Source organism: Porphyrobacter sp. THAI-01a, from assembly GCF_056868655.1.
The window spans coordinates 3,152,984-3,206,203 of sequence record NZ_CP180579.1 but is presented as its reverse complement, the minus strand read 5'-3'; the positions used below and the strand labels follow the sequence as shown (position 1 = coordinate 3,206,203).

General features: G+C 67.8%; 61 protein-coding genes and 1 pseudogene (1 of these 62 running past the window's edge). 38 read left to right on the top strand and 24 right to left on the bottom strand.

The window, feature by feature from the left end; translation table 11 throughout:
* The first annotated feature begins 38 nt into the window (after window positions 1-38).
* The 4 genes from ACMX37_RS15500 (at window position 39) to ACMX37_RS15485 (ending at window position 3,677) form a co-directional block, all read left to right on the top strand.
* On the top strand, window positions 39-1,466 hold the full coding sequence (locus ACMX37_RS15500) for an aromatic ring-hydroxylating oxygenase subunit alpha (RefSeq protein WP_483146788.1): 1,428 nt from the start codon (window positions 39-41) through the stop codon (window positions 1,464-1,466).
* Between the two features lie 125 nt (window positions 1,467-1,591).
* Window positions 1,592-2,347 (top strand): SDR family NAD(P)-dependent oxidoreductase, encoded by a 756-nt coding sequence (locus ACMX37_RS15495; RefSeq protein ID WP_483146787.1) that lies wholly within the window; start codon window positions 1,592-1,594, stop codon window positions 2,345-2,347.
* Window positions 2,347-3,144, top strand: a complete 798-nt coding sequence (locus ACMX37_RS15490) for a sugar phosphate isomerase/epimerase family protein (protein ID WP_483146786.1) — start codon at window positions 2,347-2,349, stop codon at window positions 3,142-3,144. Before ACMX37_RS15495 ends, ACMX37_RS15490 begins: the two co-directional genes overlap by 1 nt.
* Window positions 3,141-3,677, top strand: coding sequence for a VOC family protein (locus ACMX37_RS15485; protein ID WP_483146785.1), 537 nt, complete (start codon window positions 3,141-3,143; stop codon window positions 3,675-3,677). The genes ACMX37_RS15490 and ACMX37_RS15485 overlap by 4 nt, the downstream gene beginning before the upstream one ends.
* A 4-nt stretch (window positions 3,678-3,681) precedes the next feature.
* Here ACMX37_RS15485 and ACMX37_RS15480 read toward each other — a convergent pair whose 3' ends face one another.
* From ACMX37_RS15480 to nadB, 3 genes are all read right to left on the bottom strand, one after another.
* Window positions 3,682-4,581, bottom strand: a complete 900-nt coding sequence (locus ACMX37_RS15480) for an alpha/beta fold hydrolase (RefSeq protein ID WP_483146784.1) — start codon at window positions 4,579-4,581, stop codon at window positions 3,682-3,684.
* A 34-nt stretch (window positions 4,582-4,615) separates the two neighbouring features.
* Window positions 4,616-5,539, bottom strand: coding sequence for a TraB/GumN family protein (locus ACMX37_RS15475; RefSeq protein ID WP_483146783.1), 924 nt, complete (start codon window positions 5,537-5,539; stop codon window positions 4,616-4,618).
* Between the two features lie 181 nt (window positions 5,540-5,720).
* Entirely contained in the window at window positions 5,721-7,337 is a 1,617-nt protein-coding gene (gene nadB, locus ACMX37_RS15470) for an L-aspartate oxidase (RefSeq protein ID WP_483146782.1), read from the bottom strand.
* A gap of 211 nt (window positions 7,338-7,548) precedes the next feature.
* Between nadB and ACMX37_RS15465 the strand changes: the two genes are divergently transcribed.
* A complete protein-coding gene (locus ACMX37_RS15465) occupies window positions 7,549-7,728 on the top strand; it encodes a hypothetical protein (protein ID WP_483146781.1) in 180 nt (59 codons plus the stop codon).
* Between the two features lie 2 nt (window positions 7,729-7,730).
* On the opposite strand, the gene ACMX37_RS15460 is transcribed toward ACMX37_RS15465, so the two are convergent.
* Entirely contained in the window at window positions 7,731-8,684 is a 954-nt protein-coding gene (locus ACMX37_RS15460; RefSeq protein ID WP_483146780.1) for an ABC transporter ATP-binding protein, read from the bottom strand.
* 72 nt (window positions 8,685-8,756) lie between these two features.
* Between ACMX37_RS15460 and ACMX37_RS15455 the strand changes: the two genes are divergently transcribed.
* Window positions 8,757-9,017, top strand: coding sequence for a zinc-finger domain-containing protein (locus ACMX37_RS15455; protein ID WP_483146779.1), 261 nt, complete (start codon window positions 8,757-8,759; stop codon window positions 9,015-9,017).
* A gap of 77 nt (window positions 9,018-9,094) precedes the next feature.
* On the top strand, window positions 9,095-9,565 hold the full coding sequence (locus ACMX37_RS15450; protein WP_483146778.1) for a hypothetical protein: 471 nt from the start codon (window positions 9,095-9,097) through the stop codon (window positions 9,563-9,565).
* Here the strand turns inward: ACMX37_RS15450 and ACMX37_RS15445 are convergent.
* The 3 genes from ACMX37_RS15445 to ACMX37_RS15435 all read right to left on the bottom strand — a co-directional run bounded on the left by ACMX37_RS15445 (window position 9,526) and on the right by ACMX37_RS15435 (window position 12,055).
* Window positions 9,526-10,032, bottom strand: a complete 507-nt coding sequence (locus ACMX37_RS15445; RefSeq protein WP_483146777.1) for a hypothetical protein — start codon at window positions 10,030-10,032, stop codon at window positions 9,526-9,528. The two genes, ACMX37_RS15450 and ACMX37_RS15445, sit on opposite strands and share 40 nt — an antisense overlap.
* 164 nt (window positions 10,033-10,196) lie before the next feature.
* Window positions 10,197-11,171, bottom strand: a complete 975-nt coding sequence (locus ACMX37_RS15440) for an NAD(P)H-dependent flavin oxidoreductase (protein ID WP_088913020.1) — start codon at window positions 11,169-11,171, stop codon at window positions 10,197-10,199.
* Window positions 11,172-11,416: 245 nt separating this feature from the next.
* Complete coding sequence (locus ACMX37_RS15435) at window positions 11,417-12,055, bottom strand: YceI family protein (protein ID WP_483148427.1); 639 nt, start codon at window positions 12,053-12,055, stop codon at window positions 11,417-11,419.
* Window positions 12,056-12,229: 174 nt separating this feature from the next.
* Between ACMX37_RS15435 and ACMX37_RS15430 the strand changes: the two genes are divergently transcribed.
* Window positions 12,230-13,231, top strand: coding sequence for a DUF3047 domain-containing protein (locus ACMX37_RS15430; protein WP_483146776.1), 1,002 nt, complete (start codon window positions 12,230-12,232; stop codon window positions 13,229-13,231).
* Window positions 13,232-13,305: 74 nt separating this feature from the next.
* Here ACMX37_RS15430 and guaA read toward each other — a convergent pair whose 3' ends face one another.
* Window positions 13,306-14,898, bottom strand: a complete 1,593-nt coding sequence (gene guaA, locus ACMX37_RS15425; protein ID WP_483146775.1) for a glutamine-hydrolyzing GMP synthase — start codon at window positions 14,896-14,898, stop codon at window positions 13,306-13,308.
* Window positions 14,899-15,169: 271 nt separating this feature from the next.
* Between guaA and ACMX37_RS15420 the strand changes: the two genes are divergently transcribed.
* Entirely contained in the window at window positions 15,170-15,487 is a 318-nt protein-coding gene (locus tag ACMX37_RS15420) for a UrcA family protein (protein ID WP_483146774.1), read from the top strand.
* A gap of 736 nt (window positions 15,488-16,223) precedes the next feature.
* Here the strand turns inward: ACMX37_RS15420 and ACMX37_RS15415 are convergent.
* On the bottom strand, window positions 16,224-17,774 hold the full coding sequence (locus tag ACMX37_RS15415) for a class I adenylate-forming enzyme family protein (RefSeq protein ID WP_483146773.1): 1,551 nt from the start codon (window positions 17,772-17,774) through the stop codon (window positions 16,224-16,226).
* Window positions 17,775-17,865: 91 nt separating this feature from the next.
* Between ACMX37_RS15415 and ACMX37_RS15410 the strand changes: the two genes are divergently transcribed.
* The 5 genes from ACMX37_RS15410 to ACMX37_RS15390 all read left to right on the top strand — a co-directional run bounded on the left by ACMX37_RS15410 (window position 17,866) and on the right by ACMX37_RS15390 (window position 23,758).
* Window positions 17,866-18,627 (top strand): PIG-L family deacetylase, encoded by a 762-nt coding sequence (locus ACMX37_RS15410; RefSeq protein WP_483146772.1) that lies wholly within the window; start codon window positions 17,866-17,868, stop codon window positions 18,625-18,627.
* A 96-nt stretch (window positions 18,628-18,723) separates the two neighbouring features.
* Window positions 18,724-21,255 (top strand): DNA topoisomerase (ATP-hydrolyzing) subunit B, encoded by a 2,532-nt coding sequence (gene gyrB / locus ACMX37_RS15405; RefSeq protein WP_483146771.1) that lies wholly within the window; start codon window positions 18,724-18,726, stop codon window positions 21,253-21,255.
* 15 nt (window positions 21,256-21,270) lie between these two features.
* Entirely contained in the window at window positions 21,271-22,410 is a 1,140-nt protein-coding gene (locus ACMX37_RS15400) for an AI-2E family transporter (protein WP_483146770.1), read from the top strand.
* 4 nt (window positions 22,411-22,414) lie between these two features.
* Window positions 22,415-23,200, top strand: a complete 786-nt coding sequence (locus ACMX37_RS15395) for a M50 family metallopeptidase (protein WP_483146769.1) — start codon at window positions 22,415-22,417, stop codon at window positions 23,198-23,200.
* A gap of 48 nt (window positions 23,201-23,248) precedes the next feature.
* The gene (locus tag ACMX37_RS15390) at window positions 23,249-23,758 is read left to right on the top strand and encodes a nuclear transport factor 2 family protein (RefSeq protein ID WP_483146768.1); all 510 of its coding nucleotides are present in this window, start codon (window positions 23,249-23,251) and stop codon (window positions 23,756-23,758) included.
* Here ACMX37_RS15390 and ACMX37_RS15385 read toward each other — a convergent pair.
* From ACMX37_RS15385 to ACMX37_RS15355, 7 genes are all read right to left on the bottom strand, one after another.
* The gene (locus ACMX37_RS15385; RefSeq protein ID WP_483146767.1) at window positions 23,755-24,393 is read right to left on the bottom strand and encodes a hypothetical protein; all 639 of its coding nucleotides are present in this window, start codon (window positions 24,391-24,393) and stop codon (window positions 23,755-23,757) included. The genes ACMX37_RS15390 and ACMX37_RS15385 overlap by 4 nt on opposite strands.
* Window positions 24,394-24,510: 117 nt before the next feature.
* Entirely contained in the window at window positions 24,511-25,308 is a 798-nt protein-coding gene (locus ACMX37_RS15380; RefSeq protein ID WP_483146766.1) for a DUF1295 domain-containing protein, read from the bottom strand.
* A complete protein-coding gene (locus ACMX37_RS15375) occupies window positions 25,301-25,942 on the bottom strand; it encodes a lysophospholipid acyltransferase family protein (protein ID WP_483146765.1) in 642 nt (213 codons plus the stop codon). The genes ACMX37_RS15380 and ACMX37_RS15375 overlap by 8 nt, the downstream gene beginning before the upstream one ends.
* A 95-nt stretch (window positions 25,943-26,037) precedes the next feature.
* Window positions 26,038-26,781, bottom strand: a complete 744-nt coding sequence (locus ACMX37_RS15370; RefSeq protein WP_483146764.1) for a S1 family peptidase — start codon at window positions 26,779-26,781, stop codon at window positions 26,038-26,040.
* An 11-nt stretch (window positions 26,782-26,792) separates the two neighbouring features.
* Window positions 26,793-28,400 (bottom strand): carboxyl transferase domain-containing protein, encoded by a 1,608-nt coding sequence (locus ACMX37_RS15365; RefSeq protein ID WP_483146763.1) that lies wholly within the window; start codon window positions 28,398-28,400, stop codon window positions 26,793-26,795.
* Window positions 28,397-28,606 (bottom strand): hypothetical protein, encoded by a 210-nt coding sequence (locus ACMX37_RS15360; RefSeq protein WP_483146762.1) that lies wholly within the window; start codon window positions 28,604-28,606, stop codon window positions 28,397-28,399. Before ACMX37_RS15360 ends, ACMX37_RS15365 begins: the two co-directional genes overlap by 4 nt.
* Window positions 28,603-29,769, bottom strand: coding sequence for an isovaleryl-CoA dehydrogenase (locus tag ACMX37_RS15355; protein ID WP_483146761.1), 1,167 nt, complete (start codon window positions 29,767-29,769; stop codon window positions 28,603-28,605). The genes ACMX37_RS15360 and ACMX37_RS15355 overlap by 4 nt, the downstream gene beginning before the upstream one ends.
* Window positions 29,770-29,884: 115 nt before the next feature.
* Between ACMX37_RS15355 and ACMX37_RS15350 the strand changes: the two genes are divergently transcribed.
* Entirely contained in the window at window positions 29,885-30,667 is a 783-nt protein-coding gene (locus ACMX37_RS15350) for an ATP-binding cassette domain-containing protein (RefSeq protein ID WP_483146760.1), read from the top strand.
* A complete protein-coding gene (locus tag ACMX37_RS15345; protein WP_483146759.1) occupies window positions 30,667-32,205 on the top strand; it encodes an ABC transporter permease/substrate-binding protein in 1,539 nt (512 codons plus the stop codon). The genes ACMX37_RS15350 and ACMX37_RS15345 overlap by 1 nt, the downstream gene beginning before the upstream one ends.
* Before the next feature lie 120 nt (window positions 32,206-32,325).
* Here the strand turns inward: ACMX37_RS15345 and ACMX37_RS15340 are convergent, their stop codons facing one another.
* The 3 genes from ACMX37_RS15340 to lgt are packed head-to-tail and all read right to left on the bottom strand — an operon-like array spanning window position 32,326 to window position 35,644.
* Window positions 32,326-32,754, bottom strand: coding sequence for a DUF2147 domain-containing protein (locus ACMX37_RS15340; protein WP_483146758.1), 429 nt, complete (start codon window positions 32,752-32,754; stop codon window positions 32,326-32,328).
* Between the two features lie 11 nt (window positions 32,755-32,765).
* Window positions 32,766-34,835 carry a class I SAM-dependent methyltransferase gene (locus ACMX37_RS15335; RefSeq protein ID WP_483146757.1) on the bottom strand — a complete coding sequence of 690 codons (2,070 nt, stop codon included), beginning with the start codon at window positions 34,833-34,835 and terminating at the stop codon, window positions 32,766-32,768.
* Window positions 34,739-35,644: a prolipoprotein diacylglyceryl transferase gene (lgt, locus tag ACMX37_RS15330; protein ID WP_483146756.1), complete on the bottom strand. Its 906-nt coding sequence runs from the start codon at window positions 35,642-35,644 to the stop codon at window positions 34,739-34,741. Before lgt ends, ACMX37_RS15335 begins: the two co-directional genes overlap by 97 nt.
* Window positions 35,645-35,836: 192 nt before the next feature.
* On the opposite strand from lgt, the gene ACMX37_RS15325 reads away from it, so the two are divergent.
* The 3 genes from ACMX37_RS15325 to ACMX37_RS15315 all read left to right on the top strand — a co-directional run bounded on the left by ACMX37_RS15325 (window position 35,837) and on the right by ACMX37_RS15315 (window position 42,779).
* A complete protein-coding gene (locus ACMX37_RS15325; protein WP_483146755.1) occupies window positions 35,837-37,552 on the top strand; it encodes a class I adenylate-forming enzyme family protein in 1,716 nt (571 codons plus the stop codon).
* 21 nt (window positions 37,553-37,573) lie between these two features.
* Window positions 37,574-40,333 carry a [protein-PII] uridylyltransferase gene (locus ACMX37_RS15320; RefSeq protein ID WP_483146754.1) on the top strand — a complete coding sequence of 920 codons (2,760 nt, stop codon included), beginning with the start codon at window positions 37,574-37,576 and terminating at the stop codon, window positions 40,331-40,333.
* 112 nt (window positions 40,334-40,445) lie between these two features.
* The gene (locus ACMX37_RS15315; protein ID WP_483146753.1) at window positions 40,446-42,779 is read left to right on the top strand and encodes a TonB-dependent receptor; all 2,334 of its coding nucleotides are present in this window, start codon (window positions 40,446-40,448) and stop codon (window positions 42,777-42,779) included.
* 70 nt (window positions 42,780-42,849) lie between these two features.
* Here ACMX37_RS15315 and ACMX37_RS15310 read toward each other — a convergent pair whose 3' ends face one another.
* Entirely contained in the window at window positions 42,850-43,515 is a 666-nt protein-coding gene (locus ACMX37_RS15310) for a YggS family pyridoxal phosphate-dependent enzyme (protein ID WP_483146752.1), read from the bottom strand.
* Between the two features lie 22 nt (window positions 43,516-43,537).
* Here ACMX37_RS15310 and ACMX37_RS15305 point away from each other — a divergent pair, with 22 nt between their 5' ends.
* Window positions 43,538-44,074: a thiamine phosphate synthase gene (locus ACMX37_RS15305; protein WP_483146751.1), complete on the top strand. Its 537-nt coding sequence runs from the start codon at window positions 43,538-43,540 to the stop codon at window positions 44,072-44,074.
* A 583-nt stretch (window positions 44,075-44,657) separates the two neighbouring features.
* Here the strand turns inward: ACMX37_RS15305 and ACMX37_RS15300 are convergent.
* Genes ACMX37_RS15300 through ACMX37_RS15290 form a run of 3 tightly spaced genes read right to left on the bottom strand, consistent with a single transcriptional unit; the run spans window position 44,658 to window position 46,056 of the window.
* Entirely contained in the window at window positions 44,658-45,002 is a 345-nt protein-coding gene (locus ACMX37_RS15300; RefSeq protein WP_483146750.1) for a hypothetical protein, read from the bottom strand.
* 2 nt (window positions 45,003-45,004) lie between these two features.
* Window positions 45,005-45,397, bottom strand: a complete 393-nt coding sequence (locus ACMX37_RS15295; RefSeq protein ID WP_483146749.1) for a hypothetical protein — start codon at window positions 45,395-45,397, stop codon at window positions 45,005-45,007.
* Window positions 45,397-46,056: a LexA family transcriptional regulator gene (locus ACMX37_RS15290; protein WP_483146748.1), complete on the bottom strand. Its 660-nt coding sequence runs from the start codon at window positions 46,054-46,056 to the stop codon at window positions 45,397-45,399. Before ACMX37_RS15290 ends, ACMX37_RS15295 begins: the two co-directional genes overlap by 1 nt.
* A gap of 107 nt (window positions 46,057-46,163) precedes the next feature.
* Between ACMX37_RS15290 and ACMX37_RS15285 the strand changes: the two genes are divergently transcribed.
* The gene (locus tag ACMX37_RS15285) at window positions 46,164-46,412 is read left to right on the top strand and encodes a transposase (protein WP_483146747.1); all 249 of its coding nucleotides are present in this window, start codon (window positions 46,164-46,166) and stop codon (window positions 46,410-46,412) included.
* A gap of 86 nt (window positions 46,413-46,498) precedes the next feature.
* Here ACMX37_RS15285 and ACMX37_RS15280 read toward each other — a convergent pair whose 3' ends face one another.
* Complete coding sequence (locus ACMX37_RS15280; RefSeq protein ID WP_483146746.1) at window positions 46,499-46,729, bottom strand: hypothetical protein; 231 nt, start codon at window positions 46,727-46,729, stop codon at window positions 46,499-46,501.
* Window positions 46,730-46,806: 77 nt separating this feature from the next.
* Between ACMX37_RS15280 and ACMX37_RS15275 the strand changes: the two genes are divergently transcribed.
* From ACMX37_RS15275 to ACMX37_RS15195, 17 genes and pseudogenes are all read left to right on the top strand, one after another.
* The gene (locus ACMX37_RS15275; RefSeq protein ID WP_483146745.1) at window positions 46,807-47,388 is read left to right on the top strand and encodes a hypothetical protein; all 582 of its coding nucleotides are present in this window, start codon (window positions 46,807-46,809) and stop codon (window positions 47,386-47,388) included.
* Window positions 47,385-47,612 (top strand): hypothetical protein, encoded by a 228-nt coding sequence (locus ACMX37_RS15270; protein WP_483146744.1) that lies wholly within the window; start codon window positions 47,385-47,387, stop codon window positions 47,610-47,612. Before ACMX37_RS15275 ends, ACMX37_RS15270 begins: the two co-directional genes overlap by 4 nt.
* Window positions 47,609-47,887: a LexA family protein gene (locus tag ACMX37_RS15265; protein WP_483146743.1), complete on the top strand. Its 279-nt coding sequence runs from the start codon at window positions 47,609-47,611 to the stop codon at window positions 47,885-47,887. The genes ACMX37_RS15270 and ACMX37_RS15265 overlap by 4 nt, the downstream gene beginning before the upstream one ends.
* Window positions 47,887-48,192: a hypothetical protein gene (locus ACMX37_RS15260; protein WP_483146742.1), complete on the top strand. Its 306-nt coding sequence runs from the start codon at window positions 47,887-47,889 to the stop codon at window positions 48,190-48,192. Before ACMX37_RS15265 ends, ACMX37_RS15260 begins: the two co-directional genes overlap by 1 nt.
* On the top strand, window positions 48,153-48,335 hold the full coding sequence (locus ACMX37_RS15255; protein WP_483146741.1) for a hypothetical protein: 183 nt from the start codon (window positions 48,153-48,155) through the stop codon (window positions 48,333-48,335). Before ACMX37_RS15260 ends, ACMX37_RS15255 begins: the two co-directional genes overlap by 40 nt.
* Window positions 48,332-48,526 (top strand): hypothetical protein, encoded by a 195-nt coding sequence (locus ACMX37_RS15250; RefSeq protein WP_483146740.1) that lies wholly within the window; start codon window positions 48,332-48,334, stop codon window positions 48,524-48,526. Before ACMX37_RS15255 ends, ACMX37_RS15250 begins: the two co-directional genes overlap by 4 nt.
* Complete coding sequence (locus tag ACMX37_RS15245) at window positions 48,523-48,681, top strand: hypothetical protein (RefSeq protein ID WP_483146739.1); 159 nt, start codon at window positions 48,523-48,525, stop codon at window positions 48,679-48,681. The genes ACMX37_RS15250 and ACMX37_RS15245 overlap by 4 nt, the downstream gene beginning before the upstream one ends.
* Window positions 48,681-49,388 (top strand): gp16 family protein, encoded by a 708-nt coding sequence (locus ACMX37_RS15240; protein ID WP_483146738.1) that lies wholly within the window; start codon window positions 48,681-48,683, stop codon window positions 49,386-49,388. Before ACMX37_RS15245 ends, ACMX37_RS15240 begins: the two co-directional genes overlap by 1 nt.
* Window positions 49,385-49,576 (top strand): hypothetical protein, encoded by a 192-nt coding sequence (locus ACMX37_RS15235; RefSeq protein WP_483146737.1) that lies wholly within the window; start codon window positions 49,385-49,387, stop codon window positions 49,574-49,576. Before ACMX37_RS15240 ends, ACMX37_RS15235 begins: the two co-directional genes overlap by 4 nt.
* Entirely contained in the window at window positions 49,573-49,767 is a 195-nt protein-coding gene (locus ACMX37_RS15230) for a hypothetical protein (protein ID WP_483146736.1), read from the top strand. Before ACMX37_RS15235 ends, ACMX37_RS15230 begins: the two co-directional genes overlap by 4 nt.
* Window positions 49,767-50,174: a hypothetical protein gene (locus tag ACMX37_RS15225; RefSeq protein WP_483146735.1), complete on the top strand. Its 408-nt coding sequence runs from the start codon at window positions 49,767-49,769 to the stop codon at window positions 50,172-50,174. The genes ACMX37_RS15230 and ACMX37_RS15225 overlap by 1 nt, the downstream gene beginning before the upstream one ends.
* 69 nt (window positions 50,175-50,243) lie before the next feature.
* Window positions 50,244-50,567: pseudogene (locus ACMX37_RS15220) on the top strand (lysozyme); the annotation flags it as partial.
* A 94-nt stretch (window positions 50,568-50,661) separates the two neighbouring features.
* Window positions 50,662-50,862 carry a hypothetical protein gene (locus ACMX37_RS15215; RefSeq protein WP_483148444.1) on the top strand — a complete coding sequence of 67 codons (201 nt, stop codon included), beginning with the start codon at window positions 50,662-50,664 and terminating at the stop codon, window positions 50,860-50,862.
* Window positions 50,859-51,275 carry a hypothetical protein gene (locus ACMX37_RS15210; RefSeq protein WP_483148443.1) on the top strand — a complete coding sequence of 139 codons (417 nt, stop codon included), beginning with the start codon at window positions 50,859-50,861 and terminating at the stop codon, window positions 51,273-51,275. Before ACMX37_RS15215 ends, ACMX37_RS15210 begins: the two co-directional genes overlap by 4 nt.
* Window positions 51,272-51,580: a VpaChn25_0724 family phage protein gene (locus tag ACMX37_RS15205; protein WP_483146734.1), complete on the top strand. Its 309-nt coding sequence runs from the start codon at window positions 51,272-51,274 to the stop codon at window positions 51,578-51,580. Before ACMX37_RS15210 ends, ACMX37_RS15205 begins: the two co-directional genes overlap by 4 nt.
* A gap of 1 nt (window position 51,581) precedes the next feature.
* A complete protein-coding gene (locus ACMX37_RS15200; protein ID WP_483146733.1) occupies window positions 51,582-52,157 on the top strand; it encodes a phage protein Gp27 family protein in 576 nt (191 codons plus the stop codon).
* Window positions 52,157-53,220, top strand: the 5' portion of a protein-coding gene (locus ACMX37_RS15195; RefSeq protein ID WP_483146732.1) for a phage terminase large subunit family protein. Its footprint extends 349 nt past the window's final position; 1,064 of the gene's 1,413 nt are visible here — the first part of the coding sequence; the start codon lies at window positions 52,157-52,159; the stop codon falls past the right edge of the window. The genes ACMX37_RS15200 and ACMX37_RS15195 overlap by 1 nt, the downstream gene beginning before the upstream one ends.

Below are 53,220 nucleotides of genomic sequence, written 5' to 3'. Positions count from 1 at the left end.
GACGGGGGCAAACCCCGGCAAGAGGACGCTTCAGGCTCATGAACGAAATCAAGGACATCGCCCGCGCTGACCGCTGCCCGGGGATCAGCTACACCGACATGCTGAACGGCGACACCCGCCGCCCGCCCGACTACCTCTTCGAGGAATCGCATATCGAGATGGGCGACGATCCGCTCCCCGTGGCGCCTTACATTTCCGAGGACTTCGCCCGCCTGGAGCGCGAGAAGATGTGGCCCAACGTCTGGCTCTTCGCCGCGCGCGAGGACGAGATGCCGGACCCGGGCGACACGGTCGTCTTCGACATCGCCGGCAAGAGCTTCCTGCTGATCCGCCAGAAGGACGGCAGCGTGAAGGCCTTTTACAACGCCTGCCTCCATCGCGGCCGCAAGCTGCGCACCGAGGGCGGCCAGTCGGTCCAGCTGCGCTGCCCCTTCCACGGCTTCACCTGGCGCAATGACGGGTCCTTGAAGGAAATCCCCTGTTCGTGGGACTTCAAGCACCTCGAAGGCAAGGACATGGACCTGCCGCAGGCCCGCGTCGAGCTGTGGCAGGGCTTCGTGATGCTGACCGAGAACCACGCCCTGCCCGATTTCAAGACCTGGCTTGGTCCGGCCGCATCGCATTACGAGCGATATGATTTCGCAAACCGCTACACCGGCATGTGGGTGCAGAAGAAGATCCCGGCCAACTGGAAGGCCACCGCCGAGGCCTTCATGGAGGCCTGGCACTCGATCACCACCCACCCGCAGCTGCTCGCCTTCCTCGGCGATGCTAACACCCGCTACGACCTGATCGGCGACCACTTCAACCGCGCGATCACGCCCTCGGGGGTGCTCAGCCCGCACGTGAAGGGCAAGAACTCGGACTACGTGCTCGAGAAGATGAACGAGTTCTCGGGCGGGCAGGACGCGCGCACCAACCGCCGTTTCTCGGCGACCGAAAGCCCGGCCGAGGGCTACGACGCCGACGATCCGCTCGGCGCGCGCAAGATCCTCGCCGAGGCAGGCCGCAAGGGGTTCGCGGAGCAGTACGGCTACGATTATTCGGACGCCGCCGACACCGAGATCCTCGACAACTTCACCTACAACATCTTCCCCAATTTCGCGCCGTGGATCGGCTTCCTGCCGACGCTGGTCTACCGCTGGCTGCCCGGCGACACGCCCGACTGGTGCATCATGGAGATTCGCCTGCTGTTCCCCACCCCCAAGGGACAGCCGCGGCCGCGCGCGGTGGAAATGACCTACATTCCCGACGACGAGCCCTTCGCATGGGCGGCCGACAAGATGGGCCCGCAGCTCGCCAACGTTTTCGATCAGGACATGGCGAACCTGCCCTATGTGCAGGAAGGCATGAAGGCGATGAAGGACGGGCTGATGGAGCTCGGCCACTACCAGGACAGCCGCGTGCGGCATTTCCAGACGACGCTGATGAAATACGTGAACGGGGAGCTGCCTGCTGCCTCCTGACACCCTTCGTCATTGCGAGCGCAGCGAAGCAATCCATGAGCCAAGGGTTCCGCACGCGGGACGGTCAGACGATGGATTGCTTCGTCGCCTCCGGCTCCTCGCAATGACGAAAGCATGAGAGACCCATGAGCTTCTCCTTCGACCTCACCGGGCGCACGGCGCTCGTCACCGGCGCGTCCTCGGGCCTCGGCACCCGCTTCGGGCGTATCCTTGCGGCAAGTGGCGCGCGGGTGGCGCTGGGCGCGCGGCGGGCGGACCGGCTGGCGGCGCTCGCTGCCGAGATCGGGCCCCCCGCCGCCGCGGTCACGATGGACGTGGCGCGCGAGGCCGACATCGTCGCGGGCTTCGATGCCGCCGAGGCCGCGTTCGGCGGCCCCGTCGATACCGTCATCGCCAATGCCGGGGTCGACGGTGCCGGCATGGCGACCACCATTGCCGAGGAGGAGATCGAGGCCACGCTCGCGATCAACCTCAAGGGCGCGATCCTCACCGCCCGCGAAGGCGCGAAGCGGATGATGGCGCAGGGTGTCACCGGCGGGCGGATCGTCCTGATCGCCTCGATCACCGCCTTCGAGCCCTCCCCCGGCCTCGTCGCCTATGCTGCCAGCAAGGCCGGCGTGGTGCAGGCGGGCCGCACCCTGGCGCGCGAATGGGCGCGGGCGGGGATCAACGTCAACACCGTCTCCCCCGGCTACATCCGCACCGCGATCAACGATGCGTGGTTCGACACCGACGGCGGCCGGAAGCAGATCGCCCGTTTCCCCAAGCGCCGGCTGATGGGCGAGGAGGGGCTGGACGCCATGATCCTGTTCCTGTGCTCGGACGCGAGCGAGTTCGTGACGGGGACGGACTTCGTGCTCGACGACGGCCAGACGTTGTGATGGGCCGCCGCCTGATCTCGCTCGCCGCCGGGATCATGCCGGAAGCGACCCCTTCGCAACTCGTCGAATGCGCCGCCGCTGCCGATTTCGACTTCGGCGGGATGTGGGTGGAGCAGGACAGCTGGACCCCCGCCACCACCCGCGCCATCCGCCAGCAGGCGCGAGATGCGGGCGTCAACCTGCTCGATGTCGAGGTCGCCTGGATCAAGCCCGGCGCGCCCGACCCGTGGCTCGCCGAACTGGTCGACATCGCGGCGGAGCTGGGCGCAAGAAACCTCCTCTGCGTATCGAGCGACCCCGACATGGCCGCCACCACCGCCAAGTTCCAGACGCTCGTCACCCGCGCGGCGGGCACCGGGGTCAGGGTCAATCTCGAATTCGGCATCTTCACCGAGGTGAAGACCATCCACATGGCTCGCGCCGTGCTGGAGGCGGTCGAGGGCGAGGCCAAGGCGCTGCTGGTCGACACGCTGCACTGGGCGCGCTCCGGGGGGACCGCCGAAGACCTGAAGGCGATCCCGCGCGAATGGCTCAGCTACTGCCAGCCCTGCGACGCGCCCGCCGAGGGGCCGGACACGAGCGACTTCGACGCGATCATCGACGATGCGATCAACCGCCGCCTGCCCCTGGGGCAGGGCGGGCTTGCGCTTGCGGCAATGCTGGACGCGCTCCCCGATCACCTGCCGCTGGCAATCGAGGAACGCAGCGCCGCGCTGCGCGACGCCTTCCCCGATCTCGCCGAACGCGCCCGCGAATGCGCCCGCACCTCGCTCCTGTGGCTGGACGGTCAAGGGTGAGCAACCTTCCCGTCACGCTCGTCCAGACGGCCTATCTGGTGCGCGATCTCGAGGAAGGCTGCGCCGCGCTTAACCGCGCCTATGGCTGGGGGCCGTTCCTCGGCGGGACCGAAGGCGTGCTGGCCGACCACACCTATCGCGGGGAGCCTGCCGCCCCGATCCGCATCCGAGGCGTCTTCGTCCAGACCGGCGCCATCAACGTGGAGGTGATCGAGGTTGTCTCCGGCGCGCCGAGCGCCTTCCACGAGATGCTGCGCGCCGACGGCCAGCCGGTGCTGCACCACTGCGCGACCTTCGCCGCCGACTACGAGGGCACGCGCGACCATCTGGTGGCGCAGGGCTATCCGGTGGTCAGCGAGTTCGGCTTCGCCGGGCGGCGCATCTGCTATGTCGACACGCGCCCGCTGCTCGGCTTCATGACCGAGGTCTATCCCGAACTGCCGGTAATCCGCGCGATGTATGCCGAGACGGTCGAGGCTGCCGCGGCGCGGCCAGGCGATCCGGCGATCACCCCCTTCACCACCCCGCGCTGACGCCTCAGCCGCCGCGCGCGTGGCCTGCGATCTCGGCGGCGAGGCGCGGGACGAGCGGGATCGGCAGGTCGTGTCCCCAGCCGGGGATCGTCACCAGCCGGCTACCGGAAATGTGCCGCGCGGTGTCCTCGCCGGCAGCGAGCCTGACCAGCGGATCGGCCTCGCCGTGCAGCACCAGCGTCGGCGTGCGCACCTCGGCGAGGCGGGTGCGGCGGCAGCCGTCGTCGATGATCGCGGCGAGCTGGCGCGGCAGGCCGGGCGGATAGACCGAGCGCCGCACGCCCCGCAGCACGCGCTCGCGCTGGCGGGCCTCGTCAAAGGGGAATTCGGGGCTGTCGGGCGTGCCGATGTTGCGGATGATGTTGAGGCCGTGCGCGACCAGCGTGTCCTCGTCCATGCCCTTGAGCGGCGCGGTCAGCGCATTGATCGCGGCAGGCTCGGCCTGGGGGAGCTTGCCGTTGCCAGTGGTCGACATGATCGAGGTCAGCGTCATCAGCCGGTCGGGGTGATGCACCGCCATCAGCTGCGCGATCATCCCGCCCATCGAGGCGCCGACCACGTGGGCGCGTGCGATCCCCAGCGCGTCGAGCAGGCCGATCCCGTCGTCGGCCATGTCCTTCAGGGTGTAGGGGACCTTCGCCGGGAAGCCGATCTTCTTGCGCAGGACCTGGATGGCGGGGGAGGGCGCGCGGGCGCCTTCCATCTTCTGGCTGAGGCCGATGTCGCGGTTGTCGTAGCGGATGACGCGGAAGCCCTCGCCGACCAGCGCCTCGACCAGCTCGTCGGGCCACAGGGTCATCTGCGCGCCGAGGCCCATGACCAGCAGGATCACCTCGGCCTGGCGGTCGCCCTGCTCCTCGTAGAAAAGTTCGATGCCGGTGTTGGGGGTGATGACGGTGGGCATGGGGCGGCTTGGTCCTCTCGCGCGGCCCCGGCGGTCACTTCCACGGGGGTCCGGCGATATCGAAGCCGCGCGCGTCCAATTGGTCAAGCACCCCGCCTCCTTCCGCCAACACCCTGAGCGGCACGACGGCCAGCGTGGTGCCCTTGGCGGCGCTCGCCTCGGCGATCCGGTCGACCCAGATGGTCCTGAGTTCGCTGCCCAAAGTCTCGTCCGCCCAGGGCCAGCACTGGCCAAGCGCGCTTTCGAGCGGGTTGCCCATCACGGCCGGGATCTTGAAGCGCCGCCAGTTCGCGGCGCGCTCCTCGACGATCTGCGGCCCCGCCTCGACCGCGTCCATCGCCGCGACGAGGCAGGGGACGTGCGCTTGCGGGGACGCCTCGAACAGGTTGTCGATCACGTCCTCGCCCCTGAGGGTCGCGGCGCGGGTGATGGTGACATCGGCCTTCTCGGCGGCGTCCTTCACGACGTCCGAGGCGTCGCGCGCGGTGTCGCGGTTGAAGCGCAGCTCCTCGCGCAGCATTCGGAAGGAGGTGAGGAGGAAGGACTGGCGCGTATAATCCTTCCTGTGCGCGGCGGCGAGGGTTTCGAGCCGCTGGAGCTGGGCTGCGTCGAGGTAATCGGAGGCCACGGTCCTGTCGGGCAGCTTGGTGAGCTTGCCGCCGGAGAACATGAGCCGGAAGACGTCGCCCGGGGAGATTCTGGGCCGCGCGCCGAGGATCACGCGGTCGGCGGCCTTGGTGGCCTCCTCGAGCCGCGCGGGCTCCCACGGGGTGGTCTTCGGGATCGCCCGGATCTCGCCGACGAGGATGACGGTGCCGGTGGGCGTCTCGACAATCCACATCGGCGCGCCCGAGCGCTGGGCGGTGACGACGATGGCGTTTTCCTCGGAAGGCTGCTGCGCGGCGAGCGGGGCGGTAGCGAGAGCCCCAAGGGACAAGGAAATCAGCAGCTTCTTCATCGTGCGCCCCTTCGATGCGAAATTTGGCACATCGCTAGAGCGCCGAGCCTGAACGCTGGCCGAACTTGCCTCCCCCGTTCGTGCTGAGCCTGTCGAAGCACTGCCTTTTTCTTCAGTGGCCGCTGAAGCCAAAGTGGAGGACGGCCCTTCGACAAGCTCAGGGCGAACGGAAACAGGTTGCCTAAGGCACCAGCACCGTATCCTTTGCCTCGTCCGCAAGCTCGGGGTAGTCAAGCGTGTAGTGCAGCCCCCGGCTCTCTTTCCGCCGGAGCGCGGACTGCACGATCAGCTCGGCCGATTGCAGCAGATTGCGCAGTTCAATCAGGTCGGTCGTCACCCGGAAGGCGCCGTAGTAATCCTCGACCTCGCGCTTCAGCAGCTCGATGCGGCTCGCGGCGCGCTCCAGCCGCTTGGTGGTGCGCACGATGCCGACGTAGTTCCACATGAAGCGGCGGATTTCGGTCCAGTTCTGCTTGATGACGACTTCCTCGTCGGAGTCGGTCACGCGGCTTTCGTCCCACGGGAGGATCGCGGGCGGCGCCTCCAGGGTGTCCCACAGCGCGAGTATGTCCCGCGCCGCCGCCTCGCCGAAGACGAAGCATTCGAGGAGAGAGTTGGACGCGAGCCGGTTTGCGCCGTGCAGGCCGCTCTCGGTGCACTCGCCCGCCGCCCACAGGCCCGGAATGTCGGTGCGGGCGTTGAGATCCACCACCACGCCCCCGCAGGTGTAGTGCTGCGCGGGGACGACCGGGATCGGCTGCTTCGTCATGTCGATCCCGAGGCCCATCAGCTTGTCGTGGATGGTCGGGAAATGCCCGCGCACGAAACCCGGGTCTTCATGGCTGATGTCGAGATGGACGTAGTCGAGGCCGAAGCGCTTGATCTCGGCATCGATCGCGCGGGCCACCACGTCGCGGGGGGCCAGCTCCATCCGCTCCGGATCGTAGAAGGTCATGAACCGCTTGCCGGTGCGCGGGTTGACCAGCCGGCCGCCCTCGCCGCGCACGGCCTCGGTGATGAGGAAGTTCTTGGTCTCGAGGTGGTAGAGGCAGGTCGGGTGGAACTGCATCATCTCCATGTTGGAGACCCGCGCCCCCGCGCGCCAGGCCATCGCGATGCCGTCACCGGTCGCGCCACGCGGGGCGGTGGAGAACTGGTAGACGCGCCCGGCCCCGCCGCTGGCGAGGATCGTGGCGCGGGCGAGGTGGCGCTCGACATGCCCGGTCGCCTCGTCGAGGGCATAGACGCCCCATACGCGGCCCGCGGCCGAGAAGTGCTCGCGGTGGCGGTCGGTGATGAAGTCGATGCAGGTCCGCCCGGGCAGCAGGGTGATGTTGGGATTGGCCTCCGCCGCGCGCAGCAGCGCCGCCTGCACCGCCCAGCCGGTTGCGTCGTCGACATGGACGATGCGACGGTGCGAATGGCCGCCTTCGCGGGTGAGGTGCAGGGCTTCGGCCTCGCGGTTGAAGGGCACGCCCAGTTCGCACAGCCGGTCGATGGAGCGCGGCGCGCGCTCGATCACGAATTCCACGGTCGCAAGGTCGTTCAATCCGGCACCCGCCACCATCGTGTCGCGGATGTGATCCTCGAAGGTGTCGCCCGCATCGAGCACCGCGGCAATGCCGCCCTGCGCCCAGGCGGTCGAGCCGCCGGTGAGCGAGCCCTTGGCCAGCACCAGCACCCGGCACTTCTCCGCCAGCGCCAGCGCCGCCGTCAGCCCCGCTGCTCCCGAACCGATCACCAGCACGTCGTGCGCGGGGGTGTCGCCGGGTGATCGCAATGCCTTGTCCATCGCCATGACCGCGCCATGGCGCGGAAGCGGAAAACGGGCAAGGGTGATCAAAAAATGTCGTTTGATTTACTTCAAAACGAGATAAGTATTTCCACGGGTCGCCGGGCTCCTGCCCGACCGTTTGGCGCACCTGTATCCAGAGTGTCCAAAGGACGCATGGACGCGGGCGCGCATGATGTCTTCAGGTGCAAACCGGCATTAAAGGCGACCTCTCCGCATGGCCTACCTCTGGTTCTTCGGTTGTCTCATCAACCAGCACGAGCCCCGCCGCCGCGATATCACGTGGGACGGGCTCACCTTCGTCGGGAACTGCCGTCACTGCGGCAGGCCTATCGCGCGCAACGGCCAGCGCGACTGGCGCCTGCGCAAGACGGATGTCGAGACCGACGGGGCCTGAATTCAGGCGGCGCCCGCGGTCAGCTGGACGAACACGTCCTCCAGATCGGCTTCGCGCGTGGTCACATCCTCGATGGTGAGGCCCTGTGCCTGCAGGATCGCGAGCACCTGCCCGGCGTTGAGGCGGTCCTTGTCATAGGCCACCTCGACCGCCCGCGCACCGTCCCATTCGACCCGGGCGAAGGCCTCGTGCACGGGGGCAGCGGCGAGATCGGCGGCGGCGGTGACCGCGACGATCTTCTCGCGCGCCATCTCGACCAGTTCGCGGGTGGGCTTGTTGGCGATCAGCCTGCCGTGGTTGATGATCGCGATGCGGTCGCACAGCTCCTCGGCTTCCTCGAGATAGTGGGTGGTCAGCACAACCGTCACGCCTTCGCGATTCAATTCGGTGACGAGCTCCCACAGCTGGCGCCTGAGATCGACGTCGACCCCGGCGGTCGGCTCGTCGAGCACCAGGATGGGCGGCGAGTGCACCATCGCCTTGGCCACCAGCAGCCGCCGCTTCATCCCGCCCGACAGGGTGCGGGCATAGGCATCGCGCTTGTCGGCGAGGCGGACGGCGTCGAGCAGCGCCTCGCTGCGGCGCAGGGCGGCGGGGATGCCGTAGAAGCCGGCCTGGTTCTCCAGCACCTCGAAGGGGGTGAAGAAGGGATCGAAGACGATCTCCTGCGGCACGATGCCGATCGAGCGGCTGGCGTTGCGGCGGTGCGCGTCGATATCGAAGCCCCAGATGTCGACGGTGCCGGAGGTCTTGTTGACCAGCCCGGCGAGGATGTTGATCAGCGTCGACTTGCCCGCGCCGTTGGGGCCGAGCAGGCCGAAGATCGCGCCCTGCGGCACGTCGAAGCTGACCCCGTCGAGCGCGAGCTTGCCGTCGCTCACCGTGCCCTTGGCGCCCTTCGCCGGGGCATAGCGCTTGACGAGGTTGTCGATGCGGATGGCGGGTTCGGCTGACATGCGCGAAGCCCTAGGGCGCAGGCGCGGCAAAGGCAATTGCGCGGCGCGGCGCGGGGCTGTATCGGCAGCGCCATGAGCATTCCTCCTCCCGAAGTGCTGGTGGTCGACACGCATCGCGTGGCGTGCGACGGGGCCAGCGGCATCCGCGGCGGCGTAGGCTATCGCCCCGCCGCGCTCGGCCACCCGCGCGTGTTCCTCGAGATCGACGAGCGCGGCTATGTCGACTGCGGCTATTGCGACCGCCGCTTCGTGCTGCGCGGCGGCCCGGCGGACGGCGCGGACCAGGCTGCCCTGCCCGACGTGTCCTCGGGCGCGAGCCCGGCGCACCGGTGATCCGGGGCCGGGCGCTCAGCGCGGGTTAAGGCGCTGTGTGCAACGAGGCGCGCATGACGATTCGAAAGGATCCCGCGATGACCCGTTTTCGCTCCGCCCTCATTGCCGCGCTCCCGCTGGCGCTGGCCGGTGGCTTGCTCGCCGCCCCCGCGAATGCCGATACGGCGCCGGAGACCCCTATCGCCACCGACGTTCCCGTGCCCCCGACCAAGGGCGAACTGCGCCTCGCCAAGCTGCTCGAGGGCCGCGTGGCCGGCGAGCCGCAGGCTTGCATCCGCTCGCTCGGCAACCAGCGCGTGCAGACCATCCCCGGCACCGCCTTCGTCTACGGCGCGGGCGACACGATCTGGGTGCAGCGCACCGCCAATCCCGAACAGATCGACGACACCGACACGCTCGTCACCAACCGCTTCAACGCCTCGCAGCTGTGCCGGTTCGACGTGATGACGACGATCGACCGGTTCAACGGCTTCTTCACCGGCGCGGTGTTCTTCGAGGACTTCGTTCCCTATACCCGCAAGGGGTCTAAGGACGCGGGCGAGGGCTGACCGCCGCATCGGCTGCCTGCCCGGAGGGCGGTGGCGCCCGTCTTGCAGGCGCGCCGTGCCGTCTCGGAAAGATCGCAGATCGGTTCTCCGGTGAGGCCGATATGGCGGCACGCACGGCCCGTGTCGTCGCAGCGGTGCCGCATCACGAGTTCGTCCGGCCTGGCACCCGACAGCACCTGCTCGGCGCGCCGGTAGGCGCTGACCTCGGCGTGCAGCTCGACGAGCGAATCCGCCACCGCCAGCACCGCCCGGCGTGCGGCGAGCGCGTCCTGCTGGCACGGCTTGGCCGGACGCTCGGCCAAGGCCTTGCGCAGCACCGGCGCGGCGTCTGCCGCATCGCCCGGCACCCGCCCGGCTCCGTCGTCGGGCACGGCGAGACCGCCCTGCCACCGGCCCAGCGTCCAGGCGCCCAGCGCCACGCACATCATGATCCCGCCCAGCGCCGCCGGGCCGTCCGAAAGATCCATCGCCACCTCCCCGTCCCGATCCTCCGCACGGCCTCCCGAAGCCGGACGGAGGCACACAGCCTCGCGCGCGGCGCCGATCCCCTCCAGAATCGGTGCCGCACGCGCAGCATGGTGCCGCAGCGCGGCACGGCAGAGAATGCGGGGTGTTACCTAGGGATCAGCCCTTAGGCGCGGGCCATGGCCTGCATCCGGGCGATGATCTCCTCGGCCTGGAGCATGATCCGGTCGATCAGCTCCTTGCAGGTCGGGATGTCGTGGATCAGCCCTGCGACCATGCCGCAGCTCCACGCCCCCTTGTCCATCTCGCCCTCCATCATGATCGAGGGATAGACGCCCGCGACCTCCTCCATGATGTCCTGGAAGGTGACGGCATCGCCGAGTTCCTTTTCCTTCTGGATCAGGCGTTCGACGGCGGCATTGTTGAGCACCCTTTCGGTGTTGCGCAGCGGGCGCATCACGAGACGGGTGTCGAGTTCGCTCGCGGCGAGGATCGCCTGCTTCACGTTCTCGTGCACCGGCGCTTCCTTGGTAGCAATGAAGCGGGTGCCCATGTTCATCCCCTGCGCGCCCATCGCGAGGCTGGCGACAAGGCTGCGCCCGTCGGCCATGCCGCCGCTCGAGACGAAGGGGATTTCCAGTTCATCGGCGGCGCGCGGCAGCAGGATGAAGTTGGGCACGTCGTCCTCGCCCGGATGGCCGCCGCATTCGAACCCGTCGACGCTCACCGCGTCGCAGCCGATCTCCTGCGCCTTCAGCGAATGGCGCACCGAGGTGCACTTGTGGATCACCTTGATCCCGGCGTCCTTCAGCGGCGGGAGCAGCTCGACCGGGTTGCGCCCGGCGGTCTCGACCACCTTCACCCCGCCCTCGATCACCGCCTTCACGAGGCCCGGATAGTCGGGCGGGGTCAGGGTCGGCAGGATGGTGAGATTCACGCCGAAGGGCTTGTCGGTCATGTCCTTGCAGCGCGCGATCTCGTTGGCGAGCTTTTCGGGCGTGCCCTGCGTCAGGCCGGTGATGATGCCGAGGCCCCCGGCGTTCGACACCGCCGCAGCCATCTCGGCGAACCCGACATAGTGCATCCCGCCCTGGATAATCGGGTGCTCGATGCCGAACATTTCGGTGATCGCGGTCTTCATGGCCTGTGTTCTCCCGTGCAAAGCCGTGTTTGCGCGGGAGACAAGCCGAGTTGGGCGCGGCTTTCAAGCCTGCTTTTGAGAGGCCCGCGCCCCGCGCACGCGCGCCGTAGCGTCTGGCGCTCTCGGGAAATCGGCGGGGGATGCCGGGCGGCTGGGACGCGGTGGGATCGGTTCGCGTGCCGCCGCCCGGCCCTGCCGATCTGCCCGTGTCCGCCCCGCAGGGCATTGATTTAGCGCAAGGTCTTTCAGTCCCGCTTGAAGGCGAGCGCGAAGGTGACCGGCACCGCGGGCGTGATCGAGGGCAGCTGCGCCAGCGCACGCAGCTCGCCCAGCTCGTCGGTCAGGCCGAACATGTCGGTCGACAAGATCACCGGCGCGGTCGGCACCACCGTCACGCGGTCGGCGCTGACGCGGGTGACGAGCACCTCGGTTTCAACGTCGGCCGAGGCGCCCTTGATCGTGACGCTGGCGGTCAGCGGGCGGGTGAGCGACTGCCCCACCGCCAGCCCTGCGAAGGCTGCGGGATCGAGCTTGGCCGTTACCGTCGCCTTGGGGTTCTCGGCCACGCCGAAGAAGATCTCGCGCATGCGTTCGTTGCGGATGTCGACCCCGGTGTTGACCGAGGCGAGGTCGATGTCGAGGCTCGCGGTGCCATCGGCCGCGACGCTGCCCGCAAGCGTGTCGAAGCGGTTCGCCTCGGCCACTTCGCCGGCCTTGATGCTGACATAGGCGAGGCGCGAGCCTGCCGGATCGAGCGTCCATGCGCCCTCGGTCACCGGCGCGGTGGCAGCGGCATCGTCGCCGGGCGCGGCGGCGGGCTGGGCGCAGGCGGACAGGCCGGCCGCGAGGGCGGCGGCAAAGGCAAACGGGCGAAGCAGCGGCATCACGATTGACGACCTCTTGTGGTATCCATTCGGGCGGCAGCGATATGCGATTTGGCGGGCGGCGGGAAGGGGCGGACCAACTTATTCGCGCAGCTTCGGGACGTTCCAAAGTACGCTTGCGCGGCGCGCCCGATGCGTCACACTTCGCCGCGCGGGCCAAAGGCGGGGGATGTCATGCGCGAGACCAGGCGATCGATGGTGGCGAGGGCCGGGACCCTTGCGGGGTTCCTGCGCAAGCAGGTCGGCAGCGCCCGGGCGATTGCGCACGGGCTGACGCTGCCCGATCCGGCCGCCCCCGTCCGGCTCGACGGTTCGGAAAGCGGCTGGACCGCCAGCGGTCATGTCCTTGCCGCCGGGGAGCGGTTCCGGGTGGTCGCCACCGGTCACCAGTGGCTGGCAAAGCCGATCGGCCTCGTGATCGAGCCGCACGCGACGGTGTTCATGCGGATCGGCGGTGGGGCGATCCGCAAGCTCGTCGCCGATGATGCGGTCTACGAGGCGTGGGAGGAGGGCGAGCTGGCTTTCCTCACCAAGGCGCTCTCCGAATTCGCCGACGAGCGGGGCAATCTGCTGCCCGGCAAGCGGCGCGCACAGGGACCGGGAATCGCGCTCAGGGTGGAACGCGCGGACGCCCCGCCGGACACCACCGGTCAGCCCGATGGCTGGCACTATCTCTGGCGGCTCGGCGACGGGCGCATCTACACCGGCGGCCCCGATGACATCGCGGTCTCCACCCACGGCGATGTCGGCATCCTCCAGCGCCCGCTCGACCTGCCGCTGACCCGCGAGACCGTGCTCTCGTGGGACTGGCTGATCGAGCGGCTGCCCTCGGACCTCCCCGAGGATCTCGCCTTCACCCACGATTACCTCAGCATAGCGGTGGAGTTCGATAACGGCCGCGACCTCACCTACATGTGGAGCGCAGGGCTCCCCGAGGGCCACGTGTTCCGCTGCCCGCTCGAATGGTGGTGCGAGCGCGAGACGCACTGGGTGCTGCGCAGCGGCGCTGGCGGGCTCGGGCAATGGCATTCGGAACGCCGGATGGTCGCGGCCGACTATGCCGAGGCGCTCGGCGAGCCGCTGCCGCAGCGGATCGTGAGGGTGTGGCTGATCGCCAACAGCATTTTCCAGCGCGGCCACGGCAAGGCGCGGTTCGCCCGGATCGCGGTCGGCTAGGGGAAGGGCTGCGGCACGATGCGGCGCCAAGTGATCCGGCCGCAATGATCCCCCGGATCATTGCGTGTCGCGGATCACTCCCATTCGATCGTCCCGGGCGGCTTGCTGGTGTAGTCGTAGACCACCCGGTTGATGCCCTTGACCTCGTTGACGATGCGGGTCGCCACGCGGGTCAGGAAGCCTGCGTCGTAGGGGTAGACATCCGCCGTCATCCCGTCGGTTGAGGTCACGGCGCGCAGGGCGCAGACGGAATCATAGGTGCGCCCGTCGCCCATCACGCCCACGGTCTTGACCGGCAGCAGCACTGCGAAGGCCTGCCAGATCGCGTCATAGAGGCCCGCATTGCGGATCTCCTCGAGATAGATCGCGTCGGCCTTCCTGAGGATGTCGCAGCGTTCCTTGGTGACCTCGCCCGGGATTCGGATCGCGAGGCCGGGGCCGGGGAAGGGGTGGCGGCCGACGAAGGCCTCGGGCAGGCCCAGTTCGCGGCCCAGATCGCGCACCTCGTCCTTGAACAGCTCGCGCAGCGGCTCGACCAGCGCCATGTTCATGCGCTCCGGCAGGCCGCCGACATTGTGGTGGCTCTTGATCGTCACCGAGGGCCCGCCCGTGAAGGACACCGATTCGATCACGTCGGGATAGAGCGTGCCCTGCGCGAGGAAATCGGCGCCGCCGATCTTCTTGGCCTCGGCCTCGAACACGTCGATGAAGGTCTTGCCGATGAACTTGCGCTTGGCCTCGGGGTCGGTGAGGCCCTTGAGGCCCCCGAGGAACAGCTCCTCGGCCTCCACGTGGACGAGCGGGATGTTGTAGTGGTTCTTGAACAGGCTGACGACCTGCTCGGCCTCGCCCAGCCGCATCAGCCCGTGATCGACGAAGACGCAGGTCAGCTGGTCGCCGATCGCCTCGTGGATCAGCACCGCGGCGACGGCGGAATCGACGCCGCCCGAAAGGCCGCAGATCACCCGCTTGTCGCCCACCTGCTGGCGGATCTCGGCGATCTTGGTCTGGCGGAACTCGGCCATGGTCCAGTCGCCGGCCAGGCCGCAGACGTGGCGCACGAAGTTGGCGATCAGCCGCGCGCCGTCGGGGGTGTGGACCACCTCGGGGTGGAACTGGGTGCCGTAGAACCTGCGCGCCTCGTCGGCGATCACCGCGAAGGGCGCGCCGTCGGAGGTGGCGACGATCTCGAAGCCCTGGGCGAACTGCGTCACCTTGTCGCCGTGGCTCATCCACACCTGGTGCCGCTCGCCGACCTCCCAGAGGCCGTTGAACAGGGTGCATTCGGCGGTGACGGTGAGGAAGGCGCGGCCGAACTCGCCGCCCTCTCCGGTCTCGTGCCCGGGGCGGACCTCGCCGCCCAATTGGTGCGTCATCACCTGCTGGCCGTAGCAGATGCCGAGGATCGGCACCCCGGCCTCGAACAGCATCTGCGGCGCGCGCGGGGAGCCTTCCTCGGGCACGCTGGCGGGCGAGCCGGAGAGGATGATGCCCCTGGGCTTCAGGCGCGCGAAGGCGGCCTCGGCCTGAGTGAAGGGCGCGATCTCGGAATAGACCCCCGCCTCGCGCACGCGGCGCGCGATCAGCTGGGTCACCTGCGACCCGAAGTCGACGATCAGGATGGAATCGGGGACAGCGGACTCGCCGCTCGATCGGTGCGCGCTCATGGCGGCGGATTAAGGAGCGCGCCCCCGCCTGTCCAGCATCGCCGCATCGCCAGCAGGTGATTTTGCGGTGCAGCGCGAATTCGCCGAAGCGATTTCAACAGGTTCCCGCGATTCCGCTCGGAAAAGGTTGCAATCTTTGGAACCATCCTGCCGCATTTCGCATTTGCACAAGTCTCTTGTGCGCTGCACCAGAGTTTCAAACAGCAACCGAATGTCGGCCAACGGCATCGCTTCTCCCGAAACCCTCTCTCAACCTTTCGGAGTATTCCCCATGCGTTTCACTCTCCCCCTGATCGCTCTTGCCCTCGCCGCCCCCGCGCTGGCCGCGCCCGCCGAGGAAGTCGTGACTGTCCGCATCGCCTATGGCGATGTCGACGTGACCACCACCGAAGGTCGTGCCGCGCTCGAGACCCGCATCGCCGCCAAGCTACGCAAGGCCTGCACCGTCGAGGCCGCCTCGCGCTACAGCTATGGCCGCCCCGCGGTTGACGACAAGTGCGTCGCCGAGGCCCGCACTGCCGCGCTCGCCGAAGTCGACCGCGTCGTCGCCATGCAGGCCCGCAGCGGTCGCACCGTCGCCGCCAACTGAGCGCAAGCATCTGAAATTGCAGCGGCCGCTGGAGCGATCCGGCGGCCGCTTTGCGTCGGATGCATGATTACCTGTTGCATTCGGCGCAACCCGGATTGGTGTTTTCGCATTTGAATTGTGCGCCTGCGAACACCACTTGCCGCCCAGGCGATGCAGTGCGGGGCCTCCTCTCCAACCCCGCCGTCAGTCCGCAAGGATGCATTGCCCGGTAATCGAGGCCGAATCCGGCCCTATTGCCCGCCTGCCGGACGGCAGGACCGCCTGGCTCTCCCCCCCCCTCGCCAGGCCGTCATGATCCGTCATCGCCCGGCGCTCGCGCCAGGCCTGCAGCGAAAGAGACGCGGCCGCCAACCTCCCCCCCCTGAACAGGCGGCCGCGTCTCGAGCCGCAGCCCGCTGCGACGCCTCCGGATATCGCCTTTTTCGATTGCGCTGATGAATTATTTTCAATCTCGACAGAGATTGAAAGTTGCGCGCAGATGAATATATGCTGCTCTGGCCCGGGTGATCCCCTCTCTCCCCCCTAAGGGTCGCCCGGGCTCCCAACCACAACAAAACAGGGAACCAGAACCATGCGCATGATCAGCGAAAAGGCCGTCGCCTTCCTGCTCGCCGTTGTCGTCAGCGGCACCGCGTTCAACACCTTCATCGTGTAACGATCGCCCGAGCGGAGCGACAGCATCCGGCGGCCCGGTTCCTCGCCAGAGGAGCCGGGCCGTGCCGTATCCGGGGACCTGTCAGTCGATCCCGCCGAGCCGCTCCGCCTCGGCGCGCAGATCGGTCTTGAGCAGCTTGCCAATGTGGCTGCGCGGCATTTCGGCAATCGGATGAAGCGCAGCGAGACGCTGGGTCTTGCCGAGCCGGGCGTTGACCGCCGCGAGGATGGCCGCGGTGTCCCCGCCCTCGCGCAGCACCACGAAGCCCACCGGCGTCTCGCCCCAGGCGCGCGAGGGCACGCCGACCACCGCGGCCTCGACCACCCCCGGTTCCTTCGCCAGTTCGGCCTCGAGGTCCGAGGGGTAGATGTTGAACCCGCCGGAGATGATCATGTCCTTGGCGCGGCCGACCAGCTCGACGAAGCCTTCCGCATCGACGCGCCCGATATCGCCCATCCGCATCCACACCTCGCCCGTGGCGGGGTCGGTCCACTGGGCCTCGGCGGTCTTGTCGGGCCGGTTCTTGTAGCCGCTCATCATGGTGAGGCTGCGGCCGACGAGATTGCCGGGGGTGCCGGGCGGCACCTCGCGGTCCTCGTCGTCGAGCACCTTCAGCTCGCTCCCCGGTGCGGGGCGGCCGACGGTGTGGAGCTTGTCGGGGAATTCGTGGCACGCCAGCAGGCACACGACGCCGCCTTCGGTCATCGAATAGATCTCGATCAGCCCGCCGGGCATCCGCCGCAGCACCTCGCGCTTGAGGTCGGCCGAGAAGGGGGCCGAGGTGCAGTATTTGAGCTTGAGGCTGGAGAGATCGAAGTCGCCAAACCCGGCGAAATCCATCAGCCGCTGGTATTGCACTGGAACGAGCATGGTGATGGTGGTGCGATCGGCCTCGGCGTGCGCCAGCCACTTGCCGCAATCGAACTTGCCCATCACCCGCGCGCAGCCCCCCGCCAGCAGAACGGGGAGGAAGGCGACCATCGTGGTGTTCGAATAGAGCGGGGTCGAGGCGAGCGAGCGCACCTCCAGCCCCGCGCCGAGGTAACTCAGCGCCGTCGCCGCGAACTGCCGCCAGCGCATCTGGTGGGAATGGACGATGCCCTTTGGGATGCCGGTCGTGCCGCTGGAATAGATGATGTTGAACGGGTCTTTCGGCTCCGGGGTGAAGGCGGGCGCACGGCTCCCCGGAGGCGCCATCCACTGGTCGATGCTCTCCAGCGGCACGCGGATCAGGTGGGCCATGAAGTCCGGCCCCAGCTCCGCCGCCTTGGCCGCATCGATGAACAGGTGGATCGCGCCCGAATCCTTCGCCATGCCTTCGAGCTGCTCGGGCGAGGCGCTGGTGGTCAGCGGCGCGGCGACGCCGCCGGCGCGCACCGCGGCAAGGAACGCCAGCGCATATTCCACGGTGGAGGTGCCGAGGATCGCCACCGATTGCCCGCGCCGGAGCCCCGTCTCCACCAGCCGCGCCGCCAGCCGCTCGACGAGGCCGACCAGCTCGGCCCAGTAGACGTCGCGCCTGTCGTCCCTCAGGGCCAGATCGTCGCCCTTGATGCGCGACCATTCCATCAGGATCTCGGGGAAGCTGCCAAAGGGCTCGGCCAGGCGGGCCATGATCGCGTCGTTGCTCATGGCGGCCATGCATAATCGGCACGGGAGCGCGTGCAAGCCATTGCACGGCGGCTGGCAGAAGTGGCAGGACGGCGGCAAAGGAGGGGGATTGATGAACCGGACCATCGCCGCGATCGCGCTCGCCATCACCGCTATGCCGCTTGGTGCACAGGATGCGGCAGAGATCGGGGAAGAGAGCCTCGAGCCACCGCTGGTGGTGGCCGTGCTCGCCCACCCCGACGACGAGCTGTTCATGGCCCCCGCGCTCGCGGCATTGGCGCGCGAGGGGCTTTTCGTGCGGATCGTCCATGCGACGCCGGGCGATGCGGGGCCGGGGGTCTCGAACCTGCCCAAGGGCGCGGCCCTTGCCGAGACGCGCCGCGCCGAGGCGGACTGCGCGGGCAAGGCGCTGGGCGTGTCGGAGGTGGTGAACCTCGGCCTTCCCGACGGCAGGCTCGCCGATCACGTGCGCGACGGCGCGCTGGCGAAGGCGCTGCACGATCATCTCGCCTGGGCCGACATGGTCCTGACCTGGGGCCCGGACGGCGGCTATGGCCACGCCGATCACCGCCTCGTCAGCGCGATCGCCACCCAGATCGTGCAGGCCCAGCCCGAGCCCGACCGCGCGGCCCTGTTCTATGTCGCCATTCCCGCAGGGCAGCTCCCGCCGGTTGCCGAGATGCAGGACTGGGCCATGACCGACCCGAAGCTGCTGGCGGAGGGCATCGCCTACACCCCCGCCGATCTCGCCGCCGCAAAGGCCGCCGCGCTGTGCCACGTGACCCAGTTCCCGGAGGCCTCGCGCGAGGGGATGATGGGCCTGTTCGATGCGACCATGTGGCGCGGGCGCGTGCATTTCCGCAAGGCCTTCTGAGCCGCCCGCCAGTCGCCTCCGCACACTCGTGGAAAAGCGCCCCTTGCGGCCCTCCCGCAGTTGGGTTTCCGCGCCTTAGCCCCTATATGATGGGCCATGGACGACACCACCAACCAGACCCCCGCAAAGCAGCCCAACGCCAACGAATACGGCGCCGATTCCATCAAGGTTCTGAAGGGCCTCGATGCCGTGCGCAAGCGGCCGGGGATGTATATCGGCGACACTGACGACGGGTCGGGCCTGCATCACATGGTCTTTGAAGTTTCGGACAATGCCATTGACGAGGCGTTGGCAGGTCATTGCGACCTCGTTCTGATCGAATTGAACCCCGATGGCTCGGTTTCGGTGGAGGACAACGGGCGCGGCATTCCCACCGGCATGCACCCCGAAGAGGGCGTTTCGGCGGCCGAGGTCATCATGACCCAGCTCCACGCGGGCGGGAAGTTCGAGAACACCTCGGACGACAACGCCTACAAGGTCTCCGGCGGTCTCCACGGCGTGGGCGTCTCGGTGGTGAACGCGCTGTCCGAGTGGCTGGAGCTCACCATCTGGCGCGAGGGCAAGGAGCACTGGATGCGCTTCGAGCACGGCGATGCCGTCGCCCCGCTCGAAGTGAAGGGCGACGCGCCGGCCGGCAAGAAGGGCACCCGTGTCACTTTCAAGGCGAGCCACGACACCTTCAAGAACGTCACGGAGTTCGATTTCGAGAAGCTCGAGCACCGCTACCGCGAACTGGCCTTCCTCAACTCCGGCGTGCGCATCAAGCTGCGCGACCTGCGTCACGAAGAGAAGCTCGAGCACGATCTCTACTACGAGGGGGGGATCGCGGCCTTCGTGAAGTATCTCGACCGCAACAAGCAGCCGCTCATCCCCGCGCCGATTGCGGTCAGCGCGGAGAAGGACGGCATCGGCATCGACGTTGCGCTGGAGTGGAACGATTCCTACTACGAGAACGTCCTCGCCTTCACCAACAACATCCCGCAGCGCGACGGGGGCACGCACCTGTCGGCTTTCCGCGCGGCGCTCACCCGCACGCTCAACAACTATGCCGAGCGGTCGGGGATGCTGAAGAAGGAGAAGGTCAGCCTCTCGGGCGAGGACATGCGCGAGGGCCTCACCGCGATCGTTTCGGTGAAGCTGCCCGATCCGAAGTTCTCCAGCCAGACCAAGGACAAGCTGGTCAGCTCCGAGGTCCGCTCGCCGCTCGAAACCCTGATGGGCGAGAAGATGACCGAGTGGCTGGAGGAGAACCCCAATGATGCCCGCGCGATCATCCAGAAGGTGATTGACGCCGCCGCCGCGCGCGAGGCTGCCCGCCGGGCGCGCGAGATGAGCCGCAAGGGCGCGATGAGCGTCGCCAGCCTGCCCGGCAAGCTCGCCGACTGCCAGGAGCGCGATCCCGCCAAGTCCGAACTGTTCCTCGTCGAGGGCGATTCCGCAGGCGGCTCGGCGAAGCAGGGGCGTGACCGCAAGACCCAGGCGATCCTGCCGCTCAAGGGCAAGATCCTCAACGTCGAGCGCGCGCGCTTCGACCGGATCATCTCCTCCAAGGAAGTCGGCACCCTCATCCAGGCGATGGGCACCGGCATCCGCGACGAGTTCAATCTCGAAAAGCTGCGCTACCACAAGATCGTCATCATGACCGACGCCGACGTGGACGGCGCGCATATCCGCACGCTGCTGCTCACCTTCTTCCACCGCCAGATGCCCGAGATCATCAAGGCCGGGCACCTGTTCATCGCCCAGCCGCCGCTGTTCAAGGTCGCGAAGGGGCGCAGCGAGGTCTACCTCAAGGACCAGGCGGCGCTCGACCGCTATCTGGTCGATGCAGGGCTTCAGGGGCGCGTGCTGGAGACGCAGGGCGGGACCCGCGGGGCCGAGGATCTGCGCGCGCTGGTCGACGGGGCGCTGCGGCTCAAGAACCTCCTCGCCTTCGTCCCGCGCCGCTACGACAGCGGGATCGTCGAGCAGATGGCGCTGGTGGGCGCGCTGGAGCCGGGCCTTTCCGGCGAGGCGCTTGCCGCTGCGCTGAACCGCGCCGCCGGACGGCTGGGCGCGGGCGACCGCGAGGCGCGCTGGTCGGCATCGCAGCGTGAAGACGGCACCGTGGTGTTCGAGCGCCTGTGGCGCGGCGTCACCGACGTGCACGAGATCGACGCGCGCTTCCTCGCCAGCACCGAGGCGCACAAGCTCCACGGCCTCGCCGCAGCCCAGGCCGAGGCCTATGCCGCCCCCGTCAAGCTGGTGCGCGCCGGGGCCGAGGCCGAGGAGCCCGAGGCCGAGATCCCCGCCCCCAGCGATCCGCTGGCAGGCGAGGCCGAGGAAGCGCCCGCCGCGCCGATCATATCGGACGCCACCATCAGCCGCCCCAGCCAGCTGCTCGAGGCGATCTTCGCCGCCGGGCGCAAGGGTCTCTCGATCCAGCGTTACAAGGGCCTCGGCGAAATGAACGCGGAACAATTGTGGGAGACCACCCTCGATCCGGAGAACCGCGCGCTGCTGCAGGTGAAGGTCGAGGATGCCGACGTGACCGACGAGATCTTCACCCGTCTGATGGGCGACATCGTCGAGCCGCGCCGCGAGTTCATCCAGGACAATGCCTTGAACGTAGCCAACCTCGACGTCTAGCCACCGAAGGACTGCATGGCCGCCCACCCCCACCGCACCGAGGACCTGCAACAGGCAAGCTTCCTGATCATCCTCACGGTGGTCAGCCTGCTGATGGCGGTGATCGTCTATCCCTTCGCCCAGCCGCTGCTGTGGGCGGCGCTGGCGGCGATCATGTTCCAGCCGCTCTACCGCACTATCCTGCGGCGGCTGCGCGGGCGGCGCAATCCGGCCGCGGGCCTTTCGCTGCTGGTTATCTTCATCCTCGTGCTGGTCCCCTTCGGCTGGATCGCGACGATGGTGGTCGAGCAGGCGATCATGCTGGTGGCGACGCTGCAAAAGCAGCCGCTCGATCTCGCCGCGTGGTTCGACACCTTCTACACCGCGCTCCCCGAAATCGCGCGCGATGCGGTCGACCGCAGCGGGTGGGCGGACATCACCATGATCCAGACTTGCCTTCAGGAATTCCTCACCCAGAGCGCCGGGATGATCGCCACCCAGGCAGTGACGATCGGCAGCGAGGCTCTGGGCTTCATCCTGTCCTTCGGCGTCGCGCTCTACGTGATGTTCTTCCTCCTGCGCGACGGCGAGCGGATCGGCCGCACGGTGCTCTGCGCCGTCCCGGTCGAGCGCAGCATTGCCGACCGTCTGGCCGAGCGTTTCCTCGGCATCGTGCGTGCGACGATCAAGGGCACGGGCGTGGTGGCGCTGGTGCAGGGCACGCTCGGCTGGATCACGCTGATGATCGCGGGCGTGCCTTCCGCGCTGCTGTTCGGGGTGGTGATGGCGATCTTCGCGCTGGTGCCGGTGATCGGATCGGGCGCGGTGTGGGTGCCGGCGGGGATCTGGCTGCTGATCTCGGGCGCGACGTGGCAGGGTCTGTTCGTGCTGCTGACCGGCTTCTTCATCATCTCCTCGGCGGACAATGTCCTGCGCCCAATCCTCGTCGGGCGCGACACCGGCATTCCCGACTGGATCATCCTCATCACCACTCTGGGCGGCATCAGCCTCGTCGGCTTTTCGGGCATCGTGCTGGGGCCGCTGGTGGCGGGGCTGTTCCTCGCCAGCTGGTCGATCCTGCGCGAACAGCGCGAGGAGGACGAGGAGGCGTCGCGCCAGGACGATATACGGGTCGACGCCTCGGGACACACCCCCGATGCCGTGACCGTGGGCTGAGCCGATGCAGCCGCTGGTGACCCCGGGCTCGCAGGGCGAGGCGATCGGGCGGCTGGTGGTCGCCGGGCTGGTGGTGACGATGCTCCCCGCCCTGCCTTTCGGCGCCTACCTGATCTATCCCTTCGCGATCCTGACGACGTGGTTCCACGAGATGGGCCACGGCCTGACCGCGCTGGCGCTCGGCCAGCACTTCGAGCAGCTGCTGATCTTCGCCAACGGCTCGGGCGTGGCCGAGAGCCGGGTCGACGGCGATGCCTCGCGCTTCGTCCATGCCGCGATCGCCGCGGGTGGCCCGCTGGCGCCGAGCGCAGCGGGCGCGGGCCTGATCGTCGCCAGCGCCCACCCGCTCGCATGGCGGCCGGTGCTGTGGCTGGTGGCGGCGGCGATCCTTGCCAGCACCGGCATCTGGGTGCGCTCGGCGACGGGCTGGTGGACCCTGCCGCTGGTGGCGGGGATCATCGGCCTCGTCGCCTGGCGCGGCTCGCCCGCATGGACCCGTTTCAGCCTCCAGTTCCTCGGCGTGCTCGGGGCGATGAGCGCCCTGCGCGACTGGGGCTACCTGTTCACCGAACAGGTCGAGATCGGCGGGCAGGCGATGCTGTCCGACACCGGCTCTATCGCCGCGGTGCTGGGCCTGCCGCACTGGTTCTGGGCGGGGGTGATCCTCGTCGTCTCGGGCACGATGACCGGCGCGGCGCTCAAGTATGCGCTGGCCGAAAAGCGCCTGCGACCGCCGCCGCGCAAGCTCCCCGCCAACGTGTTGCAGTTCAAGCGCGATCCGCGCCGCTGACGCTTTCGGCAGTCCCCCGCCGCGCCGCCGCGGGGTAATCTGCGGTGCATGAACACGACCGAAATCGCCGACCGGCTGGCGATCGCCGAGACCCTCGCGCTCTATTGCCGCGGGATCGACCGCTGCGACCCCGAACAGCTCGCCGCCGCCTTCACCCCCGATGCGATGATCGACTACGGGGACGGGGCAAGGCCGGTCACGGAGGTGATCCCGGGCCTGATGGCCGGTCTCGGCGCGATGCGGCTGACCCAGCACAACATCGGCAATACCGTGATGCGGGTGGATGGCGACACCGCCCGCGCGGAGACCAACTGCGTCGCGCTCCACATCATTCCTGTGCCCGAGGGCGAGGTTGAACTCGTCGTCGGCGGCCGCTATCTCGACCGGCTCGCAAAGCGCGAGGGCCGCTGGCGCATCGCCGAGCGGCTCTATGTCATGGACTGGAACAGCTCCCGCCCCGCGACCATGCAGCTGGAAGGCGGGCTGTTCGATGGCCTCCGCCGGCGCGGCGGCCGGGGCGGGGATGATCCGGCCAGCGCGTGGTGGGGCGAAGGCTAGGACGCCACCTTGAGCGTGTTCACCCCCGAGGCATGCGCGCCCGCCTCGCCCGACAGGCCGATGAACATCGTGTCGACGATCCGCGCCAGCTTCTGCTCGGTCAGCCTGTCGCCGAGGTAGATCAGCGCATCGGGCAGCGTGTAGTTGCTGATCATCTGGTTGATCAGCGACAGCGCCTCGTCGATCTCGAGCCCGGCAAAGAAGCCCTCTGCCTGGGCCTCGGCGATCAGTTCGCACAGGTAGTGGTCGGCAAGGTCGACATAGGAGCGCACCCGCTCGAAATTGGCGGCGCCCATCTCGCACAGGATCGTGAAGAAGTGCGGGTCGGCGCGGAAGCGTTCCTGCGAGATCACGAAGCGGCGACGGAAGAACTCGAACATCTTGCGCTGCGGCGGAAGGTTGCTCGACAGCACTTCCTCCATCACGGTCATGTGTGGGGCGAGCCAGTGCTGCGCCACGGCATCGAAGAGGTCGTCGTAATCGGCGAAGAGCGCCTCGAAGCGCGCCCGGGTGAGGCCGCTTTCGGCCATCGCGACGGTCCACGGAACCTCCGCGCCCCGCTCCTTCACGAGGTCGAGAACATGGCGCGCGATGCGCTCGCGCTCGGCTTCACGGGCGGTGTCGGTCAGTGGCATCTCGCTCGCGCCTCCTCGCGCGAGCGCCAACATAGGCCAACCGCGGACGGGATTGAAGGGCCGCTCGTCGATTTTTGTGCGACGCAGCAAGGGAAAGGCCATCGGCGCCCCGGGCGTTCAATAGCGTGGCGGCAGGGGGAAGAAGGCCGATGTCCTGCGTTCGTAGACCGCGTATTTGTTGCCCTTGGTCTTGTGGAGGTTCTTCTCCAGCAGCGGCACGCCCGACCAGCGCGTGAGCGTGAAGCTGAGGAACAGCGGCCCGATCACGGTGGCAGCGCCGATGATCCAGTCTGCCGAGGCAGCCGTCAGCCAGATCCCCCACCAGGCGCAGAAATCGCCGAAGTAATTCGGGTGGCGGGTGTAGCGCCACAGCCCGGTGTCGAGCACGCGGCCCTTGTTCTCGGGATTGGCCTTGAACCGCGCAAGCTGCCAGTCGCCCACCCATTCGAAGAACACGCCCACGCACCACAGGCCGAACCCCGCCCAGGCCAGCAGGGTGATCGGCGCGGGCGCGGGGCTGGCGAGGATGCCGACCTGCGCCGGGCTCGAGACCATGAACAGCAGCACCGCCTGCATCAGCCACACACGAGTCAGGGCGGCGCGGGCGAACTGGCCCTTCTCGCGGGCGTCCTTCATGATCCGCTTGTAACGCCGGTCCTCGCCTTCCTTGCGCCAGCGCAGGAACAGGTAGATCCCGAGCCGGAAGCCCCAGGCGGCGGTCATCACCATGATCAGCGTGGCCAGATCGCCCGGCCCACCCGGCACGTGGAGCCAGCTCGCCACGGCAAGGATGCCCATTCCTGCGCCCCAGAAGGCGTCGATGAAGGACACGTCGTCGATCTTCACGCTGATCGCCCACTGGACCAGCACCAGCACGAGAAGGATCGCGGCGTTGAGCGCGAGGAGTTCAAACATCGTTGCGACCTGCGATTATGTCTCTCGCCTGCTGTTCCAGCACCTTGAACCGTTCGTAATCGGGCAGCTTGGAGCGGAACCATTCGGCGATTCTGAGGAGGTCCTCGCCATAATTACCGCTGGGAATCAAGGGCTCGCCGAAGCTGATCACCAGATTGGCATTGTCGGCGAAGGCGGGGATGATGGGAACATTGGCTGCACGTGCGATGTGGTAGAAACCGGATTTCCACTTGCCGTCCGTCTTGCGCGTGCCCTCGCAGGCGATCACCAGCGCCAGCTCGTCGCGGCGGGCGAATTCGGCGGCGACCTGCTCGGTGGCGTTGAGCCGGCTGCGGCGATCGACGGGGATGCCGCCCATGTCGAGCATGAAGTTCTTCATCACGCCCTTGAACAGCGTGTGCTTGCCCATGAAGTTGGGCTTGATGCCCTCCTCGTGGGTGGCACCGGTGAAGAACACAAAGTCCCAGTTCGATGTGTGCGGCGCGCCCGCAATGACGCACTTGCGGATGCCGTTCGGAAAGGCGCCTTCGATCTTCCAGCCCTTGATGTACCAGATCGCGAGGATGATCCGGCGCACGATGCGCGAGAGCAGCGTGGGCGCGCGCTCCGGCACGGGGGTGATCGGTGTATGCAAGATGCGCCCCTCCCAAAGGCAGGCCCCTTGTGGCCTAACTTGGGTTAGCTACGCAAGTGGGCGGGGGAGGGCTTCAGCAGAAGCGGCATAGCGGCTCAGAAGCCACTTGGCTGAGGCTGAAACTGATTAACCTTGGCGAATAGCTCGTCACAGTCCTTCCTACCTGTGATGTAGACCATCCCGCTGTTCAATTTAACCATGTAGTCTGGAAGTGGCTCAAAATCGCCGCTCGAATTTTTCCTGTAAACGAGACTGTGACTCTGAAGCTCATATCTATAGCTAGATATTACCCCCAGCAGAGACGGTCTTCCATCCTCGCCACAAGAGTAACAAGGGCCACCTGAATATCCAGGATTATTGAAACCATCCAAAACTGTGATTTGCAATCCCTTATGTTCAATTACGCCACTGAAATGAGCGGATCGCACCAAAGGCGTAGTGAAGCCATTCTGTGTTGGATAATTTGAATCCAAGCCATGTGGAAAACCCAAGAACTTTACGGCTTGTCCCGGATACACGCTAACTTTGGTGTCGAAATCCTTCTTACCTGACCAAGGAAATTCAGTAACGAAAACAGCTACATCGTGTTCGTTGTCCGGAACAAAGATCGCTGTGACGGTTGAGGCGTGCCATCCATCTACGCGGGCAAAATATACCAAATCTCCGACCTGAGTTCCATCGATCAAATGACGGGCGGTCACATAGAAATATCCCTGATCTTTTCCGTAAAGGAATGATGTTCCAGTTCCGCTCTGAGTTTTAATCTTAAATGCAGTCTGCATCTCGAAGCTTGTGAGTAATACGTCTGCGAGTTCTACTGCGATACCCTGCTTATCCATCTCAGGCCCTCTCACATCCGGAACACGCCGAAGGCAGGCCGCTCGGCGATGGGCGCTTCGAGGCACGCCGCGAAGGCAAGGCCGAGGACATCGCGGGTCTGCACCGGGTCGACCACGCCGTCGTCCCACAACCGGGCGGTGGCGTAGTAGGGGTTGCCCTCGTCCTCGTACTTCTGGCGGATCGGGGCCTTGAAGGCCTCGGCCTGTTCCGGGGTCCACGAGTCAGCGTCGCGGTGGACGGTGGCGAGGACGCTCGCGGCCTGTTCGCCGCCCATCACGCTGATGCGCGCGTTGGGCCAGGTGAACAGGAAGCGCGGCGAGTAGGCGCGCCCGCACATCCCGTAGTTCCCCGCCCCGAAGCTGCCGCCGATCACAACCGTGACCTTGGGGACGGTCGCGGTGGCGACCGCGGTGACGAGCTTCGCTCCGTGCTTGGCGATGCCTTCCGCCTCGTATTTCCCGCCGACCATGAAGCCGGAGATGTTCTGGAGGAACAGCAGCGGGATGCGCCGCTGGCAGGCTAGCTCGATGAAATGCGCGCCCTTCTGCGCGCTCTCGGAGAACAGCACCCCGTTGTTGGCGAGGATCGCCACGGGCATCCCCCAGATATGGGCAAAGCCGCAGACGAGGGTGGCGCCGTAATGCGCCTTGAACTCGTGGAACTCGCTGCCGTCGACCAGCCGCGCGATCACCTCTTTCACGTCATAGGGCGCGCGCACATCCTCGGGGATGAGGGCGTAGAGGTCTTCGGCATCGAACTTGGGCGGGCGCGGGTCTTTCAGCGCGATGTCCGCCGCCGCCCCGGTATTCGCGCCCAGATGGCTGACGATGTCGCGCACGATGGTGAGCGCGTGCTCGTCGTTCTCGGCCAAGTGATCGACCACGCCGGACTTCTTGGCGTGCAGATCGCCGCCGCCGAGGTCCTCGGCGCTGATCTCCTCACCGGTCGCGGCCTTCACAAGCGGCGGGCCGGCGAGGAAGATCGTGCCCTGATTGCGGACGATCACCGTCTCGTCGGACATGGCGGGGACGTAAGCGCCCCCCGCGGTGCAGGAGCCCATCACGCAGGCGATCTGGGGGATGCCCAGCGCGCTCATGTTCGCCTGATTGAAGAAGATCCGCCCGAAGTGGTCGCGGTCGGGGAAGACCTCGGCCTGGTGCGGCAGGTTCGCCCCGCCGCTGTCGACGAGATAGATGCACGGCAGGCGGTTCTCCTGCGCGATCTCCTGCGCGCGCAGGTGCTTCTTCACCGTCATCGGGTAGTAGGTGCCGCCCTTCACGGTCGCGTCGTTGCACACGATCATGCACTGGCGGCCCGAGACGCGGCCCACCCCGCAGATGATCGAGGCGCCGTTGACGTCGCCCTCATACATTCCGTTCGCCGCCAACTGCCCGACTTCGAGAAAGGGCGAACCCGGATCGAGCAGGCGTTCGACCCGCTCGCGCGGCAGCAGCTTGCCGCGCGAGACGTGACGCTCGCGATGCTTCTCCGGCCCGCCGAGCGCCGCCTCGGCCACCCGCGCGCGGAGTTCCTGCGCGAGGGCATGGTTATGCGCGAAGCGGGCCTTGGCTTCGGGGCTTTCGCGATCGAGCTTGGTGGTGAGGGTGGGGGCGGTCATGGCCTTGCGACCCGATCCATGTAATGCATGATGCCTGTCGTGAAGCCCTCCTGTCCGCGTTCCGTGTAGGGAACTGCCGTCAGAAGGGACCAGCCCTGCACATAGAACTGGTTGAGCTTGGCCCGCAGAAAATCGGGGTTGGGGATCGTGTGCCCCTCCGACGCGAGGTGGTAATCCCAGGCCATAAATTCCTTGTTGGTGCTCATGCTTGCGCCCCGATCAATTCCCGCCCGATCAGCATCCGCCTGATCTCGTTCGTCCCCGCGCCGATGTCGAGCAGCTTGGCGTCGCGCATGTAGCGTTCCACCGGCCAGTCGGTGGTGTAGCCCGCACCGCCCAGCGCCTGCACGCTTTCGGCGGCGACCTTGAAGGCGTTTTCCGACGCCAGCAAAATCACCCCCGCCGCATCGAAGCGCGTCGTCTGCCCGGCATCGCAAGCCTTCGCCACCGCATAGGTATAGGCGCGCGCGGATTGCAGGGCGACATACATGTCGGCGACCTTGGCCTGCATCAGCTGGAACGAGCCAATCGGCTTACCGAACTGCTTCCGCTCGCGAAGGTAGGGGATCACGGTGTCGAGGCACGCCTGCATGATGCCAAGCTGGAGCCCGGCGAGCACCACGCGCTCGTAATCGAGCCCGCTCATCAGCACGCCGACCCCGCCGTTGACCGGGCCCATCACGCGCTCTTCGGGGATGAAGCAGTCGGAGAACACCAGCTCGGCGGTGGGGGAGCCCTTCATGCCGACCTTGCTGATCTTCTGGCCGATCGCGAAGCCCTCGTCGCCTTTCTCGATCAGGAAGGCGGTGATGCCGCGGCTGCCTGCGTGGCCATCGGTCTTGGCATAGACCACCAGCGTGTCGGCCTCGGGCGCGTTGGTGATCCAGAACTTGGTGCCGTTGAGGACATAGCCGCCCTGCACCGCGTCGGCCTTCAGCTTCATCGAGACCACGTCCGACCCGGCGCCGGCTTCGGACATGGCGAGGCTGCCGACGTGTTCGCCCGAGATCAGCTTGGGGAGGTACTTCGCCTTCTGTTCATCGTTCCCCCAGCGGCGGATCTGGTTGAGGCAGAGGTTGGAATGCGCGCCGTAGGAGAGGCCGACGCTGGCGCTCGCCCGCGAGACCTCCTCGACCGCGATCACGTGTTCGAGATAGCCGAGGCCGAGCCCGCCCCATTCCTCCTCCACCGTGATGCCGTGCAAGCCCAGCGCGCCCATCGGCTCCCACAGCTCGCGGGGAAAGCGGTCCTCGCGGTCGGTGCGTTCGGCTAGCGGGGCGATCTGCTCGTCGGCGAAGCGGGCGGCGCTGTCGCGGATCATCTCGGCGGCCTCGCCGAGCTGGAAGTCGAAATCGGGGGTGGCGCGCATGAATCGTTCCTCGCCGGGCAATGATTGTTCTGCGGCCTCGCATAGCAAGGGTGAGCGCAAAGGCCAATCGGGGACGCTGGCGCGCTGGGCCGAACCTCGCTAATCCTCAGCGCGAATGACGACCGCCTCGCCCCTGCTCCGCTTCGACGGGGTGATCTGCCGCTTCGGCGAGGTCACGGCGGTTCGCGGCGTCACCTGCGACATCGCCCAAGGCAGCTTCGTCGCGTTGGTCGGCGCCTCGGGATCGGGCAAGTCGACGCTGCTCAAGACCGTCAACACGCTCGTCACACCGAGCGAGGGACGCGTGCTGTTCGGGGGCGAGGACGTTACTGCGCTCCCGCCCGCGCGCCTGCGCCGCCGGGTCGGCTATGTCTTTCAGGGCATCGGCCTGTTCCCGCATTTCTCGGTGGCCGAGAACATCGCCATCGGCCCGCGCCTCGCCGGGGAGAAGCTGCCCCCCGAACGCATCGCCGAACTGCTGCGGCTGGTGGAGCTCGACCCCGCCTTCGCCGCCCGGATGCCAGACGAACTCAGCGGCGGGCAGCGCCAGCGCGTCGGCGTCGCGCGCGCGCTGGCAGGCGGGCCGGAACTGCTGATCATGGACGAGCCCTTCGGCGCGCTCGATCCGCTCACCCGCGACGCATTGGGCCGCAAGGTGCGCGAGCTGCACGAGACGCTCGGCCTCACCACGATCATGGTGACGCACGACATGGCCGAGGCGCTGCTGCTCGCCGACCGGGTGCTGGTGATGGACGCAGGCGCGCTGGTCGCCGACGCAACGCCGCGCGCGCTGCTGGCAGGGGAGGGCGGAGCGGTCGCGCAGCGTCTCGCCAGCGTCCCGCGCGAACAAGCCGAGCGGCTGGCAGCGATGGATGCGCCCGGGGAGCGCGGGGGCTGATGCGCGAGATCTGGCACATCCTTCCCGGCCTCGGCGACAAGCTGGCGGCGCACGTCGTGCTCTCGGCCAGCGCGATCGGGCTTGCCATGCTGATCGCCCTGCCACTGGCCGTGTGGGCCGGGCGCTCCTCGGTGGTCTCGCGGCTCGCCCTGAGCCTTGCCAGCCTCGTCCAGACCATCCCCGCGCTCGCGCTGCTGGCACTGTTCTTCCCGCTGCTTCTTTCCCTGCGGGCCGTATTCGGAGAGGGGCTGCCGACCTTGGGATTCCTGCCCGCGCTGATGGCGCTGACGCTTTATGCGCTGCTGCCGATCCTCAGGAACGCGGTGACCGCGCAGGCCAATCTCGATCCCGGCGTGCTCGAGGCCGCCGACGGCGTCGGCATGACCAAGTGGCAGAAGCTGGTGCTGGTCGAGGCACCGCTCTCCGCCCCCTTCATCATGGCCGGCATCCGCACCGCGAGCGTGTGGACCATCGGCGCGGCGACGCTCGCCACCACCATCGGCCAGCCGAGCCTCGGCGATCCGATCTTTGCCGGCCTACAGACCCAGAACTGGGCGCTGGTCGTCGCGGGCTGTTTGGTGAGCGCGGGGCTGGCGCTGGTGGCCGACTGGCTCCTTTGGTGGATCGAACGCGGCATCGACGAGCGCCGGCGCTGGAAATGGGCGGGTGCCCTGATGGCGGTGGTGGCGGGGGTCACCGCCGCACTCGCATCCCAGGCGGACGGCGAGGACAGGGACACCATCGTCATCGCCGCCAAGTCCTTCTCCGAGCAGTACATCCTTGCGCAATTGATCGGCCAGCGCCTCGAGGCGGCGGGCTACGCGGTCGAATATCGCGACGGGCTGGGGAGCGCCGTGGTGCATTCGGCGGTGGCGAATTCGAGCGTCGATATCTCGGTCGACTACACCGGCACGATCTGGACCAACTACCTCAAGCGCACCGACAACCCGGGGCGCGAGGCGATGTACACCACCATCCGCGACTGGGAGATGCGCGAGAACAAGGTCAGGGTGCTGGGCCGCCTCGGCTTCGAGAACGCCTATGCCTTCGCCATGCGGCAGGACCGCGCCGCGGCGCTCGGCGTTGCCAGTCTTGCCGACCTCGTCGCGGTCGGACCGCGGCTGACCGTCGGAGGCGACCCCGAGTTCTTCGAGCGGCCTGAATGGATCGCGGTGCGCGATGCCTATGGGCTGCGGTTCGGCGAGACGCGCAACTTCGCTCCGACCTTCATGTACAATGCCCTGGCCTCGGGCGAGGCGGACGTGATCAGCGCCTACACCTCGGACGGGCGGATCGCGGCGGACAGGCTGGTGGTGCTTACCGACCCCGAAGGTGCGCTGCCGAGCTACGATGCGCTGCTGATGCTCTCCCCCCGCATCGCCGGGGACGAGGGCGTGCTGGCCGCGCTCCGCCCGCTGATCGGCGCGATCAGCGTCGAAGCGATGCGCGAGGCGAACTTCGCGGTCGACCGCGAGGACGCGGGCAAGCTGACGCCCCGGCAGGCGGCGGAGGAACTGGCGAAACAGGCCGGGCTCTGACCTTGACGATGGAGGGCCGATCCGGTCGCATAGCGACCGCAAGGCCAACCGGCCGCCCGCAGCGACGCGGTCGTCAGACCGCGTGAGCGAGGATATGGCACGCCGGAGGGCGTGCCCCAATCAAGACGCCTTCTTCCACACCTGCGTCTGGCACAGCGGGCCGAAGCAGCCCTTCACCTCCAGCGTGCCGCCGTCCTTGCGGCGCACTTCGGAGGTGTAGGTGCGCCCGCTCTTGGGATCGTAGACCTGCCCGCGCCACACCCCGGCATCCTCGGTGAGGCCGTAGAGGATCGGGGTGCCGATGAGCTTGCGGCTGCGCTTGTCCGGATCGGCGTTGTTGACGTCGCGCTGGTCGGCGCCTCCGGCGGGCATCACCAGAAACCGCTCGATCCGCCCGCACAGCGACTTGCCGCACTTGGCGATCGCCACCACCGCGTCCTTCTCGCCCGTCACCCAGCGCCCCGTGATCGGCCCGCTCGCCAGTGCGGGCGAAGCGATTCCGGCGAGGCCCAGCGCCAGCGCCAACACGCGTCCCTTGGTCATCGTCATCCTCGTCATCCTCATGCGAACCCCACCCCGAACGGCCAGCGCCGCCCGCAGATCCCGAGCACCTTGAAAAGCGTGCCCATCTGGTTGTCCTCGACCAGCCGGTCGCGCTGGCGCTGGATTTTCTGGCCTTCCTTGGGATTGCGCCGCTGGAGCGCCTCCATGCGCGTGTCGATGCCCATCTGGCGCAGCCATTCGCCCTGGTAGGTGAGGCCCATCACGTCGGCGCCGTGATCCTCTGCGACCTGCTTGAGCAGCTCGAAATCGACATGTGCGGTGATGTCGGCCTCGCCCGGGTGGGCGAAGACATCGACCTTCTGGTGCGCCTTGAGGGCCTGCAAGGTCGAACCCGAGCGCAGCTCGAGGTGGCCGTAATCGATCACCAGCGCCGCGCCGCCCTGCTCCTTCAGGCGCCGGGCGATCTCGGCCATCAGCGCGACGGCGGCGGGGCTGGTCTCGATCATCGCGCCCTGCGCGGCGCTGGTCCAGCTGGGCGGGACGATGTGGTCCATCCGCTCCTTGCCGGCGACGAAGGTGAAGTTCTCGCCCTCGAGCCCCACCATGCGGTCGAACCAGCCATCGGCGGAGCGCACGAGCTGGTGGATCGGCAGCGCGTCGAAGAACTCGTTGGCGACGATCAGCAGCGGGGCGTCTTCGGGCAGGGTCGAGATATCGTGGTGGTGGTGGCAATCGGGGAAGGCCTCGCGCTGGATTTTCCGGAGGCTCGCCGAGGTCTCGACGAAGTGGATCTCGGGCGCGAATTCGTAGCGCGCCGCCGCCCCGATCGCGTCCTTCGCCAGCGTGCCGCGCCCGGGGCCGAGCTCGACATAGTGGATGCGCTTGCGGCTGCCCATGCGCACCCACAGGTCGGCCAGCCACAGCCCGATCAGCTCGCCGAACATCTGGCTGATCTCGGGCGCGGTGATGAAATCGCCCTGTTCGCCGAGCGGATCGCGGCTGGCGTAGTAGCGCGCGTTGCTCTCGCCCATGAACTGCGCGAGGCTGACGGGGCCGGTCTCGCGGATCAGGCGCTTCATGGTGGCGGGAACGTCGACCTGCGCGCGGGCGAGCATTTCCGCCTCGAGCCGCGCCTGTTCGGCCGCGGCCGCCTCGGCGGCGGCGCGCTCGGCGGCAGCGGCGGCCTCGGCCTCGGCGGCGATCCGGGCGGCTTCGGCGGCGGCGGCCTCCTCGGCCTCGCGGCGGGCCTGTTCCTCGGCGGCAAGGCGGGCCGCTTCCTCGGCTTCCTTGCGGGCCTTCTCCTCGGCCTCGGCCTTCGCTTTCGCTTCGGCTTCGCGGCGGGCCTTCTCCTCGGCGGCGCGACGCGCCTTTTCCTCGGCCGCGGCCTTCGCGCGCGCTTCGGCTTCCGCCTTGGCCTTCGCCTTGGCTTCGGCCCTTGCGCGGGCTTCGGCTTCCTTCTTCAGCCGGGCTTCCTCTGCGGCGCGGGCCTTGGCTTCGGCCTCGGCTTTCGCGCGGGCTTCGGCGATGCGGCGCGCCTCTTCCTCGGCGCGGGCGCGCTCGGCGGCTTCGGCGGCCTCGGCCTCGCGACGCGCGCGTTCTTCGGCCTCGCGGCGGGCCTTTTCCTCGGCTACGGCGCGCGCCTTGGCTTCCTTGCGCGCCTGAGCCTCGGCAGCAGCCCTCGCGCGCGCTTCGGCTTCGGCACGCGCGCGCGCCTCGGCCTCTGCCTGCTTCCTTGCGCGGGCCTCGGCGGCGGCCTTTTCGCGCGCCTCGCGCTCGGCCCGGGCGCGGGCTTCGGCCTCGGCCTTCTCCCGGGCGCGGGCTTCCCTCAGGGCGCGCGAGCGTTCCTCGGCCTCGGCCTTGGCGCGGGCGAGGCTCTCGGCCTTCTCGCGCGCAGCGGCCTCGGCGCGCGCCTTGGCGGCGGCGCGGGCCGCATCGCGCGGGTTGACCGCCGGCGCAGCGGCATCGGGCTCGGGGTCGATCAGCCGGAGAGCGCTCTTCCAGACGCGCGCCGACCCGTCCGCTCCGGCCTTCAGGCCGGTGCCGCCGTCCCCGCGCCCAGCGGCTTCTTCCGCAGCGCGTAGATCACGACAATCAATCCAGTCAGGATAAGCGGTATGGTCAGCCATTGGCCCATCGATAGCCCTGTCCGGGCGGCAAAGTCAGCCAGTTGTTGATCCGGCTCGCGGAAAAATTCGTTGACGAAGCGGGCAATTCCCATGCCGAGCGTGAACACGCCCGCCAGTAGCCCCGGGCGATAGCGGGCGCGGGTGAACCAGAACAGAACCAACATGATGACCAGCATCGCAAGCCCTTCGAGCCCGGCCTGGTAGAGCTGGCTGGGATGGCGCGGCAGTTCGGCGGGATCGCTCGGGAAGATCATCGCCCAGGGGACGTCGGTCGGCCCGCGGCCGTAGAGCTCGCCGTTGATGAAGTTCGCCAGCCGCCCGAGCAGCATCCCCATCGGCACCCCGACGCTGACATAGTCGACCACCCGTATGAAGTTGAGCCGGCCCTGCCACGACACCCACGCCATCGCCACGGTCACGCCGATCAGGCCGCCGTGGAAGCTCATCCCCCCGTCCCACAGCCGCAGCAGCTTCCACGAGATCAGGCCATCGCCCGAGAAATCGGTGAAGGCCGAAGGGATGCCGGTGTCGCCCCCGGTGTAGAACAGGGCATAGCCCAGTCGTCCGCCGAGGATCACGCCCAGCGTGCAGTAGAAGAACAGGTCGTCGGCATGGCGTTGCGCCATCGGCGCGCCGGGCTGCTTGAGCATCTTCGAGGTGTGCCAATAGGCGAAGATCACCCCGAAGAGATAGGCGAGCGAGTAGAACCGCAGGGTGAAGAACCCCAGCTCGATGCCGGGCTTCAGACCCAGATCGGTCCAGTAGATCGGATCGGCAGCGGCGCCGCTTGCGGCAAGTAGTGACAGCACGGGGCGAACCTCTTATTGCAATGATATGCCGTAACGGTGGTCCCGAAACGGCCCCGGTCGCGCTGGCGCTTCTGGCACAGCATCCGGGGCAGGGGAAGGGGCACGGGATCGCCAGAACGGAATGGGACAGGCATTCGGGACGGGTCGCAACCGGTCCCGGGCGCCGCAACAACGAGAGAGAGGAAACACCGCATGCCCACGCAGCTGGACAATGCGCTCGACGCGATCATCGCCGCCCTGACGGCCGAGGGCCAGCCCTTCGCCACCGTGCCCTTCACCCGCGACGGGGTGACCATGCCGGCCTTCGCCGCCGCCCCCCCGACGCTGGCCCATTATTTCGCGCATTTCTGCAGTCAGAACAAGGATATGCCCTTCCTTGTCGACGGCGACGTGCGACTCACTTTCGGCGAGGTCTACGCCGCCGCGACCTGCGTGGCCGAAGGGCTCGCCACCACCCACGGCATCGCCAAGGGCGACCGCGTCGGGATCGCGGCGCGCAACTCCGCCAACTGGATGATCGCCTACATGGGCATCCTGATGGCGGGCGGCTGCGCGACCCTGCTCAACGGCTTCTCGAGCGGGGACGAGCTCGCCTATGCGATCGATCTGGCCGAGGCGAAGCTGGTGCTCGCCGACGAGGGCCGCGCCGCGCGGCTCGAGGGGCATGACCACGGCGCGAAGGTGGTGCTGTTCTCGCACGGCAACGCGCCGTCCGAAGGCCTCGCGAATGTCTGGGCCGTGCCGCAGGGCACCAGCGCGGCGATGGCGATGCTCGGCCAGCTCGGGCCGGACGACATGGCGACCATCCTCTACACCTCGGGTTCGACCGGCAAGTCCAAGGCCGCATGGTCCGATCACCGCGGCGTCGTCCACGGGATCATGAGCTATGTCAGCGTCAGCGCGATGGCCAAGGTCCACATCGAGGCCCAGGAAGGCCCGATGACCGAACAGCCCTGCGCGCTCGTCGCCGTGCCGCTGTTCCACGTGACGGGCGAGGTGCCGCTGTTCCTCCAGAGCTTCGCGATCGTGCGCAAGCTGGTGCTGATGCCCAAGTGGGACGCCGGTCTCGCGATCCGGCTGATGGCCGAGGAGAAGGTCACCTATTTCGTCGGCGTGCCGCTGATGAGCTACGAGATCGCCAACCACCCCGACCGCGAGAAATACGACCTCTCGGCCTGCAAGAGCTTCGCCGCGGGCGGCGCGCCGCGCCCGGTCGAGCACGTCACCCGCATCAAGGAGGCCTTCCCCGGCGGCTTCCCGCTGCTGGGCTACGGCCTCACCGAAACCAACGCGGTCGGCTGCGGCAACTTCAACGAGAACTACCTCGCCAAGCCCGGTTCGACCGGCAAGCCGACCAAGCCGATGGTGGAGCTCGCGATCCTCGACGATGCGGGCAAGCCGCTGCCGCAGGGCCAGGTGGGCGAGGTCTGCATCCGCTCGGTCGCGAACTTCCGCGGCTACTGGAAGAACGAGGAAGCGACGAAGGCCGCCTTCACCGCCGACGGCTATTTTCGCACCGGCGACCTCGGCTATCTCGATGCGGACGAGTACCTGTTCATCGTCGACCGCAAGAAGGACATCATCATCCGCGGCGGCGAGAACATCTCCTGCATCGAGGTCGAGGACGCCATCTACGCCCATGACGACATCGGCGAATGCTCGGTCTTCGGCCTGCCCGACGAACGGTTCGGCGAGGTGCCGGCGGCGGTCTACGCGATGAAGGAGGGCCGCCCGGCGATCACGCCGGCTCAGCTGCGCGCCTTCCTGCTCGAACGGATCGCGCCCTTCAAGGTGCCGCTCGAACACCAGATCTGGCTGACCCACGAAGCCCTGCCGCGCCTCGGCACGCAGAAGATCGACAAGCGCACGGTCAAGGCCCGCTATCTCGATCAGGCCGTCGCGGCGTGAGCGTGACGTGAGCCCGTCGTCATGAGTCCCCGCCGCGTCCCCGGCCAGCGCGCGATCATCGACCGGCGCGCGCTGGCCGAGGAAATCGCCTCGCTCCACGAGGCAGGCGGGGACCGCGCGCGCGGCGCGATCGTCGCCGCGCTGCGCATGGCTCTGGACGAGGGCCGTGCGGAGCTGGCGCGGCGGCTCGAGGAGACCCCCTCGGCGGGGCACGATGTCACCGCCGGCTTCAGCTTCCTGATGGACCAGCTGCTGCGGGTGATCCACGATCACGTCACCGCGCATCTCTACCCCGTGCCCAACCGCACCCATGCCGAACGGCTCGCGATCCTAGCGGTGGGGGGCTACGGGCGCGCCGAGATGGCGCCCCATTCCGATGTCGACATCGCCTTCATCACCCCGATGCGCCGCGCCCCGTGGTGCGAGCAGGTGATCGAGGCGATGCTCTACCTGCTGTGGGATCTCGGCCTGAAGGTCGGCCATTCGAGCCGCACCGTCTCGGACACGATCCGCATGGCGCGGGAGGATCTGACGATCCGCACCGCCCTGCTCGAAAGCCGCCTCGTGTGGGGTGAACAGGCGCTCTACGACGAGCTGCGCGCGCGCTTCTGGAACGAGGTCGCCAAGGGCTCCGAGCGCCAGTTCCTGACCCTCAAGCTTGCCGAGCGCGATGCCCGCCACAAGCGCATGGGCGACAGCCGCTATGTCGTCGAGCCCAACGTCAAGGAGGGCAAGGGCGGCCTGCGCGATCTCCAGACGCTTTACTGGATCGGCAAGTATGTTCACCGGGTCGACAGCGCCGCCGAGCTGGTCGACGTCGGCGTGCTGACGCAGAGCGAGTATCGCAGCTTCCGCCGTGCCGAGGGCTTCCTGCTGGCGGCGCGCTGCCACATGCACCTCATCACCGAGCGCGCCGAGGATCGCCTGACCTTCGACCTCCAGCGGCAGGTGGCAGAGCGGATGCTGTTCGCCGACCGCCCGGGCAAGAGCGCGGTCGAGCGGTTCATGCAGTACTACTTCCTGCAGGTGAAGCGGGTCGGCAGCCTGACGGGCGTGTTCCTCGCCCACCTCGACGAGGAGTTCGCGCGCAAACGTCCGCGCACCGGCTTCTTCGCCGGCTGGACCCAGCGCCCCCGCCAGTTCAAGGGCTACACGGTCGAGGGCGGGCGGCTGCGTGCGCCCGGCGACGAGTGGTTCCGGCAGGATCCGGTGCGGCTGATCGAGGTGTTCCAGCTGGCCGAGGCCGAGGGGCTGGAAATCCACCCCGAAACCATGCGCCAGGCGGGACGCGATGCGAAACTGATCGACGGCAAGCTGCGCCGAGACAAGCGCGCCAACGCGCTGTTCCTCGACCTGCTGGCGGGGCGCAAGGACCCCGAAACGGCGCTCCGCTGGATGAACGAGGCTGGGGTGTTCGGCCGCTTCGTGCCCGATTTCGGCCGGGTCAATGCGCAGATGCAGTTCGACATGTATCACCACTACACCGTCGACGAGCACACCATCCGCGCCATCGGCCTTCTTTCGCAGATCGAGCGCGGGCTGCTGGTCGCCGATCACCCGCGCGCGACCCGCGAATTTCCCAAGCTCGGATCGCGCCGCGCACTCTATGTCGCGGTGCTGCTGCACGATATCGCCAAGGGGCGCGGGGGCGATCATTCGGTGCTCGGCGCCGAGGTCGCGCACCGGCTGGGGCCGCGCTTCGGGCTGGACGAGAAGGAGACCGATCTCGTCGCCTGGCTGGTGCTCCACCACCTGCTGATGAGCCGCACCGCGCAGAAGCGCGACCTCACCGATCCCAAGACGATCGAGGATTTCGTTGCCGAGGTGCAGAGCCTCGAGCGGCTGAGGAACCTCGCGATCCTCACCGCGGTCGATATCCGCGCGGTCGGGCCGGGGACGTGGAACAGCTGGAAGGGCCAGCTCCTCGGCGAGCTCTACGATGCCGCGCAGGAGCGCCTGCGCCTCGGCCACAAGGGCACCGGGCGCAAGCAGCGGGTCGCGGCCAAGAAGGACGCGGCGGCGCGGCTGCTGGGGGACCAGGACCACCTCGTCGATTCCGTCGGCGCGCTGCTCGGCGATGCCTACTGGATCGCCGAGCCCGAGGACATCATCGCCAGCAACCTCGTGCAATACGACGCGGCGGTGGCGAGCGAGGATCACCTCTCGATCCACTGCGAGGTCGACGAGACGCGCGGCGCGACCCGCGTCAGCGTGATTGCCGCCGACCATCCGGGCCTGTTCTACCGCATGGCGGGCGGCATCCACCTCGCCGGCGCGAACATCATCGACGCGCGCATCCACACCGCGCGGTCGGGCTATGCGGTCGACAACTTCCTGGTGCAGGACCACAACGCCCAGCCTTTCCGCGAGGCAGGCCAGATGGCGCGCATCGAGAAAGGCATCCGCGACGCCCTGCTCGCCAAGGTCGAACTGGTGCCGAAGCTCGCCGCGCGCCCGCTCGCGCATTCGCGCGCCAAGGCCTTCGACGTGGCGCCCCGCGTCGGCTTCGACAATGATGCCTCGAACCACTTCACCGTGATCGAGGTCACCGCGCGCGACCGCCCGGCGCTGCTCAACCGGCTGGCGCACGCGCTCTACAAGGCCAACCTCATCGTCCATTCGGCGCACATCACCGCCTATGGCGAGGCGGCGGCGGACACCTTCTACGTGACCGATCTCACCGCTGCGAAGGTCAAGGCCCCCGAACGTCTCGCCGAAATCGAGGCGGCGCTGCTGGAGGCGGCGAGTGACCAGCGCCAGGAGCAGCTCGAACAGGCCTGAGCGGGCACCGTAGTCGGGGCGGGTCGGCACTCTGTCGAAGGAGGGCCGAGATAGGTTGCAATTGCGTGACTCTTTGATATGCGGCGCGTCTCAACTCAGGGAGAGTTATAACATGACCACCGCTACCCCCATGCGGAGCCCCCTCCGGCTCGGCAAGCTGGCACTCATGCTCGGCACCGCGACGCTGGCCCCCTTCGCCGCCGCGGCGCAGGATGCCGAGGAACCCGTTGCCCAAGAGCGCACCAACTCGCTCGACGCGATCAACGAGATCCTCGTCACCGGCACCAAGACCAAGGACGCCGAGAACGTGCAGGACGTGCCGCTGGCCGTGACCGCGTTCAACGCCGGCACGCTTGAGGCCTTCAAGATCCGTGACATTTCCGGCCTCTCGTTCCAGGCTCCGACCGTCAGCCTCGACCAGGTCGGCACCAGCCGCGGCACAGCGAACTTCACCGTCCGCGGCCTCGGCATCAACTCCTCGATCCCCTCGATCGACCCGACCGTCGGCGTGTTCGTCGACGGCGTGTATCTCGGCATCAACGGCGGCGTCGTGTTCGACCTGTTCGACCTCGACAGCGTCGAGATCCTGCGCGGTCCGCAGGGCGTGCTGTTCGGCCGCAACGTGACCGGCGGTGCGGTGGTGATCAACACCGGCAACCCGACCGAGGACTTCCGCGGCAAGTTCCGCGCGGCAGTCGACGGCCCGGTCGATGGCGGCCGCGGCGGCGCCAACTACACGGTCAGCGGCGTGCTCAGCGGCCCGATCGTCGAGGACGTGCTGCTGTTCAAGGTCGGCGCCTACTACAACAAGGACGAAGGCTACTTCCGCAACCTGTTCGACAATTCGAACCACGGCGCGGCGGAAACCAAGATTCTGCGCGGCGCGCTCGAAGCGCGCCTCGGCGGCCTGACCCTGCTGGGCAAGCTCGACTACTTCGAGAGCGATGGCGACGGCCCCTCGGGCCAGAACCGCGCCTTCTTCGACCGCAACTCGTTCGATTTCTCGATCGACGAGCCGGGCGCCTATGCCAACGAGATCTGGACCGGCTCGCTCACCGCGACCGTCGACATCGGCCCCGGCACGCTCACCAACGTGTTCGGCTGGCGCAAGTATGACGCCACCACCAACGGCGACATCGACGCGACCCCGCGCTTCCTGTTCCACTCGAACACCGAAACCGCGCAGGAGCAGTACTCGAACGAACTGCGCTACGCGATGTCGTTCGACAGCCTCGATCTGACGCTGGGCGGCTTCTGGTTCGAACAGGATCTCGCCTACACCGAAGTGCGCACCCTGCGCCGCGACCTTCCGCCTGCGCTGCAGCCCCCCCGCTTCTTCGGCGGCGGCCGCCAGAACCACGAGGTGATCGGCCTGTTCGCGAACGCCCAGTGGGAATTCGTCGACAACCTGTCGCTGATCGCCGGTATCCGCTGGAACCAGGAAACCAAGGACGCCGGAGTGACCTACATCACGCCGCGCGCGCCCTGTTCCTTCATCACCGCGCCGCTCTGCCCGACCGGCACCCGGCCGTTCAACCCGGCGACCGAGACCAACGGCTTCACCGACCGCGTGCGGTTCCGCAACGTCTCGCCCAAGCTCGGCCTGCAGTACGAATTCGATGCCGGCCAGGTCTACGGGCACTGGAGCCGCGGCTTCCGTTCGGGCGGCTACAACTTCCGCATCACCAACGTCCCGGTGTTCAACCGCGCCTTCCTCGCGACCGGCTCGCTCGGCTTCGACGAAGAGCAGGTCGACAATTACGAACTGGGCGGCAAGTTCCAGACCGCGGACGGCAGCTTCACGATCAACGTCGCGGGCTATGTCACCAAGGTCGGCAACATGCAGCGCGAGGTGAACCTCGCCGATCCGGGCGCGGGCGTGGTGCAGAACATCCTCAACACCGCCGATGCCACCATCACCGGCTTCGAGGCCGAGGCGCGCATGCGCGTGTCGGATTCGCTCGCCTTCACCGCCAACATCGGGATCATCGATGCCGGTTATGACCGGGTGCTGTTCGACATCTCGGGCGACGGCGTCATCAACGATGCCGACCTCGACCTGAGCCTGCCGCGCGTCCCCCCGATCACGGTGGGCGCGGGCCTGATCCACGACTGGGATCTGGGCAGCAGCAGCATCCTGACCCGCGTGAACTACCAGTATCGCGACAAGGCGGCCTACACCGACGACAACCTCGGCTGGCTGAACGACCTCAGCAACCTGGAAGCCAACATCACCTGGAACACCCCGATCGATGGCCTGTCGCTGTCGCTCTACGGGCGCAACCTGCTCGACCAGGTCCAGGAAGGCGGCGACACCCAGGTGCCCTTCGGCGGCCCGAACTCGAGCGGCCAGCGCATCCCCTTCGGTGCGCGTCCGCAGGCCGGCACCTTCTCGCCGCTGATGCGCGGCCGGAACGTCGGCATCGAGGCGATGTTCGAGTTCTGAGGGTTACCTTAGGAAACGATAAAGAGGGCGCTCCGGCAACGGGGCGCCCTTTTTCGTGGCGGAGAGGGCGTCAGCCGCGCGCGCCGAACAGCGCCGTGCCGACCCGCACGTGGGTCGCGCCGAGCATCACCGCGGTCTCGTAATCCCCGCTCATGCCCATGCTGAGGCCGGTCACGCCATTGTCGGCGGCCAGCTTGGCCAGCAGCGCGAAGAAGGGCGCCGCCTCGGTGTCGGCGGGGGGAATGCACATCAGCCCGGCAAGCGGGATGCCGGCCACCCGCACCTGCGCGAGAAAGTCGGGCAGCTCGGCGATCGGGCAGCCGCCCTTCTGCGGCTCGTCGCCGATATTGACCTGCACGAAGCACGGCACCTGCCGCCCGGCCTTGTCCATCGCCTTTGCGAGCGCGGTCAGCAGTCTTGGACGGTCGAGCGAGTGGATATAATCGAACAGCGCCACGGCTTCTTCCGCCTTGTTCGATTGCAGCTGGCCGATGAGGTGCAGCTCGATACCGGGATGCGCCGCCTTCAATGCGGGCCATTTCCCCTCTGCCTCCTGCACCCGGTTCTCGCCGAACACGCGCTGGCCGGCGTCGATCAGCGGCTGGATCGTCTCGGCCTGATGGGTCTTGCTCACCGCGATGAGCGTGACCGAGGACGCCTCGCGGCGGGCGGGCTTGCACATCCGCGCGATGTTGGCGCGGACTTCGGCGAGGCGGGTGGCTGCTGCGTTTTCCATCGAGGCGCTCTATAGCGGGTGCGTGCCCCGCGCAAAGACCCTCCCCGCCCTGTGGCTGATCTCCGACGCGAGAAACGATGCGGTTCTCGAGCGGGCCCTCGCCGCGCTGCCGCGCGGCTCGGGGTTGATCTACCGGCACTATCATCTGGACGGGCCGGAGCGCCTGGCGCGATTCCGCGCGCTGCGGCGGGCGGCGCGGGCGCGCGGGCACCGGATCGTGCTCGCGGATTCGGCCCTCACCGCGCGCGAGTGGGGGGCGGACGGGATCTATGGCGCGCCCCGGGCGCTGTGGCCGCGCCGCCGTGGCCTGGTTCACCTCGCCACCGCGCACAGCATGGCCGAGCTCGGGCTGGCGGCGCGGCTGGGGGCGGATGCGGCGCTGCTCTCGCCGGTCTTCCCGACCCGATCGCACCCGGGCGGCGGGGTGCTGGGTGCCGTGCGTTTCCGACTGCTGGCGCAGGCGGCAGGGCTGCCTGTGATCGCGCTGGGCGGGATGAACCCCCGCCGCGCCCGCGCCCTCGGCTGGCGATGCTGGGCCGCGATCGACGGATTGAGCTGATGGTGGAGAGGCGCGGCGACGACCAGTTCTACTGGCAGGCCTGTCAATTCGTCGTCAGAGGCCGAAGGCCGAGCGCCACGGTTCTCCAGCGCCGGTTCTTCTCGGTTCCTCGGGACTGGCTCCATTGATCGCGCCGCGGGGGCGTGTTAGATGACAGGACGTTCTGGAGTGTCGTCGAGCGGGATTTTGTGGGATTGCCCGGGTTTGGGCGGACCAAAACTGGCGGGTTTCTGCGGCATTGATGAGGAGCGCGAAAAAATTGGCGATCGCGTCCTGTGTCTAGAGTGATGGCCCATTTAGACGATCAAATGACGCAAGCGGCTGGAGTGCCGCGATCTGATGGGATGCCCTTCTGAGGCGCGGAAATCCGCCATTCATGGGCCTCTGAGAGGCTTCTAGGGCGGTTCTCGCAGGGGGCCGAGAGGGCCGCGAAGTGGGACACAACCGGGACAGCGCGCGGAGATCGGCGGCTGATCCCGCTCCAGGCAACCGGAACGGCGGATTTCTGCGGGTGAGGAAGCCGATCGAGCTGGACTGCGCGCTCAGAGTGGCCGCGGCGAAGTGGGCGGGTTTTTCGGCCCCGTCATGGGATCGAAAGCACGTCCTTCATGCTGTCCCGAACCTCATCCGATGCAAGGTCCGCCGCCGCCCTGCCAGCCTCGTCGCCGCACCGCTCGTAGATGGCTGTGAGCTGCATCTGCTGCACTTTCAAGCTGAGGTCCCGCAGGCTTTCCTGCTCCTCCCGATCGACTTCGACCCCGACGGTGCGAGCGAGCGCGCCAGCATAGACATGCGAGGTGTAGCTTTCGACGGATCTGAGGAAATCCTGTTCCATGCCGCGGCAGACCCGCCACTCGTTGGCGAAATAGCCTCCGGTGCCAAGCGCAACCACGCCTGCGGACGCGAGCACGATCAAACCGGGGCGCATGTTCAGGTGCCCGGGGCCTCGAACTGATCCTTCAGCTCTTCATACTCTGTGCCGTCAACGATCTGCAGATCGGCCCGGCCGGTCATGAAGCCGCTCTTGATCTGGCAGCGAACATAGCGGGTTTCGCCAGGCTCGACGGTCACCTCGACGCTGCTGGTCTTGTTCTCGAGGATGTAGCGGCCGGGCTTGACCTGCCACTCGAACGCCTTGCTGCGGCCGAGCTCCACCAGCTCGTTGCCCTTGTACCGGATCGGGCATCCCAGCGCGGCGCCAACCACCGATCCGCGGCGATAGAGGATGATCTTGCCGCCTTCTTCTGCGGTGCCCGAGTTGATCGGGGCCGGTTCGGCGGCCTGCGCTGCGAGCGCGAGGGCAATTGCCTGAAGAATGAACATCATAGCCTCCTTACCACTGCGATGACGCGGCCTATCACATGCAGCTCGCCGTCGACAGCTGTCTGCGGGCGAACCAGGTGGTTGTCGCTGTGGAGCTCGACCGCACCGCCAGGAAGCTGGCGCAGGCGCTTGATCATGCCGACTTCGCCGTGAGTGACCGCCCAGATCCCGTCATCCATGCGGGGCGTGTCCTGCGATCGGTCGATCAGGATGACCTCGCCGCTGCGGATGGTCGGCTCCATGCTGTCGCCGTCGCCGATCGCCCAGAACAGATGGCGGGGGGCGGTAGCAGTGATCGACCGCAACCACCCGCGCGAGAACGGCCGGCGCTCGACCGCGACGGGGCTGTCGGTGAAGCTCGCGCCCATGCCATAGCGAAGATCGATCTGGTCCAGCTCGACGGTGTCCTCGTCGGACGGCTTTTCGATGATGTAGTCGGGATAGGTGAAAGCCTGCCGCTCTTCTCCTGGGCGAACGCCAGGCCAGCCGGGGAATGTGGGATAGGCGGCGCGAAGTCGCTCGAGGGTCGAGGCGCTGAGCCGCGCCTCAGCGGATCCGTTGGTCATCCGCTGGATCGTGCGCGGGCTGACCTTGGCCTTGGCCGCAACCTGGGCAGAGGAAACGCCAGCAAAGTCCACGAGCGCGCGGACCAGCTGCATGTCTTCTTCTATGCCAGACATTGCAGGGCGCTACCAATTCCGGTGCGTAAATCGGAGCGGAAAAAAATACGTTGAGGGGCGTAAGAAATTACGCTACCGCCCGAGGCATGGAACAGCAATCGATCGTCAGGGAAATCGAGCGGCGGGCGAAAGCCTCGCGGGTTTCCATCGCCGAGCTCTGCCGCAGGGCGGGCATCTCCCCGGATACCTTCTTCAAGTGGAGGAAGACGCCCCGGAACCCGGACCCGGTCGGGGCCAACCTGCATTCGGTCGAGGCGCTGTATCGCGAGCTCGACAAGATTGAGGCCGAGGACGCCAAGCGGCTTTCCGGCCGCGGGAAGGCGGTGGCGGCATGATCGACACCGGCTTCGCCGATTCCAACGTGGTGCGGCTGACCCTTCGGGCGATCCGCCTGAAGACCGCGACCCGGCAGGCGCAGGCCTCAATCGAGGCACTTGCGCACCTCCTCGGTCAGCATCGCCAGCCGCTGGCCGGCCAGAACGCGCCCCTGCGCGAGCAGGGAGTCGGCCTGCCCTGCGGCGATCAGCAGCGCGGCATCGACGGTGGGGCGGTCGGCAGCGCCGAGCGCAACGCACTGCGCGAGGACGAGCTGCTGCAGGGCGTAAAGCTGCTCGCGCAGCTGCTCGATCGAGTTGAGGTCGGCATTCGACATGGGCTGTTCTCCTGTGCTGGTGGCGAGGAAGCTACCGGAGCAGCAGGTGCGGCGCATCGTCTATGTGGGGGTGCGGAATGAACGCTCGCCCGCTGCTCACCAGCGCGCAGCTGCTGGAGCTTGCGCCTGCCGACGTGCTGATCCCCGAGCGGATCGGCTTCCTCCACGAGGACAAGGCTGCGGCGCTTGGTCGCCTGATGGCGGTCGACGGCCAGCGCGACCCGATCAAGGTGGCGCGCAACCTGCCGAGCAAGACGATCGAGGACGTCGTCGCCGAGGGCAAGAAGCCGTGGCGACTGGTGACCGGGATGCACCGCCTGACGGGCGCCCTGATGGAGGGCATCACGGTCTTCGCGATCGAGGTGAACGGCAAGCCCGAGGACCTCGCCGATCTGGAGGCCTCGGAGAACCTGCACCGGCGCCCGCTGGGGCCCATTGAGCGGGCCAAGTTCACCGCCGCGCTGGTGACCGCCGCGCAGGACCGGATCGCGCGCGAGCATGGCAACCTGTCGCAGCAGCAGCTCGCGGTGAAGGCGCGCTGGGACCGCGTCAGGCACTTCGAAGAGACCGCTGAGGCAGCTCTCAGGGACGAGGTCGAAGATATTTGCTTACACCGCGCCAGCAGGATGCGCTGCGGTTCATCACCGGCTTCGAGATGAAGCATGGACGCGGGCCTTCGACTTTCGAAGTCGCAGACGGCCAGTTCGGTGGCGATCTCCAGACCACTCAGGGCGTGGTCGGCGAACTTCTGGAGATGCGCAAGCTGCGCCGCTCGTTTCCGACCAACACCAGCAAGCTTCAGGCGCTTGCGCCCCTGCCCGTGCCGCGTTCGCCATTCGGGGAGCCGCTGCACTTCGTTCGCATCGGGGGGCTGTCAGCATGATCAGCCTCACGCTCCGCCAGCAGGACGCGCTGCGCTTCATCGTCGGATACGAGGAGATCAACGGTGTCCCGCCGCTGATGAAGGAGATCGCCGAGGGCATCGGCTGCCGCAGCCTGAATGCCGCCTTCCAGCTGGTCGACGGCCTCGAGAAGCGGCAAGCCGTCGCGCGCTCCAATGCGCAATGGCGCGGCATTAACGTCCTGCGCCCGATCGCCATCCCGCGCGCGCCCGACGGCGCGCCGCTGCGCTTCGTCCGCGTCGGAGGGCAAGGCTGATGGCCTACGAGCCCCCGCACAACGAATGGAACGAGCTCGACGCTGCCCAGCGCAGCGAGGCCGAGCTGCGCCGGATCATGACCGAAGGGCCGGGCAAGGTCACCAACCGCGAGCTCGAGCTGGCGCGGCGCGATGCGATGAAGGCGATGGTGGTCGGCCTGCCCGACCCGCGCGATGTCGCGGCCACGCTCGAAACCGCCGACCCCGAAGCTGCCGAGGTGCTCCGCCAGGCGTGGATCAGCAGCAAGCAGCCCTACGCCGGGGCGTGGCGCGTATCCGCCGCTATCTCGAGAACATCGCCCTGACCCCTGACAGCGGGGGCCTGCGCGAATGCAAGCAGCTGATCGAGGCGGCGACGATGCTGGCCGTGGCCGAGGACCGCGGCCTCTCGATCGCCGACCTGCGCGACGCCCAGAGCGAGCGCGCCACCCGGTGGATCCGCGCATGATCGCGCCGGCTCCCGCAGCGCGGCACGTTGCCGATGTGCCGCTCACCGAGCTGGTCGATCTTGCGTTCGCCAGCCTCGAAAGGGGGCAGGCGTTCAACGCGGCGCATTTCCTGCGCGTCGCTGCCGACCGGTTGGAGAAGAAGGCCCAGCAAGCCCACCTCGTGGTGGTGGCGATGGGACTGAAGCCGTGACCCGCTTCCTCGACCTCTGCCGCTTCATCGCCGCGCAGAATGACGCGGTGAACGGCCCCGGCGCCTCGCGCGCCGATTCCATCGCGATGGGGCTGGGTCTCGTCGCTTTCGCGGTCTTCGCCGTCGCGATCGCCGCCATCACAGGAGACGCCTGATGGGTCTTGCTCTCACCACCACCGCCGCGCCCGCGCGCTTCCCGGTCGATCGCCGCCGCCGCGCGATGCTGGCCAAGGTCCATGTCGCCAAGAAGGACCTCCGCCTCGACGAGGACGACTATCGCCAGATCCTGCTCGAGGAGACCGGCCAGACCAGCGCGGGCAACTGCACCGAGGCCGAGCTGGAGCGGGTGCTCAAGCGGTTCGAGGCACAGGGCTTCAAGCCGCTGCCGAAAGCCGGTCCGGCCGCAGCGAACCGCCCGGCACAGCACCCCGTGGCGCGCAAGGCGCGGGCGCTGTGGATCAGCCTCTATCACCTCGGCGCGGTCGAAAGCCCGAACGAGAAGGCGCTGGAGAGCTTCGCCCGCCGCCAGCTCAAATGCGAACGGCTCGTCTGGGCGGACCAGCGGCAGGGCTACAAGCTGATCGAGGCGCTGAAGGCGATGGCCGAACGGCATGGCTGGGCGCAGACCGATGCCAACGGCAACAACTGGACCGTCCTGCGCCTCAAGGAACGGCTGTGCGAGGCGATCGTCGCCAAGCTCAAGACGGCCGGCGCGATCCCGGCCGACTGGACGCTCGATATCGCCGCCTTCCGCCTGTGCGGGATCGAGACCGGCGTGGGCGGGCCGGTCACCGCCGAAGGCTACGACGCGATCGCCCACGCCCTGGGCAAGAAGCTGCGCGCAGCGGGAGGTGGGAAATGAGCATAACAATCGGATGGTGGGGCATACCCACCTTCATCACAATCGCAGCGATTTACATCGCCTTGCGCGAAAGCCCCGAGCAACGCGGCGACTATGATTTCGGTAGCGGGATTATTGCTGTGCTTTACCTCGCCGCTGCGGTCATCGTCTCTCTGGTCGCTTGGCTTGTGTGGGCGATCCTCGCATGAACGCCCGCACCACCTTCGCGCGTCCGGCGCCGCTCTGCTACCACGGGGGCGAGGTCAACCGCTGCCCCCAGTGCGGCAACAAGGGCTGGCACGTCGGCCGCGTCACCGCCGAATGCAGCCACTGCGGCCACCCGCTGCCGCTGGCGCAGGCAACCATCACCGGCGCCCCGGCCGAGGCGACCGAGCACTGATGACCAACCCCGCCGAGCCTCTCCCCCAGGTGCTGGCCGATATCGCCCGGATCGCGGGCGAGGAAGCGGCGCGCCGGGTGGCGGGAGCGGTCGGCGGCACCCGCGTCTATATCCCGCCCGCGCCCGGCCCGGATCACTGGCTAAGCCGCCTCGTCGGCCAGGAAGCCGCGCGCAAGATCGCCGATCACTTCACCGCCGGCATCGGCGGGGCGCGGGTCGATATCCCGCTCGGCGACACCGGCTTCATCGCCAGCCAGCAAGCCAAGATCGACGCGATGATCCTCGCCGGAAGGTCCGAACGTGACATTGCGCTCGCCTGCGGATACACCGGCCGCGGCGTCCGCAAGCGCAAGGCGCGCCTTCAGGCCCTGCGCGATTCGCGGCAGGGCGACCTGTTCCGGGGCTGAGGCCCGGCCAAGAGCAGGAACGTGTTCCGGGGCGCAGCGCCCCCCGATTTCCCCCATCCAGCGGCGGCTATGACCACCGCTCTTCTCTCCGAACGCATGCTGCTCGAGATCGCCGAGCACGAGGGCCTCGTGCTCGAGGCTTACCGTTGCAGCGCGGGCGTGCTGACCTGGGGTTTCGGCGTCACCAACGCCAGCGGCCACCGGGTGGAGCGGTACATCGGAAAGCCCTCGACCATCGAGCGCGCGGTCGAGGTCTTCGAGTGGCTGCTGCGCACCAAGTACCTGCCCGAAGTGCTGGCAGCCTTCAGGGGGCGCACGCTGACCGAGGCCCAGCTCACCGCTGCCGTCAGCTTCCACTGGAACACCGGTGAGATCGACAGCGCGATCTGGGTGCGCAACTGGATGGCCGGCAACGTCGCAGCGGCGCGCGAGGCCATCATGAATTTTTCCCGCCCGCGCGAGATCATCCCGCGGCGGCAGGCTGCTGGTGAGCTTCATCCTGCTGGTCACCGTCCAGCTGTGGATCATCGAGAGCCGCCCCGGTTGGCTGTTCGCCTTCGTCGTCGCCATCGGCCTCGGCTTTTCCGGCTTCTCCCTGCTCGAGCTGTTCGGCGAGCAGGTGAAGGAATTCCTGCGCCGCGCCTTCGCCTCGGCCACCTCCACCATCAAAGGACCAGACGGCCAATGAGCTCCGGCAACATCCTCGAGCTGGCGATCATCGCCTTCATCGTCATCGGCATCACGATCGCGGCCTGGCGCGGCGGCGCGCGCAACCCGGTCGGCACCGGCGGGCTGGACAAGAAGATCAGCGAGCTGAAGGGCGAGGTGCAGGAAGTCACCACCCGGGTCGGCAACCTGGTCGAGCGGGTCGAGAAGATCGAGGGCGACACCGCCAGCGCGGCCGACATCAAGCGGCTCGAGAAGGCGATCGACAGGCTGGCGAACAAGCAGGCCGATCACGAATCGCGGCAGCGGGCTCTGGCCGACAGGCAGTCGGAACATGCCGCGATCTCGGCCGGGACCGCCGCCAAGGTCGACCACATCGACAAGAACCTCTCGCTGATCATGTCCGTCGTCGTGCCGAAGGGGATGGAGAAGTGAGCCTGAAAGCCGATCTCGCCGAAGCCATCGCCCGCGAGGCGCGGCTGCGCATCCTGCAGGTGCTGAGCCAGCAGACCGATGGGAGCCTGTCCGACCTGCTGCTCAAGCGGACGATGGACTATTACGGCTACCGCCGCGACCGCGACTGGATCCGCACCCAGATGCGCAAGCTCGAGGCGCTGGGCGCGGTCACCGTGAACGAGGCCGAGGACGTCCTGTTCGCCACGCTGGCGCCTGCCGGCCGCGATCACCTGGAAGAGCGCGTCGTGCTGGAAGGCGTGCTGCGCCCCGCCGAGGTGCGCTGAGATGGCCCGCAAGCCCAAGCGCGAGGGCCGCGGGCACCTGTCGTCGATCGACCTGCTGCCCGACGAGGCCGAGGCCGCGATCGTCTGGGCGAACGACCAGCTGCGCGAGCGCAAGCTCCCGGCCGCGGTGATCTTCGCCGAGTTCAACGAGAAGCTTGCCGATGTCGGCCTCGGCCCGATCAGCAAGAGCGCCTTCGGCCGCTATGCGGTGAGAAAGGCGATCCAGTTCCGCCGCCTCGACGAGATCCAGAAGATGGGCAGCGAGCTCGCCCGCACGATGGAGGCCAAGGCCCCCGACGAGGTCACCGTCGCGGTGGCCGAGCTGGTGAAGGTCGCCGCCTTCGAGATCCTCGAGGAGGGCGAGGTCTCGACCGCGGGCCTGATGCAGATCAGCCGCGCGCTGCAGTCGGCAGTATCGGCCCAGAAGACCAGCGCCGAGTATCGCGAGCGGCTCGAGAAGGAAGTGCAGGCCCGCCTTGCCGAGGCGGCCAAGGAAGCGGGCGAGATCGGCAAGAAGAAGGGCGTCTCGCCCGAGGCGCTGGCCGCGATCAACCGCGCGCTGATGGGGCACGGCTGATGGGCAATGCCAAGTGCATCCCGGCCGCGCCCGATGCGATCTTCCTGCCTTACCAGGCGAAGTGGATCGAGGACGATTCCCGGCTGAAGCTGATCGAGAAGAGCCGCCAGATTGGTCTCAGCTGGGCGACCGCCTATGCCGCCGTCTCGCGCACCGCGCTGGTGACCGCGCGGCTCGACCAGTGGGTCAGCTCGCGCGACGATATCCAGGCGCAGCTCTTCCTCGAGGACTGCAAGTTCTGGGCGGGCAACCTTGCGATCGCGGCCGAGGACCTCGGCGAGCAGGTGCTCGACCCGGGCGATCGCCAGACCGCCTACGTCCTGCGCTTCGCCAGCGGGCGCCGGATCAATTCCATGTCCTCCAACCCGAACGCCCAAGCCGGTAAGCGCGGCCCGCGTATCCTCGACGAGTTCGCGCTCCATCCCGATCCGAGGAAGCTGTGGACCATCGCCTATCCGGGGATCACCTGGGGCGGATCGATGGAGCTGATCAGCACCCATCGCGGCAGCCAGAACTTCTTCAACCAGCTGGTCCGCGAGATCCGCGAGCAGGGCAACCCCAAGGGCATCAGCCTGCACACCGTCACCCTGCAGGACGCGCTCGACCAGGGCTTCCTCTACAAGCTCCAGCAGGCGCTGCCGGCGGACGATCAGCGCCAGGCGATGGACGAGGCTGCCTATTTCGATTTCGTCCGCAGCGGCGCGGCCGACGAGGAGAGCTTCCAGCAGGAATACATGTGCCGCCCGGCCGATGATGACGCGGCGTTCCTCGAGTACGATCTGATCGCCCGCTGCGAATATCCGCAGGACGCCGCCTGGGAGACGATCGAGGACGGGACGCTGTTCCTCGGCGTCGATATCGGCCGCAAGAAGGACCTCACCGTCCTCTGGCTGCTCGAGAAGCTGGGCGACGTCTTCTACACCCGCGCGGTCATCACCCTGCAGGCCATGCCCAAGCCGGAGCAGGAAAAGGTGCTCTGGCCCTACATCGCGCAGGTGCTCGCCAGCGGCGGCCGGGTGGCGATCGACAACACCGGCCTCGGCATTGGCTGGGTCGACGATGC

Bases quoted from the DNA above. Each gene is read 5' to 3' on its own strand.
- ACMX37_RS15500 (WP_483146788.1), top strand. From the start codon at position 39: ATGAACGAAATCAAGGACATCGCCCGCGCTGACCGCTGCCCGGGGATC.
- ACMX37_RS15495 (WP_483146787.1), top strand. From the start codon at position 1,592: ATGAGCTTCTCCTTCGACCTCACCGGGCGCACGGCGCTCGTCACCGGC.
- ACMX37_RS15490 (WP_483146786.1), top strand. From the start codon at position 2,347: ATGGGCCGCCGCCTGATCTCGCTCGCCGCCGGGATCATGCCGGAAGCG.
- ACMX37_RS15480 (WP_483146784.1), bottom strand. From the start codon at position 4,581: ATGCCCACCGTCATCACCCCCAACACCGGCATCGAACTTTTCTACGAG.
- ACMX37_RS15475 (WP_483146783.1), bottom strand. From the start codon at position 5,539: ATGAAGAAGCTGCTGATTTCCTTGTCCCTTGGGGCTCTCGCTACCGCC.
- nadB (WP_483146782.1), bottom strand. From the start codon at position 7,337: ATGGCGATGGACAAGGCATTGCGATCACCCGGCGACACCCCCGCGCAC.
- ACMX37_RS15465 (WP_483146781.1), top strand. From the start codon at position 7,549: ATGGCCTACCTCTGGTTCTTCGGTTGTCTCATCAACCAGCACGAGCCC.
- ACMX37_RS15460 (WP_483146780.1), bottom strand. From the start codon at position 8,684: ATGTCAGCCGAACCCGCCATCCGCATCGACAACCTCGTCAAGCGCTAT.
- ACMX37_RS15455 (WP_483146779.1), top strand. From the start codon at position 8,757: ATGAGCATTCCTCCTCCCGAAGTGCTGGTGGTCGACACGCATCGCGTG.
- ACMX37_RS15450 (WP_483146778.1), top strand. From the start codon at position 9,095: ATGACCCGTTTTCGCTCCGCCCTCATTGCCGCGCTCCCGCTGGCGCTG.
- ACMX37_RS15445 (WP_483146777.1), bottom strand. From the start codon at position 10,032: ATGGATCTTTCGGACGGCCCGGCGGCGCTGGGCGGGATCATGATGTGC.
- ACMX37_RS15440 (WP_088913020.1), bottom strand. From the start codon at position 11,171: ATGAAGACCGCGATCACCGAAATGTTCGGCATCGAGCACCCGATTATC.
- ACMX37_RS15435 (WP_483148427.1), bottom strand. From the start codon at position 12,055: ATGCCGCTGCTTCGCCCGTTTGCCTTTGCCGCCGCCCTCGCGGCCGGC.
- ACMX37_RS15430 (WP_483146776.1), top strand. From the start codon at position 12,230: ATGCGCGAGACCAGGCGATCGATGGTGGCGAGGGCCGGGACCCTTGCG.
- guaA (WP_483146775.1), bottom strand. From the start codon at position 14,898: ATGAGCGCGCACCGATCGAGCGGCGAGTCCGCTGTCCCCGATTCCATC.
- ACMX37_RS15420 (WP_483146774.1), top strand. From the start codon at position 15,170: ATGCGTTTCACTCTCCCCCTGATCGCTCTTGCCCTCGCCGCCCCCGCG.
- ACMX37_RS15415 (WP_483146773.1), bottom strand. From the start codon at position 17,774: ATGAGCAACGACGCGATCATGGCCCGCCTGGCCGAGCCCTTTGGCAGC.
- ACMX37_RS15410 (WP_483146772.1), top strand. From the start codon at position 17,866: ATGAACCGGACCATCGCCGCGATCGCGCTCGCCATCACCGCTATGCCG.
- gyrB (WP_483146771.1), top strand. From the start codon at position 18,724: ATGGACGACACCACCAACCAGACCCCCGCAAAGCAGCCCAACGCCAAC.
- ACMX37_RS15400 (WP_483146770.1), top strand. From the start codon at position 21,271: ATGGCCGCCCACCCCCACCGCACCGAGGACCTGCAACAGGCAAGCTTC.
- ACMX37_RS15395 (WP_483146769.1), top strand. From the start codon at position 22,415: ATGCAGCCGCTGGTGACCCCGGGCTCGCAGGGCGAGGCGATCGGGCGG.
- ACMX37_RS15390 (WP_483146768.1), top strand. From the start codon at position 23,249: ATGAACACGACCGAAATCGCCGACCGGCTGGCGATCGCCGAGACCCTC.
- ACMX37_RS15385 (WP_483146767.1), bottom strand. From the start codon at position 24,393: ATGCCACTGACCGACACCGCCCGTGAAGCCGAGCGCGAGCGCATCGCG.
- ACMX37_RS15380 (WP_483146766.1), bottom strand. From the start codon at position 25,308: ATGTTTGAACTCCTCGCGCTCAACGCCGCGATCCTTCTCGTGCTGGTG.
- ACMX37_RS15370 (WP_483146764.1), bottom strand. From the start codon at position 26,781: ATGGATAAGCAGGGTATCGCAGTAGAACTCGCAGACGTATTACTCACA.
- ACMX37_RS15365 (WP_483146763.1), bottom strand. From the start codon at position 28,400: ATGACCGCCCCCACCCTCACCACCAAGCTCGATCGCGAAAGCCCCGAA.
- ACMX37_RS15360 (WP_483146762.1), bottom strand. From the start codon at position 28,606: ATGAGCACCAACAAGGAATTTATGGCCTGGGATTACCACCTCGCGTCG.
- ACMX37_RS15355 (WP_483146761.1), bottom strand. From the start codon at position 29,769: ATGCGCGCCACCCCCGATTTCGACTTCCAGCTCGGCGAGGCCGCCGAG.
- ACMX37_RS15350 (WP_483146760.1), top strand. From the start codon at position 29,885: ATGACGACCGCCTCGCCCCTGCTCCGCTTCGACGGGGTGATCTGCCGC.
- ACMX37_RS15345 (WP_483146759.1), top strand. From the start codon at position 30,667: ATGCGCGAGATCTGGCACATCCTTCCCGGCCTCGGCGACAAGCTGGCG.
- ACMX37_RS15340 (WP_483146758.1), bottom strand. From the start codon at position 32,754: ATGACGATGACCAAGGGACGCGTGTTGGCGCTGGCGCTGGGCCTCGCC.
- ACMX37_RS15335 (WP_483146757.1), bottom strand. From the start codon at position 34,835: ATGGCTGACCATACCGCTTATCCTGACTGGATTGATTGTCGTGATCTA.
- ACMX37_RS15325 (WP_483146755.1), top strand. From the start codon at position 35,837: ATGCCCACGCAGCTGGACAATGCGCTCGACGCGATCATCGCCGCCCTG.
- ACMX37_RS15320 (WP_483146754.1), top strand. From the start codon at position 37,574: ATGAGTCCCCGCCGCGTCCCCGGCCAGCGCGCGATCATCGACCGGCGC.
- ACMX37_RS15315 (WP_483146753.1), top strand. From the start codon at position 40,446: ATGACCACCGCTACCCCCATGCGGAGCCCCCTCCGGCTCGGCAAGCTG.
- ACMX37_RS15310 (WP_483146752.1), bottom strand. From the start codon at position 43,515: ATGGAAAACGCAGCAGCCACCCGCCTCGCCGAAGTCCGCGCCAACATC.
- ACMX37_RS15300 (WP_483146750.1), bottom strand. From the start codon at position 45,002: ATGCGCCCCGGTTTGATCGTGCTCGCGTCCGCAGGCGTGGTTGCGCTT.
- ACMX37_RS15295 (WP_483146749.1), bottom strand. From the start codon at position 45,397: ATGTTCATTCTTCAGGCAATTGCCCTCGCGCTCGCAGCGCAGGCCGCC.
- ACMX37_RS15290 (WP_483146748.1), bottom strand. From the start codon at position 46,056: ATGCAGCTGGTCCGCGCGCTCGTGGACTTTGCTGGCGTTTCCTCTGCC.
- ACMX37_RS15285 (WP_483146747.1), top strand. From the start codon at position 46,164: ATGGAACAGCAATCGATCGTCAGGGAAATCGAGCGGCGGGCGAAAGCC.
- ACMX37_RS15280 (WP_483146746.1), bottom strand. From the start codon at position 46,729: ATGTCGAATGCCGACCTCAACTCGATCGAGCAGCTGCGCGAGCAGCTT.
- ACMX37_RS15275 (WP_483146745.1), top strand. From the start codon at position 46,807: ATGAACGCTCGCCCGCTGCTCACCAGCGCGCAGCTGCTGGAGCTTGCG.
- ACMX37_RS15270 (WP_483146744.1), top strand. From the start codon at position 47,385: ATGAAGCATGGACGCGGGCCTTCGACTTTCGAAGTCGCAGACGGCCAG.
- ACMX37_RS15265 (WP_483146743.1), top strand. From the start codon at position 47,609: ATGATCAGCCTCACGCTCCGCCAGCAGGACGCGCTGCGCTTCATCGTC.
- ACMX37_RS15260 (WP_483146742.1), top strand. From the start codon at position 47,887: ATGGCCTACGAGCCCCCGCACAACGAATGGAACGAGCTCGACGCTGCC.
- ACMX37_RS15250 (WP_483146740.1), top strand. From the start codon at position 48,332: ATGATCGCGCCGGCTCCCGCAGCGCGGCACGTTGCCGATGTGCCGCTC.
- ACMX37_RS15240 (WP_483146738.1), top strand. From the start codon at position 48,681: ATGGGTCTTGCTCTCACCACCACCGCCGCGCCCGCGCGCTTCCCGGTC.
- ACMX37_RS15235 (WP_483146737.1), top strand. From the start codon at position 49,385: ATGAGCATAACAATCGGATGGTGGGGCATACCCACCTTCATCACAATC.
- ACMX37_RS15230 (WP_483146736.1), top strand. From the start codon at position 49,573: ATGAACGCCCGCACCACCTTCGCGCGTCCGGCGCCGCTCTGCTACCAC.
- ACMX37_RS15225 (WP_483146735.1), top strand. From the start codon at position 49,767: ATGACCAACCCCGCCGAGCCTCTCCCCCAGGTGCTGGCCGATATCGCC.
- ACMX37_RS15210 (WP_483148443.1), top strand. From the start codon at position 50,859: ATGAGCTCCGGCAACATCCTCGAGCTGGCGATCATCGCCTTCATCGTC.
- ACMX37_RS15200 (WP_483146733.1), top strand. From the start codon at position 51,582: ATGGCCCGCAAGCCCAAGCGCGAGGGCCGCGGGCACCTGTCGTCGATC.